This window comes from Streptomyces sp. NPDC020845 (assembly GCF_044334165.1).
Lineage (GTDB): Bacteria > Actinomycetota > Actinomycetes > Streptomycetales > Streptomycetaceae > Streptomyces.
The window spans coordinates 230,210-287,880 of the sequence record NZ_JBIRSJ010000014.1 but is presented as its reverse complement, the minus strand read 5'-3'; the positions used below and the strand labels follow the sequence as shown (position 1 = coordinate 287,880).

Below are 57,671 nucleotides of genomic sequence, written 5' to 3'. Positions count from 1 at the left end.
GTCCGACGCGGGACTGGGGGCCTCCTTCGCAAAGCGGTTCGCCGCTCCGCCGGCCGCCGCCAAGCCGAAGATCCGGTACTGGTGGCCCTGCGGTGAGATCGCGGCCGCGACGCTGGACGCCGAGCTCAAGACGATCGCCGACCGCGGCTTCGGAGGCGTGGAGCTGCAGTGCATGATGACGCTGGAGCCCCAGAAGTACGGCTGGGGCAGTGACACCCAGACAGCCCGACTCGAACAGGCCGTGGCGGCGGGCCGCAAGTACGGCGTGCATGTCGACCTGACCGTCGGACCCGCCTGGCCGCTGCTCGCACCGGGGCTGACGCCCGACAGCGGACAGGCGGCGCAGGAACTGGTCTACGGACGCACCGTCGTGGCGGGAGGCGAGACATACACGGGGCCGGTTCCCGCGGGTCCCGCCCCTCACAGCGGCGTCACCGCGCAGACCTTGATCGCAGTACAGGCCTGGCGCTGCTCGGGAGACCCTGCCGCAAAGCCGACCGTTCTGGAGCAGGGATCGCTGGTGGAGCTCACCGGTGAGGTGCGCGACGGGAAGATCACCTGGACCGCACCGAAGGGCGACCAGTGGGTGCTGCTCGGATACTGGCAGCGCGGCACCGGACAGGCAGCGGTCACCGGACAGTACGTAGCGGTCGAACCGGCGTATGTGGTCGACCACTTCGCCACCGCGGGCGCCCGCGCCGCGATCGACTACACGGAGACTCACGTTTTCACCCCGCGGTTGCGCCGCCTGCTGAGGAGCAACGGTGGCAATCTCTTCGAGGATTCCTTGGAGCTGGATTCCGCCCTGCACTGGACGTGGGATCTGCTGAAGCGATTCGAGAAGCTGCGCGGCTATGCGCTGCGCGATCGGCTGCCCGTGGTCTTCATCGACAAGATCCACCGGCAGTACACGAGCGTCACGCCCGATGACACCCCTGACTTCGAGTTCAGCGACGGTGGTGGCGCGCGGGTACGCGACGACTACTTCCGCACGCTGACCGACCTGTACATCAGCGAGCACGTGGAACCGCTCAAGCACTGGGCACACGGACTCGGGCTCACGTTCCGTGCCCAGCCGTACGGAACCACCCTCGACACCCCGACCGTCGCCGCGACGCTCGACGTCAACGAAACCGAGTCGCTGGGAACCGCACCCGACTACAACGACGAGACATGGCACTGGGTCTCCTCCGGTGCCGTACACCTCGCCGGTCACGAGGTCTTCTCCCTCGAAGGGTGTGCGACGCTCAACGAGGCGTACGCGCAGACCTGGCCGCAGATGCTCAAGCACTTCAACACGGCCTTCGCACACGGCGTCAACCAGGTCGTCTACCACGGCTTCGCGACCGCGCACGGACTGGGTGAGAAGTCCTGGCCGGGCTTCTCACCCTTCACCTTCGGCCAGGGAGGCAACGGGTTCTCCGAGTCCTGGGGACCGCGGCAGACCACCTGGGCCGACACGGACAAGATCACCGGCTGGACCACCCGGATGCAGTGGCTGCTGCGGCAGGGCAGACCGCAGGTGGACCTCGTCGTCTACCGGCACAGCTACGTCAATGAGGCGCGCGTGCCGGCCGGGCTGACCGGGTTCACCTTCGACTTCGCCGGCTCGCACCAGCTGGACGGCACCCGCGTGAAGGCCCGTCGTCTGGCCCCGGAGGGCCCGGCCTACCGAGCGCTGATCATCGACCGCCAGCCCACTCTGCCGGTGGACACCGCCCGCCGGCTTCTCGCGCACGCCCGGGCCGGACTGCCCATCGTGGTCGTGGGTGAGCCGCCGCGGCGTACTCCCGGCGCCCACCACGCCAAGCAGCAGGACGCCGAACTCGCCACGATCATCCGACAGTTGCTGAAGCAGCCGTCCGTGCGCCGGGTCACCGAGCAGAGCGGAGCGGCCGAGGCCCTGAGCGAGCTCGGCGTCCGGCCCGCCGCGGACACCGGCGCGGCGCCGGGCCTGCTGGCCACGTGCCGCACCCTGGACCGGGGTGCGCTCTACCACCTGCACAACCCGACCTCTAACACGGTGACCGGGGAGGTCATCCTCGACGGCGCCGGCAGGCCGCACCGACTCGAGGCCTGGACCGGCGAGATCACCCCGCTCGGCCGCTACCGGACGGAGAAGGGGCGTACCGCCGTCCCGGTCCTCCTGGTACCGGGTGGCTCCACCGTCATCGCGCTCCCGGGCAGCGGCCGGGCACGCCACGCCGTCGCCGTCAGTGGCGGCGACGTCACGGTCACGCGAAGCGGCCGTCTCGGCCTACGTGCCACCGAGGCAGGCACCTGCACCGTCACGCTGGACGACGGCACCAAGGAACGCGTGACCGTCCCCGAGGTCCCGGCCGCGCGGCAGCTGACCAAGTGGTCGCTCTCCGTCGAGGCCTGGCACCGCGGCACCGATGGGGCACGGGCGGTCACCACACACCAGGTCGAACTCGACGGGCTCAAGCCCTGGTCGGACATCCCCGAGCTCCAGGACGCCTCGGGCGTCGGCACGTACCGGACCACGGTGCGGCTGTCCCGGCTCGACGGCGCCCACCTCGACCTGGGCCGGGTCACCGATACCTTCGAGGTGTCCGTCAACGGCAAGGTCCTCCCTCCGGTGGACCAGATCAGCCGCCGTGCCGATCTCGCCGGTCACCTCAGGGAAGGCGACAACACGATCACCGTCCGCGTGGCCACCCCGCTGCGGAACGCCCTGCGGGTGACCGACGGATTCCCCGCACAGGCACACAAGCCCCGTCAGGAGTACGGCCTCATCGGCCCCGTCCGCCTCACCCCGTACGCCGAAGTCCCGGTCCGCGGCTGACCCGTCCGTCCATACCGCGTTCCGCAGGAGAAACCATGTCGCATCAAGAGAGCGTCTACGACACCGGCGCGATGGATCGGACGGGACAACCCCGCCGAACCCTCGCCCCCGGCCGGCAGGCTCCCGCGCCGCTGCTGCGGCGGGACTTCCGGCTCGAGCACCGGCCCGAGCGTGCCGAGCTGCACATCTCCGCTCTGGGGTACTACGACGCCGAGATCAACGGCCGACCGGTCAGCGACGGCCTGCTGGATCCCCCGCCGTCGCAGTACGACCGGACGGTGTTCTCGCGCACGATCGACGTCACGAAGCTGCTGCACGCAGGCCCCAATACGCTCGGCGTCATGCTCGGCCGCGCGTACGTGTCCGGCGTCGGTGGCCCGCAGTCGGTATGGGCCACCGAGCCGCGTCTCCTGGCCCAGCTCGACATCACTTCGGCGGGCGGACACACAGCGGATCGTCAGTGACGCGTCCTGGAAGACGGCCGACGGCCCCATCCGCGACTGGATGTTCCTCGGCGAACGCTACGACGCCCGTGAGGAGCAGCCGGGCTGGACGACGCCGTCGTACGACGCCTCGTCCGGCGCGACGGCCCCCTGTGGTCGCCCCCCTGTTCGACGAGCGCCCCGCCGACGGGGTCGCCCTGCACCGTCGCCTCGGCGCGGTGGTCCTAGCAGGCACCGGACGACAGCACCGGTGGACGGCGGGAAACATCCTCGACTCCCCCCGAGCGCGACGCGGCCCCAGGCTTGCCCCACGCGTGACCGTCCCGGTGCAGTTCACCCTCGGCGACCACGAGGAGGTGTGGCGGTCCGGGCCGGATGCGCCGGCCGGGCCGGCACCTACACCGTCGTCAACGCGCTCAGCGGCAAGTGCCTGGACGTCTCGGGCGCCTCCATGGCCGACGGCGCCGCCGTCGGCCAGTACACATGCAGTGGGCAGCCCAACCAGATGTTCACGCTGAGCCCCGTCACCGCGCTGGGCAACGGCCACGACCATCAGCTCGTAGCCGTGCACAGCGGCAAGTGCGTCGACGTCTCGAACGTCTCCACCCAGCCAAGGGCACTGATCCACCAGTGGATCTGCGACCCGGCGAGCGCCCTCGGCACCAAGAAGAACCAGATCTGGCGGCTGCTGGGCAAGGCCTGAGGCCTACTGCTTCAGATCGGCCTCCTCGCCGTCGGCGTCGGGTGCGTCTGCTACGGCAGCCGGTGCGGCGGCGGCTGGAGCCGGTGCGGACGGGTCGAGGCTGGTCCGGAGTGTGACCGGCTTCAGCAGGACCGCCGCGAGAATGCCGAGCGCGGCGACGCCGGCGGCGATGAGGAAGATGGTTCCTGTCGCGTCCCCGTACACGACAAGGGTGTTCACGTGGTCCTGCGCCATCTGGTCGGCGACCTGACGGGCCAGGACGGCGCCGAGGACGGTAACGCCGAACGTTCCGCCGAGGAAGCGAAAGAAGGTCACCGTGGTACTGGCCGTGCCGATGTCCTTCATCGGCACGGAGTTCTGCACAACGAGGATGAAGTTCTGCATGGTCATGCCGACGCCGGTGCCGATGCACAGCATCGCCACGCTCATGAAGACCAGGGACGTCCTGTGGTCGATGGTGCCGAGTCCGGCGAACCCGGCAGTGAGCAGCACGGAGCCGAGGACGACGAAGGGCTTGAGCTTCCCCGTCCTGCTGATCAGGCGGCCCGCGACGATGGACGAGACCAGTACGCCGCCCATCATGGGGATGGTCAGCAGCCCCGCCTCGGTGGCCGTGTGGCCACGGCTGACCTGGAAGTACTGGCTGAGGTAGACCGAGGCCGCGAACATGGCCGTACCGGCGGCGAGGCTTCCGAGGATCGCGAGCACGGTGGTGCGCTGCTTGATGATGTGGAGCGGCACGATGGGTTCGGCGGCGCGCGTCTCCACCCAGAGGGCGATGGACAGCAGCACCAGTGCCGCCCCGACCATCGCGACGGTCTGCCAGGACGCCCAGGCGAACGAGCTGTCCACGAACGAGATCCAGATGAGCAGGACGCTGACGCCCGAGGCGATGAGTGTCGCGCCCAGGTAGTCGATCTTCACGTCGTCGCGGACGACGACGGGGAGGTGCAGCGTCCGCTGGAGCAGGAACAGGGCCGCGACGGCGACCGGCAGGCTGATGAAGAAGCACCAGCGCCAGCCCAGCCAGGAGGTGTCCACGATGAGGCCGCCGAGGAGCGGGCCGCCGATGGTGGACAGGGCCGTGACACTGCTGAGGTAAGCGCTGTACCGGCCGCGTTCCCGCGGCGGGATCATCGCCGCGATGGCGATCTGGACGAGGGCCTGCACACCGCCGACGCCGATGCCCTGGAGGGCACGCGCGGCGATGAGCTGCCCCGCTGACTGGCTGGCACCCGCCGCCACCGACCCCAGGATGAAGACGGTGACGGCGATCTGTACGAGTGTCTTCTTGCTGAACAAGTCGGCCAGCTTGCCCCAGATGGGGGTGGTGGCGGTGGTGCTGAGCAGGGTCGCGGTGACGATCCAGGTGTACTGGGTCTGCGACCCGTGCAGCGCGCCGATCATCTGGGGCAGCGCCGTGGAGACCACCGTGCTGCTGAGCGTCGCGACGAAGAGCGAACTCAGCAGGCCGCTGAGGGCGACCAGGACCTGTCGTTGGGCCTTGGGCCGGTCGTCTGCGGTGGTGGTCGCGTTCACCGCGGCTGTGCTCATCAGGTGGCCTCCGGGAGGGTTGGACGGACGGATGGTCGGGGGAGGGAGAAGCGCTACACGATCACGGTGCGGACGCCCTCCCCTCGCTCGAGCAGCCCGATACCCTCGTTGACCTCGTCGAGCGTGATACGCCGGGACACCATCGCGCCGAGGTCCAGCCGGCCGGTCTCCGCGAGACGGATGTAGCGGGGAAAGTCCCGCAGGATCTGGGAGCCGCCCACGACGGAGCCCTGGATCCGCTTGCCGGTGAAGATCGCGGACACCGCCGGGAGGGTCAGCGTCGCGTCCCTTTGCGGCGGCATCCCGATGTAGGTCACCGTGCCCTCCATGCGGGCCATGTCGAAGGCCTGCACGAGGAGCGGCGGCAGTCCGACCGCTTCGAAGGAGTGGTCGGCACCGCGCCCGTCGGTGAGCGCGCGGACCTGCTCGACCGGATCACCGTCGGCCGGGTCGACGGCGTGGGTAGCCCCCACCCGCAGGCTCGCTTCCCGGCGCCCGGCCGACAGGTCGACGGCGATGATGGTGGACGCCCCGGCGATACGCGCCCCCTGGATGACGGACTGGCCGACGCCACCGCAGCCGATGACGGCCACACTCGACCCGGGCTGGACGGACGCGGTGTTGAGGGCGGCGCCGAGGCCGGTCGTCACACCGCAGCCCAGCAGGGCCAGTTCCTCGTCGGGCAGGTCGGTCCGTACGGCGACGACGCTCGCCTCGTCCACGACCATGGCCTCGGCGAACGAGCCGCAGCCGCACAGCGCCGGCGCCTTCTTCCCCCCAGGGAGATCGAACCGAGGCACCATTCTGGAGGCCCCGCGCTCGCAGTGGTTGGACATCGCGTTGACGCACCACCAGCACGCACCACAGGCGGGCGAGACGGAGGCGAGCACTCTGTCGCCGACGCCGACCCGGCGCACGTCGGGTCCGACGGCTTCGACCGTGCCGCACGCCTCGTGCCCGGGGACCAGGGGATCGGTCCGTTCGGCCCGGTTGATCGAGGTCAAGTCGGTATGACAGATACCGCTGGCCGCGACCCTCACCAGGACATCCCGGGGCCCGATGGCCGGGGTCGGCAGCTCTTCCAGCACCAGCGGTTCGCCCGGCTGGTATGCGACGGCGACCTTCATCACGCGTCTCCCTTCGTGGGGGGAACGAGCTCCGGCGGGATACCGATGGTGTGGGGCTCGAGGTACTGGTGCAGGCCCTCGATGCCGAGTTCGCGGCCGATTCCCGACTCCTTGAACCCGCCGAAGGGCACCAGCGGCTGAGGGGGTATGGCGCCGTTGACCACGGTTCCGCCGGTGCGCAGCCGCCGGGCGAGGGCGAGGCCCCGCGCGGGGTCACCGGTCCACACGCTGCCCGACAGGCCGTACCGGGTGTCGTTGGCGATCCGGACCGCGTCGTCGCCGCCGTCGTGCGGGATCACACATACGACCGGCCCGAAGATCTCCTCCTGCGCCACCCGCATGGAGTTGTCGACGTCGCCGAGGACGGTCGGCTCGACGTACCACCCCTTGGGCAGGTGGCTCGGGCGGCCACCGCCGGCCACGATCCGGAAGCCCTCCTCGGCCGCGAGCCCGATGTAGCCCTCCACACGGTCGCGCTGCCGCTCGGCGACGAGCGGGCCGACCATGGTCGACGGGTCGTGCGGGTCTCCGACCGGGATGCTCGACGCCATGGCCGCCGCCGACTCCAGGGCCTCCGCGTACCGCGACCGGGGCACCAGGATCCGAGTGACGGCGGCGCAGACCTGCCCCGAGTTGTGCATGCTGGCGCGGAACAGGTTGGCGGTCACGGCCGGCACGTCCGCGTCGTCGAGGACGAGCGCCGCGGACTTCCCGCCGAGTTCGAGGGAGACCCGCTTGACCCGGTCGCCACACAGACTCATGATCCGCTTTCCGGCCGCGGTCGAACCGGTGAAGGCGATCTTGTCCGTGCCGGGGTGGGTGACCAGGTGCTCGCCCACCTCGCGGTCGCCTGGTACGACGTTGACCACCCCCGCCGGCACGCCCGCTTCGTGCAGCACCTCGGCGAGGATGTAGTTGCTGAGCGGTGCCTCGGGCGGCGGTTTGAGCACCACGGTGCAGCCGGCCGCCAGCGCCGGTGCCACCTTCCACGCGGCCAGTGTTACCGGGGCGTTCCAGGGCACGATCGCGCCGACCACGCCGACCGGGTCCGACACCACCAGACCGACGCGGTCTCCGGAGCGCACGACACGGTCGAACTCGAAGCTCCGGATCAGCTCGGCGTAGTAGTCGAACACCGGGGCCACCGTCCCGGTCTGGAGGGGCGCCTGGCTGCCGGCGACGCCCATCTCGTCCACCAGCAGGTCGGCGATCTCGGCGCTGCGCCACCGGAACAGTTCGGCGGCGCGGGCCAGGACGTCGGCGCGTTCGTGCGGTGTCATCCGGGGCCACGGGCCGTTGTCGAAGGCGGCGCGAGCGGCTGCCACCGCGCGGTCGATGTCCTCGGTGGTCGAGACCGGAACCTCGCCGATGACCTCCTCGGTCGACGGAGAGACGACCTTCAGGACCGACGTGCCCGCCGGTTTGGCCCACTCACCTGCTATGAAGAACTCCCGCCGGTACATCAGGTGATCTTTCACGGCTTCTGCCTTCCTACTTCGGTGCGCTTGCCGGGTGGGGGGCGTGGTCGACGACGAGTCGACGGTGTGCGCGCAGTTCGCGGTGGCTGTTCCAGCCGAGCACTCCGACGGTCTTGCCCTCGTGGCCGTAGGCGGCGACGAAGCTGCGGTCGTCCGGGCTGCCGTGCACGATCGTCACGTCCGCGTGTTCGGGGAAGATGCCGTAGGCCTGGATGCGGGCGTCGTACTGGTCGCTCCAGAAATAGGGGATGGGGGCGAAGGGGCGTTGTTCGCCGAGGATGCCGGCGGCCACGGCCATGCCCTGTTCGGTGGCGTTGAGGCGGTGTTCGACGCGCATCCGCAGACCGAAGTGCGGGTTGTGCCAGGAGGCGACGTCCCCGGCGGCGTAGATGCCGGGGGCGGCCTGGCAACGGGCGCCGCACTCCACACCGTTGCCCAGGGGAAGACCGGAGTCGGTCAGCCAGCCCGTGGCCGGTGTGGAGCCCACGGCGACCAGGACCAGGTCGGCGTCGAGTTTCGTACCGTCGGCCAGTTCGACGGAGACCACCCGGCCGGCGGACTCCAGGAACCGGGACACACCGACCCCCAGGCGCAGTTCGACGCCCCGATCGCTGTGCATCTGGGCGACGAGTTGGCCGATGCGGTCTCCGAACTGCCGGTGCATCGGCACCGGGAGCGGGTCGACCAGGGTGACCTCCAGCCCCATGGTGCGGGCCACTGCCGCCACCTCGGCCCCGAGGAACCCGGCGCCGACCACCACGACCTTCGGCCGGGCCAGCAGGTGGGTGCGGAGCGTGAGGGCGTCGTCGAGCGTACGCAGGACGTGCACGCCCGCCAGATCGTCGCCGGGCAGCCGGCGCGGGGTGACACCGGTGGCGATGACCAATGAGTCGTACGCCACTTGAGCGCCGTCGTTCAGCCGGACCTCGCGCCTCGCGGTGTCCAGTCCGACCGCCGACCGTCCGAGCCGGAAGTCCGCGTCCAGCCTGGCGATGGCCGCGTCGTCACGCAGCCGTACCTTCTCCGGCTGCCAGTCGCCGGCGAGGACCTGTTTGGACAGCGGCGGCCGGTCGTACGGAAGGTGCGGCTCGTCCCCGACGAGGGTCAGTGTCCCGTCGTATCCCTTGTTGCGCAGGGCTTCGGCCGTGGCCAGTCCGGCGGCCGAGGCGCCCACGATCACCACATCCCTGGGCACCAGCATCATCACCAGGTCACCGGAAGCTCGTAGGCCCCGAAGATGAACCCGTCGTGCTTGAACGGGATGTCCTCCAGGTCCGCTGCCAGGGCCAGCGTCGGGATCCGCCGCAGGAGGGTGGGGTAGGCGACCTGGAGCTCCATGCGGGCCAGCGGCTGGCCCAGGCACTGGTGGATCCCGTACCCGAACGTCACATGACGGCGGGCGTCGCGGGTGAGGTCCAGGCGGTCCGGGTCGGGGAAGACGGAGGGGTCCCGGTTCGCGGTCTCGTTGACCGTGATGATGCCTTCGCCGGCCCGGATGACCTGGCCGGCGATCTCGATGTCCTCCAACGCCACCCGGCGCAGCCCGCCGTGGGTGATGGTGAGGTAGCGCAGCAGTTCGTCGACCGCGGAGGCGACCAGCTTCGGGTCCTCGGTGTCGCGCAGGAGGGCGAACTGGTCGGGGTGCTGGAGCAGGGCCAGCGTGCCCAGCGTGATCATGTTCGCGGTGGTCTCGTGCCCCGCGAACAGCATCAGCACCCCCATCTCGGTCGCTTCTTCCCGGGCCAGCTCGCCGGCCTTGATCCGCTCGGCGAGCCCGGAGAGCAGGTCCTCAGCGGGGTGGGCGAGCTTCTCGGCCAGCAGCCCGTCCAGGTACTCGGCCAGCCGCTGCCGGGCCGCCGCACGCTCCTCACCGGTCGTTTCCCGGTTGATGATGGTCTTGCTGTTGGACTGGAAGAAGTCGTGGTCGCCGTAGGGCACGCCGAGCAGGTCGGAGATCACCAGCGACGGCACCGGCAACGCGAACGCCTCGACCAGGTCGGCCGGTTTCGAGCCGTCGAGCATCTTGTCGATCAGGTCGTCCACGATCCGCTGAGTGGGCGGACGCAGAGCCTCCACCCGCTTGATGGTGAAGGCGGACGTCGCCATGCGCCGCAGCCGGGCGTGTTCGGGGTCGTCCATCATGATGAAGCTGGTGCCGACCGACGTCCTGCCCTGCTTCTTCAGGACGTCGATCATCGCGGCCTCGCCGGGCGAGAGCTTCGGCGCCCCCGGACGGAACGGATCCACGCTGACCCGCTGATCGGACAGGACCTCTCGGTGTTGCTCCCAGCCGGTCACCAGCCATGCGAGGGTCCCGTCCCACAGCCGGATCCGGGTCAGCGGTCCCTCCGCCTGGCGTGCCCGCATCGAGGGTGCCGGGTCCAGGGGGCACCGCGCGGGCCTGCTGATGTCGTACTCCGGAGTTTCCTCCGGGGTTCGGTTCGTCGTGTCGCCTACTGCACTGGTCACTGCCGTCTCCTCGCTCGTGGGGGAGGTCGTGGGGGATGCTGCAGCGAGAGATCGTCGAAGGTGTTGTGGTGCGCCGCGACGACGCGGCGCACCACACCCCGCGGGTCGCGGGCGGAAGAACACTCACGGTCCGGGTTCACCGCGCTCGGGGTGTCCCGGCCGGGGCCCGGTCATGAGACGTCCCGCGCCGAGGGCGGCACAAGCCGCGGACTTCGACGCTGCGAACCACTCGGTCTCCTCTGAATCGACGTCGCTGGGACCAGGCAACACCACTCCGCGAGTTAAGTCAATCCATTGATTTAATTTTCGGTCGAACCCACCCTCCACTCCCTTCAGGCCTGCCCCGAAGGGGCAGGCCGTCAGTCCTCGCGCGTGACCGGCGCCTGCCACAGCGCGACGACGGCGTCGATCAGGCCGTTCGCTGCCTCGCGCCAGCTCGCCCGGGAGGTGGGCTCGCCATCCGCGAGGGCACGCTCGCGCTCGGCCACCATCTGAGTGATGAGGTGCCGCGTCATGGCGGCGCGCTCGGCGTGCACCTCAGGCGGCAGCTCGGCCACACAGCGATTCAAGCCCTCCTGGAGCTTCTGCATCGACGGCGAGGCCGCCGCAAACTCCTCGCTCGTGACCGCACGCAGGGCAGGGTCCGCCGTCACCTGCGCGATGAACCGGCCGTACCAGCTCGGGGTGCCAAGGGCCGCCACATGTTCGGTGACAGGACGCACCGCGCAGGCCACCCAGTCCCGCAGGTCCACGGAGCCACCGATGGCCTCGAGCATCCGCACACGATTGACTTCTATGACCTCGGCATGCCTGCGGGAGATGGCGCGCACCAGGTCGATCTTGGTGCCGAAGTGATAGCTGACCGCGGCGTTGTTGCCCTGTCCGGCAGCCTCGCTGATCTGACGGTTGGCTACCGCGTGCACGCCATGTTCGGCGAACAGTCGCTCCGCCGCCTCCAGGAGCGCCTCCCGCGTCGCATGGACCTGCTCATCCCGTCTCGTCCTGCCGGCCATCATCACCACCCCTTCGGGACTTCACGCTAGTCCGCCGAAGGCCCGTCCCCAGACCATCGCGGCTCCTCGGCCAGGTCGGCGAGGTCAAACGACGAAAGCGTACGCAATACAAGGGCCGGTTCAGGCCAGTCTCCACACCTGACGCCCACCACGGCGTTTCCGTCGGATTCGGCCAGCCCGACTTGAACCCGGCCATGTTTCGACGTAGCTTTTAAATCAACCCGTTGATTTAATGCTAGCGGGGCTCCCTTCATCTGCCTGCTCAGACGGAGACCAGCCATGTCCGACACCCTCACCCCATCCACCGCTACAGCGTCCGCACCCCCGAATCCGAACGTGATCGTGGCGGTGCTGGCCTTCGCCGGCATCGTGGTCTCGCTGATGCAGACCCTGGTCATCCCGATCGTGCCGGAGCTGCCCAAGCTGCTGAACGCTCCGGCCTCCGACACCGCCTGGGCCGTCACCGCGACCCTGCTCGCCGCCGCCGTCGCCACCCCCATCGCCGGACGCCTCGGCGACATGTACGGCAAGCGCCGCATGCTCCTCACCAGCCTCGCCATGCTGACGATCAGCTCGGCCACCGTCGCCCTCAGCGACTCCCTCACCCCGATGATCAGCGGACGCCTTCTGCAAGGCCTGTCGGCCGGTGTCATCCCGCTGGGCCTGAGCATCATGCGCGACGAACTGCCCGCCGACCGGCTCGGCGCGTCGACCGCCCTGATGAGCGCCTCACTCGGCATCGGCGCCGCACTCGGCCTGCCCATCGCCGCCTTCGTCGCCGACAACTTCGACTGGCACGTCCTGTTCTGGGCCTCCGCCGTCATGGGCGCCCTCGCCCTCGTCACCGTCCTGACGCTCGTACCCGAGTCCAAGGTCCGCACCGGCGGACGCTTCGACCTGATCGGCGGCCTCGGCCTGGCCGGCGGCCTGGTCTGCCTGCTGCTCGCCATCTCCAAAGGCGCCGACTGGGGCTGGGCCAGCGGCACCACCCTCGGCCTCTTCGCCGGCGCCGTCGTCATCTTCCTCGCCTGGGGCCTCCTCGAACTGCGCACCACCCAGCCGCTCGTAGACCTGCGCACCACCGCCCGCCCGCAGGTCCTGTTCGCCAACCTCGCCGCCCTGGCGTTCGGCTTCTCCCTGTTCGCGGTCCAGCTGATCGTCCCGCAGATCCTGCAACTGCCCGAGCAGACCGGCTACGGCCTGGGCGAGGACCTGCTGACCGTCGGCCTGGTCCTCGCCCCCCAGGGCCTGATCGTGATGTTCGCGGCCCCTCTGTCCTCGAAAATCTCCCAGGCCAAGGGGCCGAAGATCACCCTCATGATCGGCGCCCTCATCGTCGCCGGCGGCTACGCCCTGAACATCTTCCTGATGAGCGAGATCTGGCAGCTCATCCTGGTCTCCTGCATCATCGGCGCCGGCATCGGCTTCGCCTACGGCGCCCTGCCCATGCTCATCATGGGCGCGGTCCCGGTGTCCGAGACCGCCGCCGCCAACGCCTTCAACACCCTGCTGCGCTCCATCGGCAGCTCCGTCGCCAGCGCCGCCTCGGGCGTCATCCTCGCCCAGATGACCACCACCTTCGCCGGCCACGCCCTGCCCTCCGAGAACAGCTTCAAGGTCATCATGGCCATCGGCTGCGGCGCCGCCCTCGTCGCCCTGCTCCTGGCCTCCTTCCTCCCCCGGCAGCGCACAGGCGCCACAGCGCCGGGAGCCCTTGCCCAGTCACCCGCCACCACAGACGCCGGACAGAAGGCGTAGCCCGCCGATCGGCTCGGCGGGGGCACCCACCCAACAGTTGGAGAAACCATGACAACCGAAACCCACTCGACGCACTCGCGCCAGCCGGGCGGCCTGCTCGAAGGCAAAGTGGCCGTGATCACCGGGGTCGGCGCGGCCGAGACGATCGGCGCGGTCACCGCCGCGCTGTTCGTGGAGGAAGGCGCACAGGTGCTGGCGACCGACATCAGCGGTGCGCAGGAGGCGACGGCGGCCGCCCTGGGCCCCGCCACGGTCCCCTTCCAGGCCGACATCACGCGTGAGAAGGACGTCGAGGCGCTGTTCGAGCACGCCATGGAGACGTTCGGGCGGGTCGACATCCTGGTCAACGTGGCCGGCAACCCGGGCGGGCGGCGGGGCCCGGAGGTCACGGTAGAGGAGTTCGAGAGCCTTACCTCGGTCCACCTGCTCGGCACACTGCTCACCAACAAGCACGCCGTGCGGGCGATGGTGCCCGCCGGCGGAGGTGCCATCGTGAACTTCTCCTCGGCCGCGTCGTTCAACATCGACAAGCGGATATCGATGGCCTATTCCGCCGCGAAGTCCGGTGTCAACTCCCTCACCAAGTCGTTCGCGGTCCATTACGGCCCCCAGGGGATCCGCGTCAACGCGGTCGCACCGGGCTTCACTCTCAGCAAGAAGAACCACCGCGTGCCGCCCGAGGCCCTGGAGGAACTGGGTGGCAAGTCGGCGCTGGGCCGAGCGGGGCAGCCCGAGGAGCAGGCACACGTCGCCGCGTTCCTGGCCTCGGACCGGGCATCGTTCGTGACCGGGGTGGTCGTCCCCGTCGACGGCGGGTGGTCCACGCGGCTCGCCTGACCCCGCCGCGAACCGCACTGCGCACAGGCGTGAATGACGCCGGCTGCTCGCCGCTCCGGTTCAGCAGCCGCCACGCCCACCATTCGACGCGTCCCGGCCCGGCCGGAAGACACCGCGTACGGACTTCGACCGGCCCCTCGGGCCGAACACAGCACGATGGAGATTCGAATGCCCCACCAACTCGACCCCCAACTGCGGCAAGCGCTGGCCGACCGGCGGCCCGCCGACGACGACCAGGCCCACTCCTCGGCCCGCGGCGACTGGAAGGCACTGCGGGAGGGCGAGTCCGCCCTGGCCGTCTTCGACGCCATGCGGCCGGAGCAGCCGTCGGTCACGCGCACGGACCACCATGCCGTATCCCACGACGGCGCCGAGGTGCTGGTGCGCTGGTACGTCCCGGAGCACCACGACACGGCCGGAGCCGGCCCGGCCGCCGTATTCCTGCACGGCGGCGGCATGGTCTCGGGTTCGGTGGCGCTCTTCGACCGCCTGGTCGCCGGCTACACCGCCGCGAGCGGCGTCCCGATGCTGTCCGTCGACTACCGCCGCGCACCGGAGCATCCCCACCCCACGCCGGTCGAGGACGCCTACGCCGGCCTCGCCTGGCTGGCGTCACACGCCGGCGAACTGGGCGTCGACCCGGCCAGGATCGCGCTCATGGGCGAGAGCGCGGGCGGTGGCCTGGCCGCAGGGGCGGCACTGCTGGCCCGGGAACGGGAACTGCCTGTCGCCAAGCAGATCCTCGTCTACCCGATGCTGGACGACCGCACCACCGAACCCGACCCGGCGCTGCTGCCCTTCGCCCTCTGGACCTACGACAACAACCACACCGGCTGGCACGCCCTGCTCGGTGACACCATCGGCGGCCCCGACGTGCCCGCTCACGCCGCTCCCGCCCGGGCCGACGATCTGTCCGGGCTGCCGCCCGCCTACGTCGAAGTCGGGGAACTGGACATCTTCCGCGACGAGGACATCGTCTACGCCCGCCGCCTGGCCGCCACCGGCACCTCCGTCGAGTTGCACGTCCACCCCGGCTGTCCGCACGCATTCGACCAACTGGCCCCGCAGATCGACGTCGTTCAACGCGCCCGGGCCGACCGGCTGCGGGCGCTGAGCAGTCTCTGAGGGAGGGCCAGGTTCCATGCAGCTCTCACCTGCCCCCTACGAAGAACGTCTCAGCGTGCCCCGCTCCTGGTGCCTGGCCTGCCTCCTTGTCGGCATGTCCATGACCCTGGCCGTGCTGCCCATCGGGCCGCTGGCGATGCTCATCGGCCTGGTCGGAGGCACCGCTGCTGCCGCAGCGATGATCAGCTCCTACGGCTCTCCGCGCATACGGGTCGTGGGCGGCTTCCTGATCGCGGGCGACGCCAAGGTCCCTGTGTCGGCACTCGGCAAGGCAGAGGTCCTGGACCGGGACGAGGCCCGGGCCTGGCGGACGTACAGAGCCGATGCTCGAGCCTTCCTGTTGCTGCGCGCCTACATCCCCACCGCGCTGCGCGTGGAGGTCGCCGACCCGGCCGAACCCACGCCGTACCTGTACCTGTCCACGCGTGAGCCCCAACAACTGGCCGATGCCTTGAGCGCGGCGCAGGCACGCGCGTAACCTTACTCAGGCGGGCGGTCGTCCGGGCAGCGTGTGATGCGCGAAGAACTCCCACATGACGTCGGTGGCATTGAGCGCCGGCCATGCCGCGGGGGAAGAGTGCGGGCTGGGTCCGGGGAGCGGTACCTGGGGGCTGCCCGACCGACAGGTCCTCCGCTTCGGTCCGGCGCTCCCCGTGCCCCTGACCAGGTATACCTGCCATCGTGACGCACCGATCATCGCGAGTGACCGCGGGCGGTGTCTCGCCTCACTCCCCCGCCTTCAGCGCACCCCCCTTGCGAGCCACGTCTCCGAGCCAGGCCAGGCTCGGCTTGGGCGTGCGCTCGAACGTCTCGCGGTCGACGGCGATGAGTCCGAACGTCGGCGCCCAGTGGCCCCACTCGAAGTTGTCCAGGGCCGACCAGTGGAGGTATCCGCGCACGTCGATGCCGTCGGCGACCGCGTCGTACAGGTGCCCCAGCGCCTCCGTCGTGTAGGCGATGCGGCGGGTGTCGTCGGCGGTGGCGATGCCGTTCTCGGTGACGAGCAGGGGCACACCTTCCGTGGCTTCCCAGGCGTGCCGCAGCGCGATGCCGAGGGCGTCCGGCCGGTACGCCCAGCCTGTCAGGGTGTTGTCGGAGCTCTCGGGCGCGGGCACGATGCCGTGCTCGTCCACGAGCTGGCTGGTGTACGACTGCACGCCCAGGAAGTCGTCCCCGCGAGCGCCGCGGTGGTAGAGGTCCTCCCACGCCCAGCACAGTTCGGCGTGAAGCTTCTCGCTGCCGGGGGCGGGAACGAGCGCCTGCTGCGCCACTGTCCAGCCGACCTTCGCCGAGGTGTGCTCGCGTACGACGGCCACGGCGGCCCGGTGGGCCCGCACCAGGGCCTCGCCGATCTCCATGCTGGGTGTGGGCATCCCGACATCCGCGCCGAGGTTGCTGTCGGCGCCCTCGGTCACGGCCTTCGCCATGCCGCTCATCAGGGCCAGGATGTTCGGCTCGTTGATGGTGCAGACCCAGGTGACATCGTGGAGGATCGTGCAGGCACGCTCCACGTACCGGGAGAACCGGTCGACGGCCGTCGGGCTCGTCCAGCCGCCCTCGTCGGTGAACCAGCGGGGGCTGCTGAAGTGGTGCAGGGTCACGACCGGTTCGAGGCCGAGGCCGCGCGCGGTGTCGATCATGCGCCGGTAGTGGGCGAGCTCGGCCCGGGAGAACTCGCCGGCTCCGGTTCGATGCGGGCCCACTCGATGCCGAACCGGTAGGCGTTCAGACCGGCGTCGGCCAGCAGCCGCATGTCCTCGCCGTAGCGGTGGTAGCTGTCGCACGCGTCGCCGCTGAGTTCCAGGCGTCCTTGGCTCTGGTGCTCCATGCGCCACCAGTCGCTGCCCGTGTTGTTCCCCTCGATCTGATGCGGCGAGGTGGACGCGCCCCACAGGAAGTCGGGGCGCAGGTCGGAGGTACGGCTCATCGGGTGTCCTCCAGGATCTCGGTCAGGTCGTCGGTGGACACGGGGACTCCGGGGAAGTGCAGGTACTGGCGGGCGGGGATGGACGCGACCATGTCCATGAGTTCGCTGTCGGCCTCCGCCTGCCGGCGCTGTTCCTCGGTCGCCCCGGCCATGAGTGCCTCGCGGAGCAGCGGGCCGGCGATCGGGTGGGCGAACCAGTCGCCGATGGCGGAGTCGAGGGACAGGGCGGTGGTGGCGGTGTCGCCGGTGAGAGTGATGGTCTGTTCGGCGACGATGCGGGCGGCGCTCTCACCGATCTGAACCGTGTACGCGCCAGGCGCCACCGTCCAGCGGCCCTCTTCGATGTCGTAGTAGGCGAACGCGCGCCGGTCCAACGCGAGTTCGACGGTTCGGGACTCCCCCGGGCGCAGAGGGATCTTCGTGAAGGTGCGCAGTTCGCGCGCGGGCCGGCGGACCCGGCCGGCCGTCGTGGCGACGTACACCTGCACGACATGCTTTCCGGCCCGCTCACCAGTGTTGGTCACTCGCAGCCGGACAGTGGCGGTGTCGTCGCCGGTGACGTCGACCGACAGCTCCCCCGTCTCGAAGGTGGTGTAGCTCAGACCATGCCCGAAGGCGTAGCGGACCTGGCGTCCGACGGTCTCGTAGTGCCGATAGCCGACCATCACCCCCTCCCCGTAGCGGGCATGACCCGCCTCACCAGGGAAATTGAGGTAGCTGGGGTTGTCCTCCAGACGCAGCGGGATGCTCTCGGCCAGGTGGCCGGAGGGGTTGACGGCACCGGACAGCACATCCGCGAGGGCACCGCCCGAGGCCTGTCCGAGCAGCCAGCCCGCCACGATCGCGTCGACGTCGTCGTGCCAGCCCTCCAGGGACACCACACCGCCGGCCGAGAGCACGACCACCGTGCAGGCGGCCACGGCGGCCACCGCGCGCACCAGTTCCACCTGGTCCGCGGGGAGATCGAGGTACTCACGGTCCGAGCCCTCGGTCTCGCCGCGCAGACCGACGAACACCACCGCGACCTCGGCGGCGCGCGCGACCCGAACGGCCTCCTCACGAAGCGCCTCGGTGTCCCCTGTCTCATCGGTGCTGAACCCCGGCGCATACGTCACCGGGTGACCGAGGGTCTGGATCGCCTCCAGCGGGGTGTCGACGCGGGTGGCGTTGACGAGGGAGCTGCCGCCGCCCTGGAACTGCGGTCGTGCGGCGAACTCGCCGATGACGGCAAGGTGCACGCCCTCCGCGAGCGGCAAGGTGTGTCTGTCGTTCTTCAGGAGGATGACGCAGTCTGCGGCCAACTCACGTGCCAGAGCGTGGTGTTCGGCGAAAGCGCCATCCTCGGTTGCCGAGGCGACGGCCAGTTCGGCAAGCGCGGCCACCCTCCGTACGCTCGCGTCGACCAGGGCCTCGTCCAGGGCACCCTCCCGCACCGCCCGGACGATCGCCGCGTCGTTGGCGGCGTCCGGACCGGGCATCTGCAGATCGAGGCCTGCGGCCAGGGCCGCCACCCGGTCGCCGACGGCGCCCCAGTCCGAGACGACCGCACCCTCGAAACCCCACTCGCCGCGCAGGACGTCGGCGAGCAGCCATTTGTTCTCCGCGGCCGGGACGCCGTTGATCCTGTTGTACGCGGCCATCACGGCAGCCGGGCGGGCTTCGGTGACGATGCGCTCGAAGGCCGCCAGGTAGATCTCGCGCAGGGTGCGCTCGTCGACGTCGGCGCTGACGCGCATCCGCTCGGTCTCCTGATTGTTGGCCGCGAAGTGCTTCACGGTCGCTCCGACCCCCTGAGCCTGCACACCGCGCACGAAGGCCGCGCCCAGGACACCGGACAGGAGCGGGTCCTCGGAGAAGTACTCGAAGTTGCGCCCGCACAAGGGCGAGCGCTTGATGTTCACACCGGGTCCCAGGACGACCCCGACACCCAGCGCACGGGCTTCCCGGCCCGCCGTCTCCCCCACGCGTGCGGCGATTTCCGGGTCCCAGCTCGAGCCGACGGCGACGGCCAGCGGGAGGCAGGTGGCCGGCTCGCTCGCGTGGAAGCCCAGGTGGTCGGCGCCGGACTTCTGACGGCGGACCCCGTGCGGGCCGTCGGTCAGCACCACCGCCGGCACGCCGGCCTCGGCGAGCGGTTGAGTGGACCAGAAGTCCCCTCCCGAGAGCAGGGAGGCCTTCCTCTCGAGGGGGAGAGTGACCGGATCGGGCTGCTGCATCGGCGGGATCCTTCCGCGGGTGCGACGACGTTTTCGCAGGTCTGGAGGGCCAGGAGGGTCTGGCACCTCAAGGTCACAGAAATGTTTCCTTGTCGAAAATCTATCACTCAAAAAATTTAAGCACTAGCCTGCGCGCTGGGAGCACAAGGGCTCCACCCGCACGAAAGGGCCGGGGTGCCGTCATGACACTCAACGTCGAGTCACCGCATCAGGAGGAAGCCGGAAAGGCCGGCTTCGGCGCTCGCTTCGCACTGATCCTGATCGCATTGCTGTGGGCGTCCCAGCTGAACGGGCTCATCGGCCTGATGGGCTCGAACGCCCAGTCCCAGATCGCGATCCATTACCACACGACGCAGATCGCCTGGTTCACCCAGATCGGCTCGCTGGTCGGCGTCTTCTTCACCCCCTTCCTCGTGAAGGCCGCAGGGGTCTACGGCAAGAGGCGCGTGCTGATCGTCATCACCACGCTCGGTCTGGTCGGTGACCTGATCGCCGCTGTCTCCACCAACTACGAGACCCTGCTCATCGGCCGCGCCGTCTCAGGCTTCTACGGCCCGTCGGTCGCGCTCGTCTACGCGCTGGCCCGAGACGTGTTCCCGCGCCACCTGGTCGGTCCCGCCAGCGGTTTCCTCGGCGGTGGCATGGGTGTGCTGGCGCTGGGCGGGCCGTTCCTGTCCGGCTGGGTCCTCGACGACTTCGGCTACCGCGGCGTCCTGTGGTTCATGGTGGCGGCCACCGCGATCAGCCTGCTGGCCCTGCTGGCTCTCGTGCCCGAGAGTTCGGTGCGCGAGGCCCGCACCCCCGTGGACTGGCTCGGCGGGATCCTGCTGGGCGGCGGTTTCTCGTCCATCATCTACGGTGTCGGCAAGGGCGAGCAGTGGGGCTGGACGAGCGGTGAGACGCTGGGCTTCGTCGGAGGCGGCCTCGTGGCCGTGATCGCCTTCGTGCTGGTCGAGCACAAGGTCGCTCACCCGCTGTTCCCCATATCCCTGCTCGGACGTCGCCGGGTGTGGTCGACATTCCTGGTCACGGCGCTCGCCATGGGGGCGGTCTTCGCCCAGGGCACCGTGCTGAACCTGCTCGTCGTCATGCCGAACATCCCGGGTCTGTCCGACGGCCTGGGCTGGACGGCCACGAAGAACGCCTGGATCAGCGCACCCAACAGCGTTCTCCTCATCGCGGTCTCGGTGGCGACCGGCGTGCTCGCCCGGCGCATCGACTCGCGCGTGCTGTTCGCGGTCGGCGGCACGTTGGTGGCAGCCGCCATCGCCCTCATGTCCCAGTTCCATCACAGCGTCGGCCAGCTCATGGCGATCGGTGTGGTCAGCGGAGTGGGTATGGGCATCGTGGTGGCCCTGGTTCCCATCATGGTCATCGAATCGGTGAAGCCCGAGGAACAGGCGCTGGGCAACGGCGCGCAAGGCATGATGCAGGGCGTTCTGCAGGGCGTGCTCACCCAGGTGGCCTTCGTGATCGTCGCGCAGAACAGCCACGTGATGAAGGGCACCGCCTTCTACGTCGACGACAGCTTCACCAACGGGTTCCTGCTGTTCGCCGGTGTAATCGCCGTGGCCACCCTGCTCGTTGCGCTGGTCCCCAAGGCCAAGAGCCTCGACGAAGCAGAGGTCGGCCAGGCCACCTGACCTCCCCCGCCCTCGCGGCCCTGCGCGCCGACGCCCGTACCGAAGGTGGCAGGTGCCTCATGGGCACCTGCCACCGCACGCGATTCCCGGAAGGCACGCGTGCGCTGAGCCCCTGCCCGCCGGGCGACGCACGATTGATTCAAGAGCAGCGCGCGACCCTCCGCCGAGGAAGCATCCCCCCGGCACACGTGCACCGCCCATGCAGGACACGCGCCGGCAGTGATCCGGCTGACCGGAGCAGTGGGAACGGTGAACGTCACCATCCCCACCGACGGACTCCAGCCCCCTCGCTCACCCTGCGTCCGCGCACGTGACGCCACCGAGACGAGCGCACCCGCGCTCGACCATCACTCTGCCTGGCGTGCGACCGTCGCGGCACAGGACGAGCACATGTCGGCCTACCTGAGCCAGGGCACCTCACGCGTGGCCGCCGAGGTGGCGGAGATCGACATCCGGTGCCGGCGTCTTCGTGGTCACGCCCCGGAGCACCCACGGCGACAACCGCGTCTTCTTCTACGTCCATGGTGGCGCCCTGCCCACAGGCGGCGGTGCCTGCTGCCGTGTCTTGGCTTCATGGCCGACCGCTTCGGAGCGCGTACCTGGGCCGTCGACTACCGGATGCCGCCGGACCACCCCTCCCCGACGCCCCTGACGACTGTGTCACTCCCTACCGCGAGCTGCTCCGGCACCACCGCCCCAAGAGCGCGAGAGGGGTCCGACGCTTCGCCGTCGGACCCCTCTCGTCGGTGGCGGACAATCAGCCCACGAACGCGGTAACAAAGAAGTCGAGCGACCGGTCGACCTCTTTCAGCGACGGGCTCCGGTTCAGGTGTCCGTGTGTCATGCCCGCCGAGAGATACGTCCGGACGGGAACACCGGACTCCTCCAGCTGCCGGGCCAGAAGGTTGCCGGACGGCCGGAGGTCGTCGTACTCGGCGAGGACGATGCCGGTCGCGGGCAGGCCGTCGAGGTTGGCGGCCCCCGGCATCGCGGCCGGCGGCAGTTCGGTCAGGCGGCCCACGTAGTTGCGCACCATGTGTTCGATCGACCCGGTGGTGAACCGCAGGAGTGACGGCAGCTCCCGCATGGCGGCCGCGGTCTCGTCGTCCAGGGCCGGGGTCGGGAAGTGCACGAAGGGATAGGCGAGCAGCAGGGCGTCCGGGCGGGGTTCGTCCTGGTCGCGGAGCCGGATCGCGGTGGACAGGGCGAGGGCGGCACCCGCGCTCGCACCCCCGAGGCCCACTGGGCCGGACGGCCGCAGGTCGGTCTCCCGGAGCCAGAGCCACGCGGCGTGCGCGTCGTCGACGGGGACCGGATAGTGCGTGCCGTCCACGGCCAGGCGGTAATCCACGCTGACCACCAATGCACCGGCGCGGTCCGCCAGTTCGGCGGACACCACGTGGGCTTCCGGCATGTCGAGATCGCCGCCCATGAATCCGCCGCCGTGCAGCCACAGCAGCGCGCGGCGCGGCTCGTCCCGCGGGGTGTAGATCCGGACGGGAATCTCCCCATGAGGCCCCGGGACGGAGCGGTCCTCCACCGTGACGTCCGGCGTGGTCCACTCGCCGGGATCGCGGAAGTACTCGACGAACCGGGCCATGGCCTCCGGGTCGGTCTGGGCGTCCTCCCACCGGAGGCCGTCGAGCAGGTGCACCTTCTCGGCGAGGAAGGGGTCAAGCGGCATGGGCACTCCCCGGGTAGTCCAGTCCCCGAAATCTATCACTCATAAAATTTGAGTACCACAGTCTGTCCGCCAGGTGCCGCTTGAATCCTGTGGCGTCCGGTCAGTCGGCCGGTTGCGTGTCCTGTCCGGAACCGGCCGACGATGCCAGCATTCGCGTGAACGTCTCGGCGATCGCGGCGATGTCCACCGTGGGGTCGTGCATCCACTGGATCTGAAGGCCGTCCAGCACCGCCAGCAGTGCCCGGGCCAAGTGGTCCGCCGGTTCGTCGGACCGGATCACGCCGGTGCGCTGGCTCTCCTGGAAGTCCTGGGTGACCTCGGCCGCGAGTCCCCGATAGCGCTCGGTGAAGTAGTTGTGCGCCGGGCTCTCCGGATCCGTGGCCGCTGCCGAGAGTGTGACGTACAGCTTGGCCAGCCCGGGGTGGTCCGTAGTGTGGCGGGTGCTCGCCACCATGTTGTCGATCATGGTCCGGCCCTCTCCGGCACCACCGGCGGACGCCTTGCCCAGCACGTCCCTCCGCTCCAGAACCGCGAGAAGCAGGTCGTCGCGCGTGGGGAAGTAGTACGTCAGCGCCGGCTGCGTCACCCCGACCCGATCGGCGATGTCCTGCAGGGAGGCTCGTTCCCCGTACTCGTCGATGGCCTCATAGGCGGCCTGGAGGATCTGTTCCCGTCGTTCCGCGCTCTTGCGGTACGGGCCCCGTGGCTTTCGCTGGTTCGTCACTCGTCAGACCGTACTTCACGTCGTACGTCCGCGAGTCGGCTTATGGCCTGCGCTGTCGCGCAGTGCCTGGCACACCCGGCGGGAAGTGAGCACGGCAGAGCGGACGCGCTCACCTCCCCGGCAGCGCGCCCGCTCTGTTCCCCGCAGCACGGCCGGGCACCGGCGTGTCAGGGCGCCGGTGCCCGGCCGGCCGTTCTAACCGACCGTGATCGTCGCGGCGCACGGGAGTGCGTCGGCGGCGAATCCGGCCAGCACGGTGACCTCGCCCGGCTCGATAGCGCGACGTCCGTCGGTCAGGGTGTAGTGGAGCCGCTCCACCGGGGCTTCGAGGACGACGCTCTTCGTCTCCCCCGCGGCGAGGCCAACGCGTGTGAACGCGATCAGCTGCCGCACCGGGCGGACGACGGAGGCGAACTCGTCGCGCGCGTACAGCTGCACGACCGTCTCACCGTCCACATCACCGGTGTTCGCCACGGAAAGCCGGGCGCGGATCACCCCGTCGACCAGTCCGACCGTCTGACCGTCACCCGACTCGTCGAGCGCGACCTCGAAGGTGGTGTACGACAGACCGTGCCCGAAGGCGTACAGCGGACCCTGGATGTCCAGGTCGCCATAGCCGTGGCGGGTGCCGGTCGGGTGTTCGTAGCCGCTGCCGTGGTGGTGGCCGTGGTAGAGCGGGATCTGGCCCAGATGGCGCGGGAATGTGCTGGGCAGCTTGCCGCTGGGGTTGATCAGGCCGAACAGGGTCTGCGCGATCGCGGTTCCCGCCTCCTCCCCGAGCAGCGGAGCGAGCAGGACGGCGTTGGAGAGCCGCGCCGCCTTCTCCAGCAGCAGCGGCCGGCCGGAGACGACCACGGTCACCACCGGCTTCCCCGTGGCGGCCAGGTGGTCCAGGAGCTCGTCCTGGTCGCCGGGCAGGGACGGCGAGGCCGTCGACTGGCCCTCGCCCGCCGTGTTGTTGCCGACCCATCCGGTGCGTTCGCCGAGGACCGCGACGACCACGTCGGCATCCGCCACGGCGGCCTGTACGGCACCGGCGTCGGGGGAGTCGTCCTTCTCGAACCGGCCCAGCGGCACGTACTCGACCGTCGCGTCCAGCTCCCGTACGGCGTGCAGCACCGTCAGGGCATCGGGGTGCAGGTCATGGGCGACACCCTCGAACGTGGGGTCCATGCCGGGCATGCGCGTCTGGAAGATGTCGGTGAAGTTGAAGGTCGCCGGGTCGACGCCGGGGACCTTGCCCTCCATGACCGCCATCATGCCCAGCGGCATCTCGGCATTGGAGACGGAGGTGTACGCGCCGAAGTGGATCCGCAACTCGTCGGCGGCGGGCCCCACGACGACGATGCGGCGCTCCCTTCGAGACAGCGGCAGGATGCCGTCGTTCTGCAGCAGGACGGTACCGCGGGCCGCGATGGCCCGGCGGACCTCGGCGGCCTCCTCCCGGTCCGGGGCCGCCTCAGCCGCGGGCCGCGGGCCGAAGTCGGGGATCAGGCCGACGCGGGCTTTGATGGTGAGGACGCGGGCCACGGCCACATCGACGACCTTCTCGTCCAGTCGCCCGGCGGCCACCTCATCCACGAGTGCGGCGTAGTTCGCGTTGCCCGGTAGTTCGACGTCCAGGCCGGCGGTCAGGGCCCGCACCGCCGCCTCGCCCTCGGCGCGGGCGGTGCGGTGGTGGGTGCGCAGCAGGTTGACCGCGTCGTAGTCGCCGACCACCAGGCCTTCGAAGCCGAGGGTTTCCCGCAGGAATTCGGTGAGCAGCCAGCGGTTCGCGGCCACGGGCACGCCGTCGATCTCGTTGTACGAGTTCATCACCGCCAAAAGGCCCGCCTCCGCGATCGCCCGGCGGAACGGCTCGGCGTACTCGTCGATCAGAGCGCGACGCCCGAGCTGCGTCACCGCCTGGTTCAGAGCGCCCTCCGAGTTGCCGTATCCGAGGAAGTGCTTACCGGTCGCGAGCACGCCGGGCTGGGCCTGCGCGCCGCGCACGAACGCGACGGACATCTGCGCGGCCAGCTCCGGGTCCTCGCCGTACGTCTCGTGCACACGGCCCCAGCGCGGGTCGCGGTTGATGTCCATCACCGGGGCGAACATCAGCTGGATCCCCGCGTCACGCATATGCGCGGACGTCACCCTCGCGGCCCGCCGGACCAGCGAGGGATCCCAGGTGGCCGCCTGCGCCCACGCCGTGGGGAACTGCGAGCCGGAAGCGTGCAGAAAACCGTTGATGCCCTCGTTGTGGATCAGCGCGCCGATCCCGAAGGGCGAGACTTCACGGACACCGGCCTGGATCTGGGCGAGCTTCGCACGCAGGACATCTGCGTCACCCGCGATGAACCAGGCCAGCGAGAGATGTCCCAGACCGTGCGGGCGCAGCTCCTTGAGGCGGCTCGCGTCGATGCCCGGGACGGTCGGCGCGTCGGTATCCGGCTGGGTGAACAGCTCGGGCGTGTTCAGGCCGCTGAGCTGGGCGACCTTCTGTTCCAGCGTGAGCCGGGAGACCAGGCGCCAGATGTCGTCGGGGGTCCATTCACCAGTGCCCATGTCAGGTGTCTTTCTTTCGCGGATGGTCGGGCGGGGACGGATCGTCAGGGCCAGACGGTGAAGCCCTCGTGCTGGACCTGCCAGCTGCCGTCGCGCGGGAAGCCGGGGCAGTCGGTGTCGGCGGTGTCCCAGCCTGCCGCCATGAGGGACACGGCGGCGAGCAGGCCGCCGTTGGCCGAGTTGTACAGCGGCAGGAGACTGCCGAACTGCGGGTTGTGGCCGACCGCCGTGTACGTGTTCTTCGGGGTGTCCATGAGCAGGGCGTCCACCGCGAGGTCCGGGCGGCCGACGCGGGTGGCGGTCATCGCCATGGTCGGGAAGTCCCAGCCCCAGGCGGAGTCCCACTTCCAGTCGTCGAGAACGTCCAGGAGCGTCGCCTCCATCACACCGCCGTCGATGCGCGGGCCGGCCGGGACGACGCCGAGGGCGCACAGCATCGACGGATGGTCGTCACGGCGCAGGTGGGGTTCGGTCGCGATCGCCGTGTAGATCCCGTCCCTCTGGTGCGGCGCGGCCAGACCGTCCTGAATACGCTCCCACTGCTTGTCGCGTTCCAGACCGAGGCGTTCACGCCAGGACTGGGCGATCTCCAGTCCCCACCACCAGTAGGCGAGTTCGAAAGTGGGGTCCTCGGTGGTCCTCGCGTCGTAGAACTCCTGCGCGGGCATCACGGGGGCGGGCAGGTGGTAGGTGCCGGAGCGATCCTCGACGAAGGAGGCCATGAACCGGGCCGTCTCCTCGACGAGTTCGGCGAAGCGGGTGACCAGCTCCGGCCGCCGGTCCTCCGGCAGGCTGCGGTGAAGCAGCTCCAGGAGGTAGAGGGGGTGGGGCTGCTGCCAGATCAGCAGTGCGCCGATGTCCGACGGGCTCTCCCGGCCGTCCGGGCCGACGTGCTTGGGCCAGCGGGCGCCCTCGTAGCTCTGCCGCCGGGCGGTCTCGCGCGCGGAGTCGAGGATGGACAGGTACCAGTCCATGCTGGGGGCGAGCAGTTCGGGGCGTCCCCAGGCGGCGAAGTGGGCCGCGTGCCACCAGTGCATCTCCAGGTGAAACTTGCCGAACCAGGAGTTGGCGACCAGTCCCGACTCCTGCGGCGGGAGCGAGCCGGAGCTGTTGACGGCGGTCAGGTACTGCGACAGCACGACGCGGCGCTCCAGCTCCGCCGCGCGCGGATCGGTGCTGCCCGTGAAGTCGACGGCGGCGCCCGAGATCCAGAAGTCTCGCCACCATGCGGCGGAGGCGTCGGCCACGGCCGCGAACGTTGTGCTGCCCGGCTCCTCGTCCGACTCGTCCCGCGCGAAGCCGGCCACCAGCTCCAGAGTGTTCGCCGTGCCGGTGAGTACGAACTCGTGCGGCTCTTCCGCCGTTGACAGCGTGCCCCCGGTCCACTCCATCCGTACCGCGTAGGTGGTGTCGTCGAGCACCCGCCGGATACGGGCGGTCCGCTCCCCCAGCCGCTCCAGTGTCGATTCGTGCCTGTCGGGCGAGGTCCAGTCGGAGGTCTGGAAGAAGCCGTCGGCGGCGTAGGGGAACCTCAGAACGACACCGGCGAGGCCGCTCGTGAGCAGCTCCGACTCGATGCGGAAGGCGACCTTTGCGTGGTGCGGATCGGCGACCGTGGTGACCCGCACCTCCTGACCGGCGTACTCGAACCTGCTGGTGAGCGTGCCGGTCCACAGGTCGAGTCGCTGGCGGGGGTTGGCGAGCGCCTCGGGGTGGGTTTCCGGCTCCGCTTCGGGGGCGGTGCGGAGCCGGAGGCCTATGCGGCCGAGGTCGATCCGCTGCGGGTTGGCGTGCAGCCACGCTCCGGCGCGGAACTCCTCGGCCGGCTCGCCTCCCATCATCGAGGCCATGTCGAACTTGTCGGGGTACTGCACCGGCCCGCGCGCCGTCTCGTACGTCGTCATCGCGTCGTCGAGGACGAATCCATCGGGGTTGGGCATCGAGTGCCACCCCCAGTTCGACATGGTCGCGTTGTGGACGGCGAGCCGCTGTTCGGCGAAGGCCGCGGACTGGTCGTGGTACGCGACGAAGGTCTGCATACCGGTGATGTCGGCGGTGTAGGCGAAGTCGCCGTTGCCGACCGTCAGGACGTGGGAGGGATCGGGGTGGGTGATCTCGATGGTGTGACGGCGGACGAGGGATTCACGGTCGATCATGGGCACCGTTCCGTTCTTTCCAGGTAGGGGCGGCTCTGCGGCTGCTATTCGGCCGTGATGGCGACGTCCACCGGGTCACATCCCGGCGCGGTCGCGGTAAGGAGGATGCTTCCGACGGCGGTCGGGCGCAGAACAGCCAGGGCGCGCCCCTCGTACGTACGGCGTTCCGTGGTGTCGAACCGCTCCTCGGTCGACGGGTCGGCACTGCCGAACCCGATCAGTTCGCCGGCCCCGGAGACCTCGAGGTTCACCGGCCGGTCGGCCGCGGTGTGGCACGTGCCGTGCCAGTCGGTGAGCGTCAGAGTGACGTACGCCAGGTCGCCGCCCGTCGCCCGCACAACGTCACGATCGGCCTCGGCGGTCAGGCGCACCGGGCCGTTGGCCCACCGCAGGCTGGTGCGGCCGGTCTCGGCGCCGTCCCGGTAGGCGACGGCGACCAGTTCCCCGGGCACATAGACGATCTCGAACTCGGTGCGGAAACGGTGCTCAGGACCCACGGGCCGCCGCCCGAAGGAGTTTCCGTTGCCGATGAGTTCGACCTCGTCGGCGTCGCTGTAGACCTCGACGGTGATCGGCTTGCCCTCGAAGCCGGGCCAGGTCCAGCTGGAGATGGCATCGCTCCAGGCCCACGGCGACCCGGCCCAGGTCTTCCCATGGTGCTCGGGCCTGCGGACCGCGATGTAGGGCTCGGCGCGCAGACCGAAGACGATCTCGCGGTAGTAGGAGGCGGGCCTGCGGTGGCCGGTGATGTCGATGTCACCGCACCCCGCCACCAGGTACGGATACGGCCCGTTGTGCGAGTGCTGCGTCCCGTCCGACGCGACGTACCGGGGCCGGCCGACACCGACCTCACCGAGGTAGTCCCAGCCGGTCCAGGTGAAGTCGCCGATGACGTGGCCGTACTGCTCCACCAGCCGCCAGTTGCCGGCGATACGGGTGGGGAAGGTCTCGGTGCCGAGGATGATCCGGTTAGGGAACAGGTCTCGGTCCAGGGCGTAGCGGGCCTCGGCGTAGTTCATGCCGGCGACGTCGAGGACGGCGAAGGACTCCGCTGTGCGCTCGGTGACCAGTTCGGAGGAGCTGATGGCGTTCATCGCGTCGCCCGCGTCGGCCATGAGGCTGTTGATGCCGACGCCGTCCTCCGCGGCCTGCTCCAGCGCCTGCTGCTGGAGGGCGCCCAGCTCGGACATGACGGCGAGCATGCCGTTGACGGCGTTGGTGACGTAACGCGTGGGGTCCAGGGAGCGGACCTTCTCGGCGAGCCTGCGTCCCCAGACCGCGCCGAAGGGCGAGCCGGTCTCGGGGATCTCGTTGCCGATCGAGTACATGATGACGCTGGGGTGGTTGACGTCCTTGGCGACCATCGCCTCGATGTCGCGCTCCCACCACTCCGGGAAGCTCAGGCTGTAGTCGAACTCGCTCTTGCCCGACGTCCACACATCGAACGTCTCGTCCACGACGAGCATGCCGAGGCGGTCGCAGGCGTCCAGCATCGCCTTGCCCATCGGCTGGTGGGAGATCCGGATCGCGTTGAACCCGGCCTCTTTGAGGATCTCGACCCGGCGTTCCTCGGCACGGGCGTAGGTCGCCGCGCCGAGCACTCCGTTGTCGTGGTGAACACAGGCACCGCGCAGATTCACCGTCTCGCCGTTGACGCGCAGACCGTGCTCGGGATCGAGCTGGAGCGTACGGATACCGAAGGTGACCGTTTCCTCGTCTACGTCGCCGAGGGCCACATGGCAGTCGTAGAGGGACGGCGCCTCGGGAGACCACAGTGCCGGGGCGGAGACGTACAGACGCTGCCGGACCGTGCCCGGCTCACCGGGCAGAACCGTCACCTTCGACACGTCGCTCGCGACGACGGCTCCGGACGCGTCCCGTATCTCCGTGACGACGGGGATCGTGCGGACCTCGATCGAGTCGTTGGCCACCTCCGTCGCGACCTCGACCACGGCGCGCGAGCCGTCGATGTCGGGCGTGGTGACCCGGACGCCGTCGGGCACGATACGCACCACTTCGCCGACCAGCAGCCAGGTGTCCCGGTAGATGCCCGCACCCGTGTACCAGCGCGAGTCCCGGTGGGCACGGGCCTCGACACGGATCTCGTTGTCCTCGCCGAAGCGCAGGAAGCGGTCCGCGTCGACGCGGAAGCGCGAGTAGCCGTAGGGCCGCTGCCCGGCGTAGTCGCCGTTGATGTACACCGTCGCGTCGCGGTACACGCCTTCGAACTCGACGACGATCCGTTTGCCCCGGTACTCCTCCGGGACGGAGAAGGTCTTGCGGTATTCGAAGACCCCACCCGGGAAGTAGGCGCCTGCCGCGCCCTCCATCGTGACCTCGCCGTCCGGAGCGGTCCGCGGCTGCTCGATCATCGCGTCGTGGGGCAGCGTCACCGGCCGGAAGGAGACCACGTGACCGGAGAGTTCGGCGAAGGGGTTGACCTTGGGCCGGACCTGCCAGCCGTCGTTGAAGGACGCGCGGATCATGTGGGCTCCATAAGTTGTCGGCGGACGAAAATCTATCACCCAAAAAAATTGGCAGCCAGAGTGACCGCCTCGGCTCACTTGCCGAGTGTTCGACGCACGCCTTACAGTCCCAGTGTTCGATTTCCGTTGAACAGTTTGCTGAAGGGTGCGTTCCGCTCATGCGCGCAGTCGAGTTCCAGGAGTACGGCGCTCCCGAGGTGCTGACCCTCGTGGAGGCCGAAACCCCTGAGCCCGGGCCGGGCCAGGTGACCATCGACGCGGCCTACGTCGGTGTGAACTTCGCCGATCTCAAGGCACGTGCCGAGGGCTATCGGGTGCGGGCGCTGCCCTTCCGCCCGGGCCTGGAGGTCTCCGGGCGAATCCGGGCCGTCGGCGAGGGTGTCGAGGACCTGCGCCCGGGGCAGGAAGTCGCCGCCCTCGTCGACAGCGGCGCCTACGCGGAGGTGGTGGTCGCCGACGCTGTCACCGTCTTCCCGCTTCCCGAGGGCGTGGACCTGCACACCGCGGCCACGCTCCCCACCGTGCTGCCGACGGCTCACGCCCTGATCCACGAGGTGGGACGGCTGCGCTCCGGAGAGAGCGTGCTCGTGCACGGCGCGGCGGGAGGTATCGGCACGGTGGCCGGCCAGCTGGCACGGGCGGCCGGAGCCGGTGCGGTGTACGGCGTGATCTCCTCCGCGACCAAGGCCGAACACGCCCTCAACTACGGCTATGACGAGGTGTTCACCGCGGACTCCTTCCCCGAGGAGGTCCGCCGCGCCACCGACGGCAGGGGGGTCGACCTGGTGCTCGACCCCGTGGGGGGCGAGAGCCTTCACCGCGGCCTCGACACCCTGGCCGTCTTCGGACGCCTGGTGTCCTTCGGCAACGCGAGCGGGGCAGAGCCGTGGCACGTGGGACAGGCCGGGCTCTACGCTCAGGGCCGTTCCGTCGGAGGCTTCTCCATTCTGGCTCTCGCGCAGACGGCGCCCCAGGCGCTGCGCGCGCTGGCCGAGCGTGCCTTCCGCAAGGTCACGGACGGCACCGTGATCCTTCCGGTCACCGCGGAGTTCGCGCTGTCGGAGGCGGCAGACGCCCATCGGCTGATGGGCGGACGCACGTCGACCGGCAAGCTGCTGCTGCGGGTGACCGGCTGAGCACGGACGCACAGACACGCGTGGCCCACACGCCCGCACCGCGGCCCACGCGGTCGGCCCGCACGGCGGGAAACTCGGATCGAGACCGCCACCAGACGTCGCTTCCCACGCCCGCCACGACAGAAATTCGAACGAGGAAATGAGCCAGAACGGTACGGCCCGGAGGTATGCCGGAGCCCTGGGCAAGGTGCCCGCTCCCGGGCTCGTACTGGGTGGCGTGTGCGGAATCCAGTTCGGTGCCGCCTTCTCGCCCCGGATATACCCGCAGGTAGGCGCTCCCGGCGCTGTGTTCCTCCGTTTGCTGATTGCGGGCGTTCTGCTGTGCCTGTTGTGGTGCCGACGCCGTGAGGCGTTCGACTCGGTGAAGGGCGCCTGGGGGACGGTGATCTGCGCCGGGGCTCTGCTCGCGGGGCACCACCTCGCCTTCTACGAGGCGGTGAATCACATCCCCCTGGGGGCCGTGGCCACGATCGAGTTCCTCGGCCCGTTCGTCATCGCCCTGGCCGGATCACGACGGGCGGTCGACCTGTTGCCCGCGCTCCTCGCGGTCGGCGGCGTACTCCTGCTCAGCGGTGGCGGGGTCCCCCTGGCCCCGGCCGGCCTGGCGCTGGCCGCGGTGGCCGCGTGCTGCTGGGCCGGCTACATCCTCGTCTCCTCGCGCATGGCACGACGGATCAGCGGCGGCCAGGGACTGGCGCTGGCGGTGCTGTGGGCCGGGCTGCTGAGCGCACCGTACGGCGTCGCCCACGCCGGAAGCGCGCTTCTCGACCCCCACGTACTGGCGGTGGCCGCGTTGGTGGCGGTCTCCGCCAGCGTGCTGCCGTACTCCTCCAACCTGGAGGCGCTGCGCCGGATTCCGCCCCGTGCGTTCGGCGTGCTGACCAGCATGGAGCCGGCGGCCGGCGCCTTGTTCGGATTCCTTCTGCTCGGGCAGCGGCTCGCCTGGCCGCAGTGGCTCGGCATCGCCGCCGTCGCGTGCGCCTCCGTCACGACGACGTTCCTCGGGGCCGGGGAGCGGCGAAACTCACGCGCGAGCGCGGAAGGAAAGCCATCGCACACGACGCTCTCTTCCCGGGAGGAGAGCACACCTGCCGAAGCGCCGGTCGAGTGACGCTATGAACTGCCATTCTCATCTCCCGGTGTGATCTCGCCTCTCCCGGTGTGATCTCACCGTACGATGAGGGAACCGTCAGCAGTCCTCGCGGCACGTGGCCGCATCGAGGCGTTGCCCCCGCGCGAGGCAACCAGAGGGGCGGTTCACCCTCCGGCGGCCGCCGGCAGAAACAGGCAGAGATGAGTGAACAGCGCGACCCCACTGACTCCGCCGGTACAACGGCCGGCGAATTCGCGCCGGACCGCTACGGGCGCCGTCGGCGACGGGTTCTCTGGCAGCTCGGCCTGTGCGTGATCACGCTCGCACCCTGGACCGTCTACCTGGCGGTGTCGCTGCCGGATCACTTCGAGGCGCGGCATTGGCCCATGGTGTGGGTGGGCTTCGACGTGATGCTGCTCGCGTCACTGGCCGGTGCGGGAGTGGCGGTGTGGCTACGGCGGCAGGCTCTGGTCCCGCTTTCTTTCGTGGCAGCCACGCTCCTCGTCTGCGACGCCTGGTTCGACATCTCCCTGAGCTGGGGGAAAGACGAAGTCTGGGGAAGCGTCGCCTCGGCCGTGCTGTTTGAGCTGCCGCTCGCCGCCCTGTTCATCGCGCGGGCGCGACGGGTGCTGAAGGTGTCGGCCCGGCTGGCCTGGCAACGGCTCGGCCTGCCGGGAGATCCGCCGCCACTGCACAGGATGCCGCTGTTCGTGGCCCTCGCGTCATCGCACGGCGGCGAGGCCCCGACGAAGGACGAAACGGGAACCTGAACCTCGCCACGCCGCCGTCCCCTCCCCCCAAAAAATCTATCTTCAATAAAAATTAACAGCTAGGATCGCCGCAGCCCGTGACCCGCCGATGGAACCGGCAGGCACACCGGCTTCCGCTGTGCCCAGGGCGCCAAGACATCCGTATGACCAGCCGTAGAAGGAGCGCCACGGCATGAAAGCCATCATGGTCATGTTCGACAGCCTCAACCGGCACATGCTGCCGCCCTACGGCTGCGACTGGACCCACGCCCCCAACTTCGCGCGGCTGGCCGAGCGGAGCGTCACCTTCGACAACTGCTACGCGGGCTCGATGCCGTGCATGCCCGCGCGGCGCGAGATCCACACCGGTCGGCACAACTTCCTGCACCGCAGCTGGGGCCCCCTGGAGCCGTTCGACGACTCGATGCCCGAACTGCTCAAGCGCAGCGGAGTGTACACACACCTGGCCAGCGACCACCCGCACTACTGGGAGGACGGCGGGGCCACCTATCACGGCCGGTACAACACCTGGGAGTTCTTCCGCGGCCAGGAGGGCGACCCCTGGAAGGGGCAGGTCGCCGCGCCGCCGATGCCCGAGGACGTCAAGGAGATGCGGCTGGAGGGCTACCGCCAGGACTGGGTGAACCGGCAATACATGCAGACCGAGGACCGGCACCCGCAGACCCTCACCTTCGACGCCGGCCTGGAGTTCCTGCGGGCCAATCACGCCGAGGACCGCTGGTTCCTACAGATCGAGACCTTCGACCCGCATGAGCCGTTCTTCAGCCACAAGCAGTACAAGGACCTCTATCCGCACGACTACAACGGCCCGCACTTCGACTGGCCCGACTACCGGCAGGTCACCGAGACGGACGAGCAGGTGCGGCACGCCCGGCTCGAGTACGCCGCGCTGCTGTCCATGTGCGACAGGTCGCTCGGCCGCGTCCTGGACCTGATGGACGAGCTGGACCTGTGGAAAGATACCCTGCTGATCGTCAACACGGACCACGGTCTGCTCTTGGGCGAGAAGAACTGGTGGGGCAAGTCCGTCCAGCCCTGGTACAACGAGCTCGTCCACCTGCCCCTCTTCGTCTGGGACCCCAGGACGGGCGCCGTCGGCGAACGCCGCGAAGCGCTCGTGCAGACCATCGACCTCGCTCCCACGCTGCTGGAGTTCTTCGGCGTGGAGCGGCCCGCCGACATGCAGGGCGTCCCCCTTCGGGTGGCCACCGACGATCCGGTGCGCGAGGCGGGCCTGTTCGGCATCCACGGCGGGCACGTCAATGTCACCGACGGCCGCTACGTCTATATGCGTGCCCCGGTGTCGGAGGATAACGCGCCCCTGTTCGAGCACACCCTGATGCCGACGCACATGCGCGGACGCTTCACGCCCGACGAGCTGGCCGACATCGAGCTCGCCGAGCCCTTCTCCTTCACCAAGGGGGTGCGCACCGTCCGAGTGGCCGGGCGGACCTTCTTCAACCCGTTCCGGTTCGGCACGCTCCTGTTCGATCTGCACACCGACCCGGAGCAGCGGGCGCCGATCGTCGACGACACGGTGGAGCTGCGCATGGCGAACCTGCTCCTCGACCTGTTGCGCGCGAGCGACGCCCCGCCCAGCCAGTACGACCGGCTCGGCCTGCCCGCCGAGGGGCCGGCGACCGAGGAGCACCTCCTGGTGCGGGCGCAGCGCGAACAGGCCGAGCGGGCCCAGGAGCCCCTGCCCCGTCCCGAGGACTACCCCGGCGGTCGCTTCTCCCTGCGCACACCGCTCGCCGCCCTCGTCTCGGACCCGGTGGCCGTCGAGATCCTGCGCACCCACGCGCCCACCCTCGTCGACACCGAGCTCCTCCAGTTGATCGGCACGACGTCGTTGATCTCCCTGGCGGCCATGTCAGGCGCGTCGTTCCCCAAGGAAACGCTCCACGTGCTCGCGACGGAACTCTCGAAGCTCTGAGCGCGGTCGCGATCCGGCTCCCCGTCGGGGTCGGCGCGGTGGAAGAGCGCGAGATGGGAGGTCTCGCACCGGAGTACGGGTGCGAGGCCTCCCATCAGCCGTCCGCGTGATCACACCGCGGCAGGCCTCACGGGCGCCGGACCGGCACTCCACTCCAGCCCGGCGAAGTCATCCGGTCAGCACCGCTCGCCACGCGGGCTTCCGCGCAAGTGGCGTCGCTCATCCCTCCGCCGAGTCGCGCAAGTTACGGAGCAGCAGGGCGAGTTCGAGGCGTAGCCATCCCGCGGGAGTCGTGAAGGAGAAGCCCAGGTGCGCCTCCGCCCGCGTCAGCCTGTCCGCGACCGTGCTGTGGTGACGGTAGACGGACGCGGCGGCCTTGCGAACCGAACCCGTCGCGCACAGGGCCGTCAGCACCTGCGGTGTGGCCTCGCCATGCAGTTGGGCAGCCAGCAAGTCCAGTGCGGCCACATCGGTGACTTCGGCAATGTCCGAGCGGCGCAGTCCGGTCGCGATGGCCGCCAGGGCACCGAGTTCTCCGGCATGCACGACCGCCGGGCTGGGAGCCCCCATCGCGGCGAACCGCAGTGCCGTCCGGGCCTGTTGCCACGATTCGGGTGCTTCGAGGCCAGGAAGCGACGGCCCCACGCCGATCCGCGCACCCGTCGTCGGCAAGGCCGACGGATGGTGTGGCAGCAGGACCGCGTGCACGTGTCCGAGACGGGCGGCTCGTACGCCCGGCTGTCGGCTCAACGGCTCCGCGACACCGTCGCCTTCCACCGCCGGCACGGTCAACGGAACCGTTGGATCCAGACCCATGAGACGCAACGCCCTGGCCCGCTCGCCCGCCTCAGCACTCGCCGACAGGGCCAGCTCCACCAGGTCCGCATCGCCCACCTTGGCCGGCGGCTCGTCGCCGTACTCGGAGAGGATGGCCGCGGCGATTGCGAACCGATCCAGCACGATGTCGTCCAGGGGCAGGGGCGTTCCTGTGCGCTCCAGCCATACCTGGCCGCTGTCGGAGAAGCCACCGGTCAACGCGCCGGACCGGGCCGCACGGCTCGTCCCGTCGGAACACAGGGACACCTTGCGTCCCGCGTCCGTCAAACCCGCCGGACGTCCGCGCGTTCGCCGGCGATGGTCAGCACGACGACATCGCTCTCCTGACCGTCCGCCGGGCACCACACCGCTCAGCGCTGCCGCCTGCATGACTCAGGGGAAAGACCGGCGAAGTCGGACGTGGCGGCGACCTGCCCGCGCGGGCCGGAGCCCGGCCGATCGCATCCGGACCTCCAGCAGCGATCCACCCCTGTCACGACCGCACCACGGTCGCCGAAGAACCCCGCGTCACCGCTACCTCGCCCCCTGCCTCCAGTCGGCAGGTACTCCGGCCCAAGCCCCGAACCGCTTGCACTTGGCGCTGGCACACCCTAGTGTTAAATCAACGGGTTGACTTAAAAGAGGGCGCGCCCCACCGCCGTTCGCCACTCACCCCGGTTCCGATAGCACCGGGCGCCGGGGACCCGCACGCGACAGCACCCCGGCAGTGGCCCGACCGTGAGTGGCGATCACAGGGGCGCCGACAGTGACACGACCACTCCCCCCTCACCACAGGAGTGACATGACCAACACCCTGCCCGACACCTCGACCGAGGCGATCCCCGACTTCCCGATGCCGCGAGCTGCCGGATGTCCGTTCTCCCCGCCGCCGCAACTGCGCCGGCTCCAGGCCGAACAGCCGCTCACGAGGGTCCGGTTGTGGGACGGCAGCACCCCTTGGGTCGCCACCCGCCATGATGACCAGCGGGCGCTGCTCTCCGACCAGCGCTGTAGCGTCGACCTCACCAGACCCGGCTTCCCGTACATGAACCCGGCCTTCCGGGAGTCGGCCAAGCGCGGCAGTCAGCCGTCCTTCCTCAACCTGGACGACCCCGAGCACGCCAGGCTTCGCCGCATGCTCAGCGGCGCGTTCACCATCAAGCGCATCGAAGCCCTGCGCCCCGCCGTCCAGCGCATGACCGACGACTTCATCGACGCCATGCTGGCCGGCCCGAAACCCGCCGACCTCGTCCGGACTCTCGCACTGCCGCTGCCTTCCCTGGTCATCTGCGAACTGCTCGGCGTCCCGTACGAGGACCACGACTTCTTCCAGCACCAGAGCGAGGTGGGACTACGGCACGACGTCACACCCGAGGAGGCGAGCGCGGCTCACGTCGCCCTGCTGGAGTACGTATCCGGCCAGATCGACAAGAAGCTCGTCCAGCCGGGGGACGACCTGCTGTCCGAGCTCGCCGCCCGCGTCCGCGTCGGCGACCTCACCCACCGGCAGGCCGCATCGATGGGCCTGCTGCTGCTCGGTGCCGGCCACGAGACCTCTGCGAACATGATCGCGCTGAGCACCGTCGCGCTGCTGGAACACCCCGACCAGCTGGCCATCGTCCGCGACACCGACGACCCGAAGGTGCTCGCGAGCGCGGTGGACGAGCTGCTGCGCTACCTGACCATCATCCACCTCGGCAACCGCCGGATCGCCCTGGAGGACATCGAGATCGGCGGCCGGACCATCCGCGCCGGAGAGGGCATCGTCATCCCCAGCAACACCGCCAACTGGCAGGCCGACGTCTTCCCCGACCCCGACAAGCTCGATGTCCACCGCGACGCCCGCCGCCACATGGCCTTCGGCTTCGGCATCCACCAATGCCTCGGACAGCCACTGGCCCGCCTGGAACTCCAGGTCGTCTACGGCACCCTCTTCCGACGGATCCCCACCCTGCGCCTGGCCACCGACCTCGAAAAGCTCCCATTCAAGGACGACGGCGTCGTATACGGGGTCTATGAACTGCCAGTGACCTGGTAACCACGGGCCCGTCGGCACCGCACAGCCGGTGTCGCGGTGAGCATCGCCCCCACCCCCTCCGCCACCGTCGCGACCTGATGCCACATCAGCATCACGACGGCGGCGACCATATCCGGCCAGACCCCCGCTTCTCCTTGAAGCGAGACACCTCCGGAGTTATTTTAAATAAGTCCGTTGCTTTAAAAGTGATGGACTGGCTGCCCTCGCACAAGAGCCAGGACAGCGGCAAGCCCAACCCGTCCTGCCGGGCGGCAACCGCTGCACAAACCTCGTCTTCCCCCCACCCGAAGAGGCCAGATGAGCCAGAACGACCCCGCCGTCCGCCTGCCACTGCCCACCGACGGACCGCTGGACCCGCCGCCGGATTGGAAAACGCTGCGCGCGCAGTGCCCGGTGGCCGGCGTCAGACTCCCCAGTGGAGACACCGGCACCCTGCTGACCCGCTACGACCACATCAGGACGCTCCTGTCGGACTCCCGCATCTCGCGCCCGGCCCCCGGAGACAACAGCGCGAGGATCGCCCCGGAAGGGCGCGGCGGCGTGTCGACCAACAGCGACATGGCGCTTTCGATCCAGTCCAACGGCGAAGGCCACCAGAGGTGGCGCCGGCACGTGGGCAAGTACTTCACCGCCAAGCGCATGACGGCGCTGCGGCCCGGCATGAAGAAGATGACCGAGTCCCTCGTCGACGCCATGGTGAAAAGCGGCGCACCCGCCGACCTCAAGGCAGCGCTCGGCTTCCCGCTGCCGGTCTACGTGATCTGCCATCTCCTCGGCGCCCCGGCCGAGGACCGGGACCGCTTCTCGTACTGGTCCGACGCGTTCCTGAACGTCAGCCGCTACTCGCTGGAGGAGACCCGAGCGGCTCACAAGGGCTTCTCCTCCTACATGACCGAGCTGGTCGAAGCCAAGCGCGCCGCACCCGGCGAAGACCTGATCAGCACACTCATCCAGGAGAGCCGGGCGGAGGGCGAGGGACTCACGCACCCGGAACTCCGCGACACCGGCATGGCCCTGCTGGTCGCCGGACACGAAACCACGGCGAACATGATCGGCAAGATGATCGCCATGCTGCTCGCCGACCGCACCCGGTGGAACCGCCTGCTGGCCGATCCCTCCCTGGTGCGCACCGCGGTCGACGAGGCGCTGCGCTCCGATGCCAACATGGGCGGCTTCGGCGTCCGGCGCTACCTGCCCGAGGACTTCGAGCTCGACGGGACAGTACTGCCTCGCGGCACCACCGTCTTCTGCGCCCTGTCCGCCGCCAACCGCGACGAGCGGGCCTTCGCCGACCCGGACGAGATGGACCTCACCCGCAGCCCCAACCCCCATCTCACCTTCGGCGCCGGAGCCCACTCCTGCCTGGGCCAGTCCCTGGCCCGCACCGAACTGCAAGTCGCCCTCGAGATGCTCCTGCACAAGCTGCCGAGCCTCGACCTGGCCGTGCCGGTCGCGGACTTGCAGAAGGTCGAGGGACTCACCGTCGGCGGTCTGCGCGAAGTGCCCGTGCGATGGTGACGCGCCCCGCCGAGGCCACCGCACCGACCGACAGCACAACCGTAGGCACGGCCAAGGGGCCGGCCACGAAGAAAGGAGCCATCATGAAGGTCACCGTGGATCAGGACAAGTGCTGCGGCGCCGGGAGTTGCGTACTCGCCGCACCGGACATCTTCGACCAGCGCGACGAGGACGGCATCGTCGTCCTCCTCGCCCCCCAGCCCGCAGCGGACCAGCACGTGGCCGTCCGCGACGCGGCCGCCGTATGTCCCGCCGCCGCCATCGCGCTCAGCGAGTGATGAGGCTCTGAGCGGCAGTAACGAGGGCCTGGGCAGGGCATGTTCGGGCGGCTTCCGCCCGAACATGCCCTGCCCCTTCCTGGTTCTCACTCGGAGGCGTCTCGCACATGCGTCGCATGTCCTGTGCCGTTCAGAAACCCGTCGCGGCAGATCAGGCCACATACCTGTACTCGCTGCCCGGGCGTAGATGGCTCTCTCGCAGGTCGCGTTCATCCGCGAGGCCGTGAGGCGGTCTTCAGGGTTTCGATGCCTTCGGCTTCGAAACCGCGTCGATGGCCAGGATCACGGTTGCCGTATCCATCCAGTTCCCCTCGCGAAAGGCCGGGCACCGCGACCCGGCACAAGTTGAGAGGCTCAACCGAACGTCACCGCGTAACGGCAGCACCGGATTTGGCGCGATCCCGTGGCCAGCAGCCTCGTCACTTCGCGCGCCACCGTCCAGACACGGACCTGCACGTGGCCCATGGCGCCCATACCGGGCATGCCCTCCAGCAGGGTGTCACCGACCTTGGCGCCACTCGGCGTTGTGCTGCTGGGCGCGGCGTCCGGCGTCCGCTGACCGCCGGACGTCGCGGCGCCGCTGGAACCGGCGCTCTTCGTGGCCGCGGTCTTGCTGCTGTCCCCGTCCGAACCCCCGCACGCCACAAGGGCAGCGGCGAGCACGACGGCTGCGGCGGCGGACGCGATGGAGCGGTGCATGTAATTCCCCGTAGTTGCCAGTGGGTCTGGCGGGTGTCGCGACACAGGAATTCTGATGGCTATGTGTGGGCGTGGGGTGTCTTTCCTGTCACCGAACGGCATCAGAGGGCTGCGGCAGGCGGCGGCACGGCGCGGGCCCGGGCCGCCCGCCCCATGCTGGTGGGGGCGGCAGGAGGTGGAGTCGACGCCGACCAGGCTCCAGTCGATTTCGCCCTGGCTGGCGGCGGGGATACAGAGCAGGGCCTCGGCCTCGTCGGCTGTGAGGTCTCGGGCGGTGTTGACCCGCCAGACCATGCCTCGTTCTTCCAATGCCTGGCGCCGGTCGTCGGTGAGTCCGCCAGATTTTGTCCCTGCGTGCAGAGCTCGGTAGTAGCCCATGGTCTTACCCAGCCGGTAGCCGTCGAGGTCCACGTAGTCCTTTGGCTCGTGCGCCGATTGCCAAGTTTCTCTGCGCTCTGTGCGAACGACTCAAGGACATGAGACATGGCACAGTGAATGCCCAGTAGGCCACAAGGGTCTCATCGAGCCCCTTCCACTCTTTGCTGAGAATACGTGCGCACAAAGATGCTCGCTGTGCCGGTGGTTGTCGCCGCGGTGCTCGCCGGGCCAGCGGCGGCGACCGCGACCGCGTCGCAGACGCAGGCGAATTCGGCATCCCTCTACAACTGCACCTACGAATAGACTGCGACAGGGACGCGGCCACGAACGCGTCGGCCTCCGAGCAGATCGACAGCAGCACCGCGAGGACCGCGAGCGCGAGGATCGACACCACGGGGTCGTCGGCCGCGGTGCGCAGCCAACGCGCCGGCACCATGGCCTTGAGCGTGGCCGCGGCGATCGCGCCGACGACGAGGAAGCCGCCGGCGTGCATCACATCGTGGCGTACGGACCCCAGAACGCGGCCCCCTTGCCCTGGCCGTCGAGCGCCGGACGGGCCGGTGGGCGCAGCCAGTCGGCGCGGCCCACCCGCTGCCACAGCCAGCCCATCACACAGGCCACGAGCAGACTCGCGACGGACCGGGCGAGGACCATCCGCGGTTCGCCGGGGAACGCGACGGCGGTGGCGGTCAGCACGATCGGGTTGATCGCCGGGGCCGACAGCAGAAACGCCAGCGCCGCCGCGGGCGCGACACCCCGGCGCACCAGCGCCCCGGCCACCGGCACCGAGGCGCATTCGCAACCGGGCAGCACCGCCCCGGCGGCCCCGGCGACCGGCACCGCCAGGGCGGGGCGGCGCGGCAGCGCGCGGGCGAGGAACGACGGCGGAACGAGCACTGCGATGAGCGCCGACAGCAGCACACCGAGGACGAGGAAGGGCAGGGCCTGCACGACCACCGCGACGAACACGGTCATCCAGCTCTGCATCACCGGCGCGGACAGCGCCCGGCGCACCGGCCCCTGCGCCGCCACCGCCAGGACCAGCGGCATGGTCAGGACGAGCGACGAGTCCAGCCGCCCGCCCCGACGGTCGTCCGCACTCCGACGGTCTTCCGCGCCCCGACGGTCGTCCGCACTCCGACGGTCTTCCGCGCCCCGACGGTCGTCTGCGGCACGGCGGTCGGCCGGGGCGGGGCGGGGCGGCTTTGACGGTGGCCACGGTGGGTACCTCCGGCGTCGAAGGGGTCGCGAGTGGGTGCCTCTCCCCTTCGGTACGGCGCACGCTCAACTGCTCACTCGCCCCGGTGGGTCATACGCTGCCGAACAACTGCGTCCAGTAGGTGCCCGCCCGGCTCCCCGTCGCGTAGCCGATCCCGATGTGGCTGAACTCCGGCTTCAGGATGTTCGCACGGTGTCCTGGGCTGTTCATCCAGCCTCGGACCACCTCCGAGGGAGTCCGCTGACCGCATGCGATGTTCTCGCCGATGCCGCGGTGCCGGCATCCGGCGGCTGCCGCCCGGTCCCATGGCTGGCTGCCCTCGGGGGCGGTGTGGGAGTAGAAGCCGCGGGCGACCATGTCCTCACTGTGCCGCTGCGCGGCCACGGTCAGGTTCGGGTCGGGGGCCAGCGGCGGCAGTCCGGCCGCGGCCCGCTCCGCGTTGGTGAGCGCGCGGACGGCCTCCGCCGTACGGGCCAGGCCCGCGGCCGTGAACGGCTGGGCCCACAGCACGGTCCAGAAGACCTCGCCCGAGCGGCCGCCGACGGCCCGGCCCATTCCGACATGGGCGACCGAGCCATCCCGGAACGGCGCGCCGCGCTCACCGTCCTCGAGGCAGTAGTCCACGAACTCGGCCGCCGTACGGGGCCCGGAGACGATGTGCTCGGCGATGGTCAGACAGGAGTAACCGGCGGTGGCGATCCGGTGGAAGACCGATGTCCCGTCGGGGCTCTCCAGGCCCAGGCTGCCCTGTGCGGCCATGGCTTCGGCGTGGGCCCGGGCGGCCGTGCTCAGCCGGGCGTCGAGAGCGACGGCCGGGGCCCCGGTCCGCGACCGTACGCCGTTGACCAGGCCGAGGAAACCGCCGGGATCGTGGGCGGCGCCGGCCGGGGACGTGGCAGACGACGGAGTGGGCGCCGGAAACGACGGAGCCGACGGCGGATACGGCGGTGCAGGTGGCGGAAACGGCGGTGCAGGCGGCGGAAACGGCGGTGCAGGCGGCGGAGGTGGCGGCTGCTCGCCGTCGTCCGCGACGTCGACGCCGAAGTCCCTCGCCACCCCGGCCAGCCCCTCCGCGTACCCCTGCCCCAGGGCCCGTATCTTCCACCGGTCACCGCGCCGGTAGATCTCGGCGAGCAGCAGCACCGTCTCCTGAGTCGGGCGCGGCGGGGTGAACCGGACGGCCGCCGACCCGCCCACCCCCGAGACCGTCAAGGTAGGGGCGGGCAGTCGGCCGAGCGGTGTGCCGGGGTCGGCGGGGCTGATCACCACCGTGACGCGGCTCGCGCCGCGTCGCAGCTGCCCCGGCTGGACGGTGACGGTGTCGCCGTGCAGCCGGGCGCCGGGGGCGGACGGCTGGTTGAAGAAGACGAAGTCGCCGTCCCCCGCGACCTTTCCGTCGTCTCCGGTGATCAGCACGGACAGGTCGAAGGGGCCCGGCACCCGGATGAACAGCACGCCGTCCGGGAGCAATGCGTTTCCGCCAGGAACCAGTTCGCCCATGTCACACCCAACGCGGGGGCGCTGCGCAGGGTTCCGGCGCCCCGGTAAGCGGGGCACCGGATCGGTCGGTGCGCCCGGATCAGACCAGCGGGGCCGGGTAGGTCGGGTACTCCACCCCGGAGACATGCTGGACGACGCGGATGACCTGGCAGGAGTAGCCGAACTCGTTGTCGTACCAGAGGTAGAGGATCGCGTTGTCCCCGTCGACCTTGGTGGCGCCGGCGTCGACGATCGAGGCGTGGCGCGAGCCGATGAAGTCGCTGGAGACCGCGTCCGGGGCGCTGGTGAAGTCGATCTGGCGCTTGAGCGGCGAGGTCAGCGACACCTCGCGGAGGTAGTCGAGGACTTCCTCACGGTTGGTCTCGCGGCCGAGCCGCAGGCTGAGGATCGCGATCGACACGTCCGGGACCGGGACCCGGATCGAGCTGCCGGTGATGGTCGCCTCGAGGTCGGGCAGCGCCTTGGCGACGGCGGAGGCCGCGCCGGTCTCGGTGATGACCATGTTGAGCGGGGCCGAGCGACCGCGGCGGTCCGACTTGTGGTAGTTGTCCAGCAGGTTCTGGTCGTTGGTGAACGAGTGGACGGTCTCCACATGGCCGCGCAGCACGCCGTACTCGTCCGCCATCGCCTTCAGCGGCGGGACGATCGCGTTGGTGGTGCAGGAGGCGCAGGACAGGATCTGCTCATCCGGCTTGATCATGTCGTGGTTGACGCCGTGGACGACGTTGGGGACGTCGCCCTTGCCCGGGGCGGTCAGGACGACCTTGTCGATCCCGGGCTGAAGGTGCTGGGACAGGCCCTCGCGGTCGCGCCACTTGCCGGTGTTGTCGATGAGGATGGCGTTCTTGATGCCGTACGCCGCGTAGTCCACCGACGTCGGGTCGTCGGAGTAGATGACCTTGATCTCATTGCCGTTGGCGACGATCGTGCTGTTGGCCTCGTCGACGGTGATGGTGCCGTGGAACTGGCCGTGGATGGAGTCACGGCGCAGCAGCGAGGCCCGCTTGACGAGGTCCTGGCCGGCGCCCTTGCGGACGACGATGGCGCGCAGCCGCAGGCCGTTGCCGGAGCCGGCCTTCTCGATGAGGAGGCGGGCGATGAGGCGGCCGATGCGGCCGAATCCGTAGAGGACGACGTCACGCGGCTCACGGCACTCGATCTTGTTGGCACCCGTGGCACCGGCGACGGCCTCGGCGGTGAACTCCTCCACCGGAAGACCGCGGTCGTCGGCCTTGTACATCGCGGCCAGCATGCCGATGTCGATCTGGGAGGGGCCGAGGTCGAGCGCGGTGAGGGCCCGCAGGAACGGCATGGTGTCGGTGACGGAGAGTTCCGAACCGGCGATCTGCCGGGCGAATCGGTGGGTCTTGAGGATGCTGACCACTGACTTGTTCACCAAGGAGCGGCTGTGGAGCAGGACCGTGACGTCCCGCTCGCGCTGCAGCTTCCCGATGATCGGAATCATCGACTCCGCGATCTCCTCGCGCTGCTTCCAGTTGGTGAACGAGTCCTCGTTGACAGTCACAAATTTATCTTTCGAGCTAGGCGGCGCTCATATGCTAACCCCCCGCCATTTTGATCTTTCAAACGGAGCCACCCGAACCCTGTCGATCGCACCGAATGGAATGTTATAAATGCGGACATGAGCACACATGCTCGTATGTCCTGGCGGCGGCATCGGCCCCGATCCGGGTCCGAAGCTCCCCTCACATCCCGCTGGAGACGGCTGGGGGCCCTCTCGCGTGCCCGGAGCGTCGCCGGGCAGGTGTTCATCCTGCAGCTGCTACTGGTCCTGCTCCTGGTCGCCGGCGCGGTCGTGGGCCTCGCGCTCCAGGCGCGGAGCCAGGGCATGGCGGACGCCCGACAGCGCTCTCTCGCGGTCGCCGGGACAATGGCGAACGCCCCCGGGGTGGCCCAGGCCATGGCCAGCAACCACCCGACCGCGCTGCTCCGGGACTCCGCCGAAGCGGCGCGGAAGGGCTCCGGCGTCGACAGCGTCGTGGTGTTCGACCATCGTGGCCTGCGTCTCACCCACCCCGATACGACGTTGATCGGCAAGCGGATCATCGGCCCCGCCAAGCTGGTGCGGGAAGAGATAGCCGGAAAGACGATCTCGCAGACATTTCATGCGAGCCAGGGCCTGTCCGTGGTCTCGGCGGTCCCCGTCCTCAAATCCGACGGCAGCGTCCTCGGCGGGGTGTCGGTCGGGGTCAAGGTCGAGAGCGTCAACAGCGTGATGACCCAGCGGCTGCCGCTGCTGCTCGGCAGCGCCGCCGGGGCGCTGGCCCTGACCACCGGCGGCACCGCGCTGATCAGCAGGCGGGTGCGGCGGCAGACCCACGGCCTGGGCGCCACCGAGATGACGCGGATGTACGAGCACCACGACGCGGTGTTGCACTCGGTCCGGGAAGGGGTGCTGGTCCTGGCCGCGGACGGGCGTCTGCTGCTGGTCAACAGCGAGGCTCGGGCACTGCTCGGCCTCGCCCCGGACGCCGAGGGGCGGCACATCGCCGAGCTCGGCCTCGAGCCGCAGCTCACGGAGCTGCTGGTGTCGGGGCGCCCCGTCACGGACGAGGTCTACCCGTGCGGCAACCGGCTACTGGCGGTCAATCTCCGACCCACGGACCGTAGCGGCGGCCCCGCCGGAAGCGTGGCCACGCTCAGGGACACCACCGAGCTGCAGGCGCTGTCCGGCCGGGCCGCGGCGGCCCGCGAGCGGCTGGAGCTGCTGTACGACGCCGGGGTGCGGATCGGCTCGACCCTGGAGCTGACCGAAACCACCGAGAAGCTGGTGGAGGTGGCCGTCCCCCGGTTCGCCGATATCGTCACCGTCGAGCTGCTGGACCCCGTGCTCCAGGGCGAGGAGCCGGAGCCACCGTACGAGGTGCTGCACCGCACGGCGGTGGGCGGCGAGGACGGCGAGGACGGCGACACCACCGCACACCCCCTCTTCCGCCCGGGAGAGCGGGCCGTCTACCGTCCCACCGCACCCCAGAGCCAGGCCCTGCGGACCGGCCACGCCGTCCTTCAGGCCGCGGTGAGCGACCAGACCGCGGGCGGCGACGCCACCGGACTCGGCGCCCCCGCCGAACACCTCCCCGACCACGGGATCCAGTCGCTGATCACGGTTCCGCTGCGCTATCGCGGCGTCACTCTGGGGCTGGCCAACTTCTGGCGGACACGGCGGAGCGAGCCGTTCGAGGAAGAGGACCTGGCGATCGCCGGGGAGCTGTCCGGGCGCACCGCCATCTGTGTCGACAACGCACGCCGGTACGCCCGCGAACACGCCATGGTCACCACCCTGCAGCGAAACCTGCTGCCCGGCAGCCTGCCCGAGCAGGACGCCACGGAGGTGGCCACGCACTACCTGCCCGCGCAGGGCGGGACGAGCGGCAGCTGGTTCGATGTCATCCCGCTGCCGGGACACCGGGTCGCCCTGGTCGTCGGGAAGGTGGCCGGGCAGGGCCTGCACGCCGCGGCCACGATGGGCCGGCTGCGCATCGCGGTGCAGAACTTCTCGGCCCTGGACCTGCCCCCCGATGAGCTTCTCTCCCTGCTGGACGAACTGGTCACCCGGCTCGACCTGGAGCAGGACACCGACCCGGACGGCGCGCGGATCACCGGAGCCACCTGCCTGTACGCGATCTACGACTCGGTGCGCGGCCTGTGCACCGTGGCCAGGGCAGGCCACCCGGCGCCCGTGCTGATCGGCCCGGACGGCACCGTGCACACCCCCGCCGTGCCGGTCTCCCCGCCCCTGGGTCTTGGCGGGGAGCCCTTCGAGGTGGCCGAGCTCCCGCTGGCCGAAGGGACTCGGTTGGTGCTGTACACCAACGGGCTCCTCGACAGCCACGACGGCGCCCCCGACACCGGCCCCGACCCACTGCGCCGTGCCCTCGCCGACAGCCCGGACCTCGGCCCCGAGGAGACCTGTCAGACCCTGCTCGACACCGTGCGCCCGGCCCGCCAGAGCGATGACATCGCGCTGCTGGTGGCCCGCACCCGCGTGCTCGACCCCAAGGACGTTGCCGAATGGGAGGTGCCGCTGGACCCGGCGGCGGTGGCCCCGATCCGCGCCGCGGCCGCCCAGCAGATACGGTCGTGGGGTCTGGAGGAGGCCGACTTCGCCGCCGAGTTGATCATCAGCGAACTGATCACGAATGCCCTGCGCTACGGTGCCCCGCCCGTGCGGCTACGGCTGCTCCGCGGCCGCGATCTGACCTTCGAGGTCTCCGACGGCAGCAGCACCTCCCCCCATCTGCGGCGGGCCAGGGCCACCGACGAAGGCGGGCGCGGCCTGTTCCTGGTCTCCCAGTTCGCGCGAGCCTGGGGCACCCGCTACACCGCCGACGGCAAGGTCATCTGGGCCGAGCAGGCCCTGAGCGGCACGGCGGCGTTCGACGATGGCACGCAGGGGCTCGGGGACAGCCTCGTCGGCCAGGGCGATCCGTCGGCCTTGTAGCGCTCGACGTACGGACTGTAACGCCCGGTGCGCGGGCTGTAGCGCCCGGGCGTACGCACTGCAGTGCCCTTCGCGCGGGCCCCGAGGTCAGGGGCGCGGTCCGACCGTCGTGGCCCCGTCCCGTACGGTGATCGCCGCCGCGGGACAGGAGTCGGCCGCGTCCAGTACCCGCTCCTCCTCCGGCACCTCGTCGGCCAGCGGACGGGCGTGTTCCTCGTCGAGGGCGAACAGATCGGGAGCGATTCCGGCACACATACCGGACGCGATGCACCGGCCCCCGTCGATCTCGGCCTTCCAGGTCATCCCGCTCACCACCCGACCGGCATGACGCGCGGTCCGCGGACCAGCATCTGGTCCTTCCACACCACGTCCCCGGTCAGGCACAGCCCCGGGAAGCGGGTGATCAGCGCGCCGAGCGCTTCCTGGAGCTCAAGCCGGGCCAGGGGCGCCCCGAGGCAGTGGTGCACACCGTGACCGAAGCCCAGGTGCTGGGTGGCGGGGCGGGCCACGTTGAGTTTGCCCGGCTCGTCGAAGCGCAGCGCGTCCCGGTTGGCGGAGCCGACGGCGACGAGGACGGGCTCTCCGGCGCGCACCAGTTGGCCGCCCACCTCGATGTCCTCGGTCGCGTAGCGGGGCTGGGAGGCGCCCTTGCCCAGCGGTACGAAACGCAGCAGCTCCTCGACCGCGCCGTTCAGCAGGGCGGGTTCCTCGCGCAGACGGCGCAGTTCGTCGGGGTGGTCCAGGAGTGTCAGCACGAAGTTGGGGATCTGGGTGGCGGTGGTCTCGTGCCCGGCCACCAGAATGCCCACGCACAGGTCGACGAGTTCGAGCTCGGACAGCCGGTCGCCGGCGTCCCGGGCCTCGATCAGCGAGGTCATGAGGTCGTCCTGGGGCGCGGATCGGTGGATCTCGATCAGCCCGGCCATATAGGCGCGCAGTTCATCGCGGTTGCGGTCGAACTCCTCGGCGCTCAGGGAGCTGGTGGACAGCGCGGCGTCGCTCCAGGCCCGGAACTTGGGCCGGTCCTCCTCCGGCACACCGAGCAGCCGGCAGATGACCCCGACCGGGATGGGCAGGGCGTAGCGGTCGACCAGGTCGGCGGGCGGCCCGGCGGCCTCCAGCTCGTCGAGGAGATCACGGGTCAACTGCCGCACCGACGGCCGTAGTTTCTCCACCTGGTGGACGGTGAACGCCTTGGCAACGAGGGTGCGCAGCCGGGTGTGATCGGGCGGGTCCATGGTCAGGATGCCGCTGTTGCGCCGACCCTCGGACTGCCGGGGCTCGTCGTGGTGGAGCGCCGCGGCGCGGCTGAAGCGCCGGTCGCCGAGCACCAGCCGGGCCTCGGCATAGCGCGTGACGAGCCAGGCGGGCTCGCCGTACGCCATGCGCACCCGCACTAACCCCGGGCGGTTCCTGGCTTCCTGGTACGCCTGGCTGAGCCCCAGGCCCTCGGAGGAGTTGAAGGGATAGGCGATCGCTTCCGACTGCACGGTCGTCTCCGCTGTGGTCACCGTGACCTCCCTTGCGTAAGCACGTGCTTACAAACGTAGGAGCCGCGCCTTGGTACGGTCAACGGCCCGATTGCGCCGTTGATCCGGCGATCCCCCCATAGGGCCGCGGGGATCGCAGAGAGCGGACGAGAGGAGTGTCGCGGTGGGTACGACCACGTCAGAGGGGCGGCGACGGGATGCGCAGGGCACTCGGCGGCGGTTGCTGGAGGCCGCGTCCGCGCTGTTCGCCGAGCGGGGTTACGAGCGGACGACGGTCCGCGATATCGCGGACCGGGCCGGGGCGAACCAGGCACTGCTCTTCCGCTATTTCGGCTCGAAACGAGCGCTGTTCGGCGAGGTGGTGGCACACGACGGGGAGGAGCAGATGCGCAGCACCCCGCCCGATGAACTGCTCCAGGCCGTGCTGCGCGGGATGCTCGCCCACCGCGGAAGAGAGCCGGGCAGCCGCGCGCTGGCCACCCTGCTGCGCTCCGTCGGCAGCGGTGACGAGATCGGTACGGCGGTACGTTCGATCAGCGACGACTACGCGCGGGTGCTGGCGTCCCTGAGCAGCGCCGACAACCGTGCGCTGCGGGCGGATCTGGCGTTGTCCTGGATGCTCGGCATCGGCATGATGCGGGTCGTCGTCGGCAAGGAGCCGCTGGCCGACGCCGATCCGGACGAGGTGTGCGCGCTGGTCGGGGTGGCGCTCGGCACCCTGCTCGACGGTCTGCCCGAGATGCCGGGGCACGGTTCGGCGCAGGGGCAGGGTTCGGTGAACACCGAAACATCGGCCCTTTAGTGTCTGTGCCATGCACATTCCACAAGAGGACACCGAATGACGCCGGGCGAGATGGTCGCCGTCTTCGTGGCGGGCACCAGTGCCGGCGCCATCAACACGGTCGTCGGTTCGGGGACCCTGATCACCTTCCCGGTGCTGCTCGCGACGGGCCTGCCACCCGTCACCGCCACGGTGTCCAACGCACTGGGACTGATCCCCGGCTCCATCAGCGGAGCCATCGGCTATCGGAGCGAGCTCAGCGGCCAGCGCCGGCGCATCCTGAAGTTCGGTGTCGGCGCCCTGCTGGGCAGCCTGACCGGCGCCACGCTGCTACTGGCCCTGCCCGCGTCGGCGTTCGAGACGATCGTCCCCGTGCTGGTCGGGCTCGCCCTCCTGATGGTGGCGCTCCAGCCCGTGATCAGCGCGAAGGTGCGCAGCCGCCGTGAGAAGGCCGGGCGGGCCGCCCGCCGCGACGGCGGCCCGCTGCTGTTCATCGGCCTGATGCTGGCCAGCGTCTACGGCGGCTACTTCGCCGCCGCGCAGGGGATCATCTACATGTCCTTGATGGGCATCCTGCTCGACGAGCCCCTGCAACGCCTCAACGCCACCAAGAACGTCCTCGCCGCCCTCGTCAACACGGTCGCCGCGCTCTTCTTCCTCTTCGTCGCGGAGTTCGACTGGACGGCCGTCGCGCTCATCGCGGTCGGTTCCGCGCTCGGCGGCCAACTCGGCGCCAGGGCCGGCCGTCGGCTGCGCCCCGTGGTCCTGCGGACCCTCATCGTCACGGTCGGCACGGTGGCCATCGTCCAGATGCTGGTCGGCTGAGTTCAGGGGGTGGTACGGCGGTTGGCCAGCACCACGGCGCCTCCGGCGAGCGCGGCGGCCGCGACGACGGCGCTGAAGACGGTGGTGCCACGGGACAGCCCGACCGCGTCGCTGAGGTATCCGACCGCGACCGGCAGCAGCCCGGCGGGCACGTAACCGCCGACGTTCAGCGCCGCGTTGGCCTCGGCCAGCCGGGCGGCCGGCACCTGGGCGCTGATCAGCGTGAGCCCGCCCAGCTGCCCCATCCCCTGCCCCGCGCCGGCCAGGACCGCCGCGAGGGCCAGCAGCGGGGCGGAGGACAGCTGCACGGCCAGCGCCAGCGAGGCCATGGCCCCGACGGTCGACGCGGCCCCGGCCGTCAGGATGGCGCCCACCCTCAGCCGACGCACGGCGAACTGGACGGCGGTCGCCGCCGTGAACATCACGAAGGCGGTGGCTCCGGCCACCACCCGGCTGGTGGTGCCGAGCAGGTCCGCCAGCAGTGAGGGGCCGAGCGAGAGGACGAAGGAGGTGGAGGTGATGCCGGGGGCGAACACCACGATGCCCAGCAGGAGATGGACACGGTTGGCGCGCGGTACGGACGGCACCCGGACCCAGGCGCCGGGCCGGGGCCCGGTGGCAGGGCGGGGCGCGGCGGCGGGGCGGGGCGCGGCGGCGGGGCGGCGCAGCGGCATACGCAGCACAACCAGCACCGCCAGGGCCAGCAGCGCGATCTCCACCAGGAACACGGTGACCGTGGGGCCGGGCAGGGTCTCCGACAGGATCCCGGCCAGCAGCGGGCCGAGCCCCGCGCCCAGGACCATGGCCGTGGAGGCCAGCAGCGCGGCGAGCCGCTTGCGATCCGGTCCCGCGACATCGGTCACCGCCGCCATGCCCGCCGAGACGATGGAGCCGACCGCCACCCCGCTCAGCAGCCGGGCGAGCGCGAGCGCCACGATCGAACCGGCCGTCGCGAACAGCACACTGGCCACGATGCCCAGCGCGAGCGCCGGCAGCAGCACCGGCTTGCGGCCGACCCGGTCCGACACCACCCCGGCCACCAGCAGGGCCGCGATCAGACCCACGATGTAGCAGGCGAAGACGACGGTCAGCATCCCGGAGGAGAACCCGAGCTCCTGCCGCCACAGGACATAGAGCGGGGTCGCCGTGTTGGACAGGATGAACACGGCGGTCACCGGCCACGCCGCGAGCCAGATCTCACGGCGCGGCGGGGGCTCGGCGGCAGTGGCCGCCGTCGTCGCAGTTGTCGCTGTCACCGGGGTTTCGGTGTGCTGGGCGCTCCCTGCGCTCCCCATGGGGTCTCCCCTCCAAGTCGCACAGCAAGCTGTACGAGAAAAGTCGAACCATCAGTACGAGAAGAGTCGAACATAAACTCCGGTACGATTCAACTCGTACTGATGGTTGCGCTGTCTCAATGGAGGTGACGTGGATGCCGCAGACCGCCACGGCCCACAGGTTCGCCGCCCCCTACCCCGCCCCCGCCGACCTGCCGGAACCCCTGCCCGAACCCGCCCGCGACGAGCTGCGCCTCGAGGTGGTGATGGCAGCCCTGAGCGACCCGCTGCGCATGGGCGTGGTCCGCACGCTGCTGCTTGAGTCGGAGGCGTACGACCACCCGTGCGGCTGGTTCGGCATCGACCGCCCGAAGTCCTCGCTCACCCACCACTTCCGCGCCCTGCGCGACGCGGGGCTGATCCGGCAGCGCCAGTACGGCCTGGAGCGCCGCAGCCATGTGCGTATCGACGATCTTCAGGCGCGGTTTCCCGGGCTGCTCGATCTGATCGTGGACTGGACCCCGCCCGAGCGATGAGTCCCGCGAGGCGCCGAGCCCCGCGATTCACCCCGTAGCCAGGGCCTCCACTGCCGCGATGGTGCGGTCGACGACCACGTCGTACAGCCGGCGCTGGGCGTCCGGCAGCCTGGGCAGCAGCGGGGCCACGGCCTCCTGCTCCTCTTGGGGGCGCTGCGCCAGGGCCTCCCGCAGCCCGGCCATCTTCTGCTCGGCGGGGCGCCGGTGGGTCTCGTACACGGCGTGGCCGATGACGGTGGAGCAGACGAGGGTGACGGCCAGGGCGAGCTCGTCCTCGCCCAGCCGCAGCGGGCGCAGCACACGGGTGAGGGTGACCAGCGCGGGCACCCACGCGGGCTGTTCGGTCGCGGCCATATAGGACAGCAGCTGCCGGTAGGGCCGCAGGCGCTCGCGGCTGGTGTGCATCCAGGCGCGCAGCTGGTCCTGCCAGGTGTCGCCGGGCGGTTCGGTGTGCTCGGCGTCCGCGATGATCCGGTCGGCGACGGCCTGCAGCAGATCGTCGCGGTCCGGGAAGTAGCGGTAGAGGGCCATGGGGGCGGAGTCCACGGCCTCGGCGACCCGTTTGATCGTCAGCACGACCCCGGGCTCACGCGCCGCCAGTTCCGCGGCGGCGCGGACGATCTGATCGCGCGACAGACGCGGCGGACGCCCCCTTCCCCTACGGGCCGTCCCGTCCGCCTGCTGCGCCATCCGATGAATCCCCTCTCCCCGTCCATTTGCCATTCGCCCCCGTCCCCGCCCGCCGACGCGGGCACCGGGGGTCAAGGCTACGGCCCGGGCGCGGTGCCTGTGTCGCGTCCCTTGCCGGGCCCCGCGGGCCGTGTCAGCGTGGCGAGCGTTCCGTCCCGCCCCTTCGCCTCGGGAGATCTCCGGTGACCGCACCTTCCCTGCCCGCGGACGTCGCACGCGCCCGCCGCCATGGCATCGCCGACCTGCTGTCGCGGACCGCGGCGCGGGTGCCCGCCAGGACGGCGGTCGTGTTCGGCGCGCTCCGCCAGACGTACGCGGAGCTGGACGCGCTGGTGAGCCGGACCGCGGGGGCGCTCGCGGCCCGGGGGGTCGCCCAGGGCGACCGGGTCGTGCTGTACGCCCGCAACTCGCACGGTTTCGTGGTGGCCTACTTCGCACTCGCCCGGCTGGGCGCGGTGTCGGTGCCGGTGAACTTCATGCTGACGCCTCCGGAAGTCGCGTACGTACTGCGCCACTCCGGCGCCGTCGGCGTCATCGCGGGCGCCGACTTGATCGGCGCCGCGGACGCCGCCTTGGCCGAGGCCGCGCCGCCGCGGATCGCGCTGCGGGCCGCGATCGGCGGGCCGCAGGGGCGGGCCGGCTGGGAGGACCTGGCGGCGCTGGGCGCGGAGGAGGGCCATCCGGTGCCCGACCCGGTGGTGGCCGACGACGAGCCCGTGCAGCTGATGTACACCTCGGGCACCGAGTCGCGGCCCAAGGGCGCCATCATGACCAGCCGCGGTCTCATCTCCCAGTACCAGACGGCGATCGTCGACGGCGGCATGTCCGGCGACGATGTGGAGGTCCACGCGCTGCCGCTGTACCACTGCGCCCAGCTGCACGCCTTTCTCACCCCGGACGTCTACCTCGGCGCCACCTCGGTCGTCCTCCCCGGCCCGGATCCGGCGGCGCTGCTCGCGGCGGTGGCGGCCGAGCGGGCGACCAAGCTGTTCGCGCCGCCGACCGTGTGGATCTCGCTGCTGCGCCATCCGGAGTTCGACCGCCACGACCTGTCCTCGCTGCGCAAGGGCTACTACGGCGCCGCGGCCATGCCGGTGCCCGTGCTGGCCGAGCTGCGCCGGCGGCTGCCGGGCCTGGCGCTGTACAACTTCTACGGGCAGACCGAGATGTCGCCGATCGCGACCGTGCTGGGCCCGGCCGACCAGGAGCGCAAGGCGGGTTCGGCGGGGCGACCCGGTCTGCATGTGGAGACCAGGCTCGTCGACGAGCGGGACCGCCCGGTGGCGCCGGGGACGGTCGGCGAGATCGTGCACCGCGGCCCGCATGTCACACCGGGCTACTGGCGGGATCCGGAGCGGACGGCGGAGGCGTTCCGGGGCGGCTGGTTCCACAGCGGCGACCTCGGCATCTTCGACGAGGAGGGGTATCTGACGATCGTCGACCGCAAGAAGGACATGGTCAACAGCGGTGGGGAGAACGTCTCGGGGCGCGAGGTGGAGGAGGTCATCCACGCCCATCCGGCGGTCACGGAGGCCGCGGTGTTCGGCGTGCCGCACCCGTACTGGATCGAGGCGGTGACGGCGGTGGTGGTGGCGACCGGGCCCGGTCGGCGGCCCTCGGCCGAGGGGCTGATCGCGCACTGCCGGAAGGGGCTGGCGGGCTTCAAGGTGCCCAAGTACGTGGTCTTCGCCGAGTCGCTGCCGAAGAACCCGAGCGGCAAGATCCTCAAGCGTGAACTCCGGGAGAAATACGCCTACTTGGGCGAGGTCGACGACCCCACCCAGATTTGACGTACGCGTTACACAAAAATATGCGACACTTGCCGCCGCTCCCCTGAGGGGGCGTCATACAGCAGCGGCGGCACGGCGCGTTCCGTGGCGTCGGCACTCCGGAGGACACCCGTGGCCCAAGCGCCCCATACCGCCGAGACGACGGCGGACACCCACCCGCCACGCACCGGACCGGTGGTCGCGGTGCTCGCCTTCGGCGGGATCGTGGTCGCCCTGATGCAGACGCTCGTGGTACCGCTGGTCCCGGACCTCCCGGGGCTGCTGCACACCTCGGCCTCGGACGCCTCGTGGGCGATCACCGCCACGCTGCTGGCGGGCGCGGTGGCCACCCCCGTACTGGGGCGGCTCGGGGACATGTACGGCAAGCGGCGGATGCTGCTGATCAGCCTGGGGATGCTGGTGGCCGGGTCGGTGGTGTGTGCGCTCAGCGACTCGCTGGCGCCCATGGTCGTCGGCCGTACGCTGCAGGGCTTCTCGTCAGGTGTCATCCCGCTGGGCATCAGCATCATGCGCGACGAACTCCCGGCCGAGCGGCTGGGCTCGGCCATGGCGCTGATGAGTTCATCGCTGGGCGTGGGCGGCGCGCTGGGGCTGCCCGGTGCCGCGGCCCTGGCCGAACACGCCGACTGGCACGTGCTGTTCTGGGTGTCGGCGGCCGCGGGCGTGGTGGTGATCGCGCTGGTGCTGGCGGTAGTGCCGGAGTCCCCGGTCCACGGCGGCGGCAGATTCGACGTGGTGGGGGCGATCGGGCTGTCGGCCGGTCTGCTGTGTCTGCTGCTGGCGATCTCCAAGGGCGCGGACTGGGGGTGGACCAGCGCGCTCACCGACGGGCTGTTCAGCGCGGCGGTGGTGATCCTGCTGCTGTGGGGGCGGTGGGAACTGCGCACCAGCCGGCCACTGGTGGATCTGCGCACCACGGCGCGCCGTCAGGTGCTGCTGACCAATCTCGCCTCGATCGTGATCGGCTTCGCGATGTACGGCATGTCGCTGGCGCTGCCGCAGCTGCTCCAACTGCCGGAGGCCACCGGCTACGGCCTGGGCCAGTCGATCATGACGGCGGGCCTGTGCCTGGGCCCCTCCGGGCTGGTGATGATGGCCGTGTCGCCGGTCTCCGCGCGGATCACCGCCACCTGGGGGCCCAAGGTCTCGCTGCTGCTCGGCTCCGCGGTGATCGCCGTCGGCTATCTGCTGGCCATCGTCCTCATGGCCGAGGTCTGGCAGATCGTCCTGGTCTCCTGTGTCATCGGCGCCGGGATCGGCTTCGCGTACGCCGCCATGCCGGCGCTGATCATGTCGGCGGTGCCGGTGTCGGAGACGGGCGCGGCCAACGGCCTGAACACTCTGATGCGGGCCATCGGCACCTCGACCTCCAGTGCGGTGGTCGGCGTGGTCCTCGCCCATATGACCACCCGTCTTGGCCCGTTGGCGGTGCCCTCCGAGAACGGTTTCCGCACCGCCTTCGCCATGGGCGCCGGCGGCGCGGTGGTGGCGCTGCTGATCGCCGCGCTGATACCGGGGAAAGGCGCGGACCGGACCTCCGCCACCACCGCCGGCGTACCGGCCGGACCGCAGCCGGTACGCAACGGCTGACGGCCCGGAAGGCGGCGGCACGACGGCCGCGGCACCACGATCGCCGTGGTGCCGCGGCCGTCGTGCCACCGCCGTCGTGGGGCACGCCCGCGGCCCCGCCCAACCCGTGAGCCCGCCCATGCCTACCCTGAAAGCGATTACGGAGAGAGTCAACAA

Annotated in this window: 40 protein-coding genes and 3 pseudogenes (1 of these 43 cut by a window edge); 21 read left to right on the top strand and 22 right to left on the bottom strand. The window is 70.3% G+C overall.

The window, feature by feature from the left end; all coding sequences use genetic code 11:
* From ACH4U7_RS35270 to ACH4U7_RS35260, 3 genes and pseudogenes are all read left to right on the top strand, one after another.
* Positions 1-2,806, top strand: partial view of a glycosyl hydrolase gene (locus ACH4U7_RS35270; RefSeq protein ID WP_398531850.1) — the 3' portion only. Its footprint begins 98 nt before the window's first position; 2,806 of the gene's 2,904 nt are visible here — the last part of the coding sequence; the start codon falls outside the window, past its left edge; its stop codon occupies positions 2,804-2,806.
* Between the two features lie 35 nt (positions 2,807-2,841).
* A pseudogene (locus tag ACH4U7_RS35265) lies at positions 2,842-3,325 on the top strand (alpha-L-rhamnosidase N-terminal domain-containing protein); the annotation flags it as partial.
* A gap of 282 nt (positions 3,326-3,607) precedes the next feature.
* The gene (locus tag ACH4U7_RS35260; RefSeq protein ID WP_398531918.1) at positions 3,608-3,952 is read left to right on the top strand and encodes an RICIN domain-containing protein; all 345 of its coding nucleotides are present in this window, start codon (positions 3,608-3,610) and stop codon (positions 3,950-3,952) included.
* 3 nt (positions 3,953-3,955) lie between these two features.
* Here ACH4U7_RS35260 and ACH4U7_RS35255 read toward each other — a convergent pair whose 3' ends face one another.
* The 6 genes from ACH4U7_RS35255 to ACH4U7_RS35230 all read right to left on the bottom strand — a co-directional run bounded on the left by ACH4U7_RS35255 (position 3,956) and on the right by ACH4U7_RS35230 (position 11,593).
* Complete coding sequence (locus ACH4U7_RS35255; protein ID WP_398531849.1) at positions 3,956-5,506, bottom strand: MDR family MFS transporter; 1,551 nt, start codon at positions 5,504-5,506, stop codon at positions 3,956-3,958.
* A 53-nt stretch (positions 5,507-5,559) separates the two neighbouring features.
* On the bottom strand, positions 5,560-6,633 hold the full coding sequence (locus ACH4U7_RS35250) for a Zn-dependent alcohol dehydrogenase (protein WP_398531848.1): 1,074 nt from the start codon (positions 6,631-6,633) through the stop codon (positions 5,560-5,562).
* Positions 6,633-8,096, bottom strand: a complete 1,464-nt coding sequence (locus tag ACH4U7_RS35245) for an aldehyde dehydrogenase (protein ID WP_398531917.1) — start codon at positions 8,094-8,096, stop codon at positions 6,633-6,635. Before ACH4U7_RS35245 ends, ACH4U7_RS35250 begins: the two co-directional genes overlap by 1 nt.
* Before the next feature lie 28 nt (positions 8,097-8,124).
* Positions 8,125-9,315 carry an NAD(P)/FAD-dependent oxidoreductase gene (locus ACH4U7_RS35240; protein WP_398531847.1) on the bottom strand — a complete coding sequence of 397 codons (1,191 nt, stop codon included), beginning with the start codon at positions 9,313-9,315 and terminating at the stop codon, positions 8,125-8,127.
* Complete coding sequence (locus tag ACH4U7_RS35235) at positions 9,315-10,580, bottom strand: cytochrome P450 (protein WP_398531846.1); 1,266 nt, start codon at positions 10,578-10,580, stop codon at positions 9,315-9,317. Before ACH4U7_RS35235 ends, ACH4U7_RS35240 begins: the two co-directional genes overlap by 1 nt.
* 359 nt (positions 10,581-10,939) lie before the next feature.
* Positions 10,940-11,593, bottom strand: coding sequence for a TetR family transcriptional regulator (locus ACH4U7_RS35230; RefSeq protein ID WP_398531916.1), 654 nt, complete (start codon positions 11,591-11,593; stop codon positions 10,940-10,942).
* 279 nt (positions 11,594-11,872) lie between these two features.
* Between ACH4U7_RS35230 and ACH4U7_RS35225 the strand changes: the two genes are divergently transcribed.
* The 4 genes from ACH4U7_RS35225 to ACH4U7_RS35210 all read left to right on the top strand — a co-directional run bounded on the left by ACH4U7_RS35225 (position 11,873) and on the right by ACH4U7_RS35210 (position 15,791).
* Positions 11,873-13,351: an MFS transporter gene (locus ACH4U7_RS35225; RefSeq protein ID WP_398531845.1), complete on the top strand. Its 1,479-nt coding sequence runs from the start codon at positions 11,873-11,875 to the stop codon at positions 13,349-13,351.
* A gap of 48 nt (positions 13,352-13,399) precedes the next feature.
* The gene (locus tag ACH4U7_RS35220; protein WP_398531844.1) at positions 13,400-14,188 is read left to right on the top strand and encodes an SDR family NAD(P)-dependent oxidoreductase; all 789 of its coding nucleotides are present in this window, start codon (positions 13,400-13,402) and stop codon (positions 14,186-14,188) included.
* A 168-nt stretch (positions 14,189-14,356) separates the two neighbouring features.
* Positions 14,357-15,313 carry an alpha/beta hydrolase gene (locus ACH4U7_RS35215; protein ID WP_398531843.1) on the top strand — a complete coding sequence of 319 codons (957 nt, stop codon included), beginning with the start codon at positions 14,357-14,359 and terminating at the stop codon, positions 15,311-15,313.
* A 16-nt stretch (positions 15,314-15,329) separates the two neighbouring features.
* Complete coding sequence (locus tag ACH4U7_RS35210; protein WP_398531842.1) at positions 15,330-15,791, top strand: DUF3093 domain-containing protein; 462 nt, start codon at positions 15,330-15,332, stop codon at positions 15,789-15,791.
* 247 nt (positions 15,792-16,038) lie between these two features.
* On the opposite strand, the pseudogene ACH4U7_RS35205 reads toward ACH4U7_RS35210, so the two are convergent.
* Together ACH4U7_RS35205 and ACH4U7_RS35200 are read right to left on the bottom strand one after the other, a co-directional pair.
* A pseudogene (locus ACH4U7_RS35205) lies at positions 16,039-17,240 on the bottom strand (glycoside hydrolase family 1 protein).
* Positions 17,237-19,456, bottom strand: coding sequence for a glycoside hydrolase family 3 C-terminal domain-containing protein (locus ACH4U7_RS35200; protein WP_398531841.1), 2,220 nt, complete (start codon positions 19,454-19,456; stop codon positions 17,237-17,239). The pseudogene ACH4U7_RS35205 and the gene ACH4U7_RS35200 overlap by 4 nt, the downstream one beginning before the upstream one ends.
* A 182-nt stretch (positions 19,457-19,638) precedes the next feature.
* Here ACH4U7_RS35200 and ACH4U7_RS35195 point away from each other — a divergent pair, with 182 nt between their 5' ends.
* Positions 19,639-21,099 carry an MFS transporter gene (locus ACH4U7_RS35195; protein ID WP_398531840.1) on the top strand — a complete coding sequence of 487 codons (1,461 nt, stop codon included), beginning with the start codon at positions 19,639-19,641 and terminating at the stop codon, positions 21,097-21,099.
* 757 nt (positions 21,100-21,856) lie between these two features.
* Here the strand turns inward: ACH4U7_RS35195 and ACH4U7_RS35190 are convergent.
* From ACH4U7_RS35190 to ACH4U7_RS35170, 5 genes are all read right to left on the bottom strand, one after another.
* Positions 21,857-22,783: an alpha/beta hydrolase fold domain-containing protein gene (locus tag ACH4U7_RS35190; protein WP_398531839.1), complete on the bottom strand. Its 927-nt coding sequence runs from the start codon at positions 22,781-22,783 to the stop codon at positions 21,857-21,859.
* Between the two features lie 100 nt (positions 22,784-22,883).
* Entirely contained in the window at positions 22,884-23,507 is a 624-nt protein-coding gene (locus ACH4U7_RS35185) for a TetR/AcrR family transcriptional regulator (protein ID WP_398531838.1), read from the bottom strand.
* Positions 23,508-23,702: 195 nt separating this feature from the next.
* Complete coding sequence (locus ACH4U7_RS35180) at positions 23,703-26,054, bottom strand: glycoside hydrolase family 3 N-terminal domain-containing protein (RefSeq protein ID WP_398531837.1); 2,352 nt, start codon at positions 26,052-26,054, stop codon at positions 23,703-23,705.
* 44 nt (positions 26,055-26,098) lie between these two features.
* The gene (locus tag ACH4U7_RS35175; protein WP_398531836.1) at positions 26,099-28,210 is read right to left on the bottom strand and encodes a hypothetical protein; all 2,112 of its coding nucleotides are present in this window, start codon (positions 28,208-28,210) and stop codon (positions 26,099-26,101) included.
* 44 nt (positions 28,211-28,254) lie between these two features.
* Entirely contained in the window at positions 28,255-30,696 is a 2,442-nt protein-coding gene (locus ACH4U7_RS35170) for a glycoside hydrolase family 2 TIM barrel-domain containing protein (protein ID WP_398531835.1), read from the bottom strand.
* Between the two features lie 158 nt (positions 30,697-30,854).
* On the opposite strand from ACH4U7_RS35170, the gene ACH4U7_RS35165 reads away from it, so the two are divergent.
* The 4 genes from ACH4U7_RS35165 (at position 30,855) to ACH4U7_RS35150 (ending at position 35,631) form a co-directional block, all read left to right on the top strand.
* Positions 30,855-31,832 carry a zinc-binding alcohol dehydrogenase family protein gene (locus tag ACH4U7_RS35165; protein ID WP_398531834.1) on the top strand — a complete coding sequence of 326 codons (978 nt, stop codon included), beginning with the start codon at positions 30,855-30,857 and terminating at the stop codon, positions 31,830-31,832.
* Between the two features lie 298 nt (positions 31,833-32,130).
* On the top strand, positions 32,131-32,943 hold the full coding sequence (locus tag ACH4U7_RS35160; RefSeq protein ID WP_398531833.1) for an EamA family transporter: 813 nt from the start codon (positions 32,131-32,133) through the stop codon (positions 32,941-32,943).
* 182 nt (positions 32,944-33,125) lie between these two features.
* Complete coding sequence (locus ACH4U7_RS35155) at positions 33,126-33,695, top strand: hypothetical protein (RefSeq protein WP_398531832.1); 570 nt, start codon at positions 33,126-33,128, stop codon at positions 33,693-33,695.
* A 172-nt stretch (positions 33,696-33,867) separates the two neighbouring features.
* On the top strand, positions 33,868-35,631 hold the full coding sequence (locus ACH4U7_RS35150; RefSeq protein ID WP_398531831.1) for a sulfatase: 1,764 nt from the start codon (positions 33,868-33,870) through the stop codon (positions 35,629-35,631).
* 219 nt (positions 35,632-35,850) lie between these two features.
* Here ACH4U7_RS35150 and ACH4U7_RS35145 read toward each other — a convergent pair whose 3' ends face one another.
* Complete coding sequence (locus tag ACH4U7_RS35145; RefSeq protein ID WP_398531830.1) at positions 35,851-36,714, bottom strand: helix-turn-helix domain-containing protein; 864 nt, start codon at positions 36,712-36,714, stop codon at positions 35,851-35,853.
* A gap of 535 nt (positions 36,715-37,249) precedes the next feature.
* Here ACH4U7_RS35145 and ACH4U7_RS35140 point away from each other — a divergent pair.
* The 3 genes from ACH4U7_RS35140 to ACH4U7_RS35130 all read left to right on the top strand — a co-directional run bounded on the left by ACH4U7_RS35140 (position 37,250) and on the right by ACH4U7_RS35130 (position 40,281).
* Complete coding sequence (locus ACH4U7_RS35140) at positions 37,250-38,485, top strand: cytochrome P450 (protein WP_398531829.1); 1,236 nt, start codon at positions 37,250-37,252, stop codon at positions 38,483-38,485.
* Positions 38,486-38,782: 297 nt separating this feature from the next.
* Positions 38,783-40,003: a cytochrome P450 gene (locus tag ACH4U7_RS35135; protein WP_398531828.1), complete on the top strand. Its 1,221-nt coding sequence runs from the start codon at positions 38,783-38,785 to the stop codon at positions 40,001-40,003.
* Positions 40,004-40,086: 83 nt separating this feature from the next.
* A complete protein-coding gene (locus tag ACH4U7_RS35130; RefSeq protein ID WP_398531827.1) occupies positions 40,087-40,281 on the top strand; it encodes a ferredoxin in 195 nt (64 codons plus the stop codon).
* 354 nt (positions 40,282-40,635) lie between these two features.
* Here the strand turns inward: ACH4U7_RS35130 and ACH4U7_RS35125 are convergent, their stop codons facing one another.
* The 4 genes and pseudogenes from ACH4U7_RS35125 to ACH4U7_RS35110 all read right to left on the bottom strand — a co-directional run bounded on the left by ACH4U7_RS35125 (position 40,636) and on the right by ACH4U7_RS35110 (position 45,602).
* The gene (locus ACH4U7_RS35125; RefSeq protein ID WP_398531826.1) at positions 40,636-41,391 is read right to left on the bottom strand and encodes a hypothetical protein; all 756 of its coding nucleotides are present in this window, start codon (positions 41,389-41,391) and stop codon (positions 40,636-40,638) included.
* A gap of 271 nt (positions 41,392-41,662) precedes the next feature.
* Positions 41,663-42,408 (bottom strand): annotated as a pseudogene (locus tag ACH4U7_RS35120) (permease); the annotation flags it as partial.
* A gap of 259 nt (positions 42,409-42,667) precedes the next feature.
* Positions 42,668-44,077: a CAP domain-containing protein gene (locus ACH4U7_RS35115; RefSeq protein WP_398531825.1), complete on the bottom strand. Its 1,410-nt coding sequence runs from the start codon at positions 44,075-44,077 to the stop codon at positions 42,668-42,670.
* Between the two features lie 79 nt (positions 44,078-44,156).
* On the bottom strand, positions 44,157-45,602 hold the full coding sequence (locus tag ACH4U7_RS35110) for a glyceraldehyde-3-phosphate dehydrogenase (RefSeq protein WP_398531824.1): 1,446 nt from the start codon (positions 45,600-45,602) through the stop codon (positions 44,157-44,159).
* Between the two features lie 240 nt (positions 45,603-45,842).
* Here ACH4U7_RS35110 and ACH4U7_RS35105 point away from each other — a divergent pair, with 240 nt between their 5' ends.
* The gene (locus ACH4U7_RS35105; protein WP_398531823.1) at positions 45,843-48,539 is read left to right on the top strand and encodes a SpoIIE family protein phosphatase; all 2,697 of its coding nucleotides are present in this window, start codon (positions 45,843-45,845) and stop codon (positions 48,537-48,539) included.
* Between the two features lie 87 nt (positions 48,540-48,626).
* Here the strand turns inward: ACH4U7_RS35105 and ACH4U7_RS35100 are convergent, their stop codons facing one another.
* Positions 48,627-48,842 carry a ferredoxin gene (locus tag ACH4U7_RS35100; RefSeq protein ID WP_385614610.1) on the bottom strand — a complete coding sequence of 72 codons (216 nt, stop codon included), beginning with the start codon at positions 48,840-48,842 and terminating at the stop codon, positions 48,627-48,629.
* A gap of 5 nt (positions 48,843-48,847) precedes the next feature.
* On the bottom strand, positions 48,848-50,050 hold the full coding sequence (locus ACH4U7_RS35095) for a cytochrome P450 (protein ID WP_398531822.1): 1,203 nt from the start codon (positions 50,048-50,050) through the stop codon (positions 48,848-48,850).
* A gap of 142 nt (positions 50,051-50,192) precedes the next feature.
* On the opposite strand from ACH4U7_RS35095, the gene ACH4U7_RS35090 reads away from it, so the two are divergent.
* Together ACH4U7_RS35090 and ACH4U7_RS35085 are read left to right on the top strand one after the other, a co-directional pair.
* Positions 50,193-50,831 carry a TetR/AcrR family transcriptional regulator gene (locus tag ACH4U7_RS35090; protein ID WP_398531821.1) on the top strand — a complete coding sequence of 213 codons (639 nt, stop codon included), beginning with the start codon at positions 50,193-50,195 and terminating at the stop codon, positions 50,829-50,831.
* Positions 50,832-50,867: 36 nt separating this feature from the next.
* On the top strand, positions 50,868-51,635 hold the full coding sequence (locus ACH4U7_RS35085) for a sulfite exporter TauE/SafE family protein (RefSeq protein ID WP_398531820.1): 768 nt from the start codon (positions 50,868-50,870) through the stop codon (positions 51,633-51,635).
* A 2-nt stretch (positions 51,636-51,637) separates the two neighbouring features.
* Here the strand turns inward: ACH4U7_RS35085 and ACH4U7_RS35080 are convergent, their stop codons facing one another.
* Complete coding sequence (locus ACH4U7_RS35080) at positions 51,638-52,930, bottom strand: MFS transporter (RefSeq protein ID WP_398531819.1); 1,293 nt, start codon at positions 52,928-52,930, stop codon at positions 51,638-51,640.
* A 134-nt stretch (positions 52,931-53,064) separates the two neighbouring features.
* On the opposite strand from ACH4U7_RS35080, the gene ACH4U7_RS35075 reads away from it, so the two are divergent.
* The gene (locus ACH4U7_RS35075; protein WP_398531818.1) at positions 53,065-53,445 is read left to right on the top strand and encodes an ArsR/SmtB family transcription factor; all 381 of its coding nucleotides are present in this window, start codon (positions 53,065-53,067) and stop codon (positions 53,443-53,445) included.
* A gap of 27 nt (positions 53,446-53,472) precedes the next feature.
* Here the strand turns inward: ACH4U7_RS35075 and ACH4U7_RS35070 are convergent, their stop codons facing one another.
* Positions 53,473-54,135, bottom strand: coding sequence for a TetR/AcrR family transcriptional regulator (locus ACH4U7_RS35070; RefSeq protein ID WP_398531817.1), 663 nt, complete (start codon positions 54,133-54,135; stop codon positions 53,473-53,475).
* A 182-nt stretch (positions 54,136-54,317) separates the two neighbouring features.
* On the opposite strand from ACH4U7_RS35070, the gene ACH4U7_RS35065 reads away from it, so the two are divergent.
* Together ACH4U7_RS35065 and ACH4U7_RS35060 are read left to right on the top strand one after the other, a co-directional pair.
* Positions 54,318-55,925: a fatty acyl-CoA synthetase gene (locus tag ACH4U7_RS35065; protein WP_398531816.1), complete on the top strand. Its 1,608-nt coding sequence runs from the start codon at positions 54,318-54,320 to the stop codon at positions 55,923-55,925.
* Between the two features lie 111 nt (positions 55,926-56,036).
* Positions 56,037-57,515 carry an MFS transporter gene (locus ACH4U7_RS35060; protein WP_398531815.1) on the top strand — a complete coding sequence of 493 codons (1,479 nt, stop codon included), beginning with the start codon at positions 56,037-56,039 and terminating at the stop codon, positions 57,513-57,515.
* Positions 57,516-57,671 lie beyond the last annotated feature (156 nt).

Coding starts and splice junctions, on each gene's coding strand:
- ACH4U7_RS35140 (WP_398531829.1), top strand. CDS start 37,250: ATGACCAACACCCTGCCCGACACCTCGACCGAGGCGATCCCCGACTTC.
- ACH4U7_RS35230 (WP_398531916.1), bottom strand. CDS start 11,593: ATGGCCGGCAGGACGAGACGGGATGAGCAGGTCCATGCGACGCGGGAG.
- ACH4U7_RS35170 (WP_398531835.1), bottom strand. CDS start 30,696: ATGATCCGCGCGTCCTTCAACGACGGCTGGCAGGTCCGGCCCAAGGTC.
- ACH4U7_RS35165 (WP_398531834.1), top strand. CDS start 30,855: ATGCGCGCAGTCGAGTTCCAGGAGTACGGCGCTCCCGAGGTGCTGACC.
- ACH4U7_RS35155 (WP_398531832.1), top strand. CDS start 33,126: ATGAGTGAACAGCGCGACCCCACTGACTCCGCCGGTACAACGGCCGGC.
- ACH4U7_RS35200 (WP_398531841.1), bottom strand. CDS start 19,456: ATGCAGCAGCCCGATCCGGTCACTCTCCCCCTCGAGAGGAAGGCCTCC.
- ACH4U7_RS35195 (WP_398531840.1), top strand. CDS start 19,639: ATGACACTCAACGTCGAGTCACCGCATCAGGAGGAAGCCGGAAAGGCC.
- ACH4U7_RS35250 (WP_398531848.1), bottom strand. CDS start 6,633: ATGAAGGTCGCCGTCGCATACCAGCCGGGCGAACCGCTGGTGCTGGAA.
- ACH4U7_RS35210 (WP_398531842.1), top strand. CDS start 15,330: ATGCAGCTCTCACCTGCCCCCTACGAAGAACGTCTCAGCGTGCCCCGC.
- ACH4U7_RS35135 (WP_398531828.1), top strand. CDS start 38,783: ATGAGCCAGAACGACCCCGCCGTCCGCCTGCCACTGCCCACCGACGGA.
- ACH4U7_RS35115 (WP_398531825.1), bottom strand. CDS start 44,077: ATGGGCGAACTGGTTCCTGGCGGAAACGCATTGCTCCCGGACGGCGTG.
- ACH4U7_RS35175 (WP_398531836.1), bottom strand. CDS start 28,210: ATGATCGACCGTGAATCCCTCGTCCGCCGTCACACCATCGAGATCACC.
- ACH4U7_RS35100 (WP_385614610.1), bottom strand. CDS start 48,842: ATGACCTGGAAGGCCGAGATCGACGGGGGCCGGTGCATCGCGTCCGGT.
- ACH4U7_RS35220 (WP_398531844.1), top strand. CDS start 13,400: ATGACAACCGAAACCCACTCGACGCACTCGCGCCAGCCGGGCGGCCTG.
- ACH4U7_RS35070 (WP_398531817.1), bottom strand. CDS start 54,135: ATGGCGCAGCAGGCGGACGGGACGGCCCGTAGGGGAAGGGGGCGTCCG.
- ACH4U7_RS35150 (WP_398531831.1), top strand. CDS start 33,868: ATGAAAGCCATCATGGTCATGTTCGACAGCCTCAACCGGCACATGCTG.
- ACH4U7_RS35255 (WP_398531849.1), bottom strand. CDS start 5,506: ATGAGCACAGCCGCGGTGAACGCGACCACCACCGCAGACGACCGGCCC.
- ACH4U7_RS35075 (WP_398531818.1), top strand. CDS start 53,065: ATGCCGCAGACCGCCACGGCCCACAGGTTCGCCGCCCCCTACCCCGCC.
- ACH4U7_RS35130 (WP_398531827.1), top strand. CDS start 40,087: ATGAAGGTCACCGTGGATCAGGACAAGTGCTGCGGCGCCGGGAGTTGC.
- ACH4U7_RS35180 (WP_398531837.1), bottom strand. CDS start 26,054: ATGGGCACTGGTGAATGGACCCCCGACGACATCTGGCGCCTGGTCTCC.
- ACH4U7_RS35225 (WP_398531845.1), top strand. CDS start 11,873: ATGTCCGACACCCTCACCCCATCCACCGCTACAGCGTCCGCACCCCCG.
- ACH4U7_RS35245 (WP_398531917.1), bottom strand. CDS start 8,096: ATGTACCGGCGGGAGTTCTTCATAGCAGGTGAGTGGGCCAAACCGGCG.
- ACH4U7_RS35190 (WP_398531839.1), bottom strand. CDS start 22,783: ATGCCGCTTGACCCCTTCCTCGCCGAGAAGGTGCACCTGCTCGACGGC.
- ACH4U7_RS35085 (WP_398531820.1), top strand. CDS start 50,868: ATGACGCCGGGCGAGATGGTCGCCGTCTTCGTGGCGGGCACCAGTGCC.
- ACH4U7_RS35215 (WP_398531843.1), top strand. CDS start 14,357: ATGCCCCACCAACTCGACCCCCAACTGCGGCAAGCGCTGGCCGACCGG.
- ACH4U7_RS35080 (WP_398531819.1), bottom strand. CDS start 52,930: ATGGGGAGCGCAGGGAGCGCCCAGCACACCGAAACCCCGGTGACAGCG.
- ACH4U7_RS35240 (WP_398531847.1), bottom strand. CDS start 9,315: ATGATGCTGGTGCCCAGGGATGTGGTGATCGTGGGCGCCTCGGCCGCC.